Consider the following 54,876-nt stretch of genomic DNA (forward strand, 5'->3'; position numbering starts at 1 on the left):
GAGCCCATCCGCAGCGCAGAGCCCATCCGCAGCGCAGAGCCCATCCGCAGCGCAGAGCCCATCCGCAGCGCAGCCCCCGCCTGCTCCGTCCAGCCAAGGAGCGCCTCCCGCGCCCAGCGACGGCGCCACCATCGCCCGCGGCGCCCCCGGACGTCGGATCGCGGCGTCCGGCTGGCGGCTCACCTTCGACACCGGCGACTCCCTGCTGGTCGGCGGCCTGACCCTGGTCGGCCGGAGCCCTGAGGGGCGCCCCGGCGAACCGGTCCGGCATGCGATCGCCCTGCCCTCGCAGGACATGTCGCTGTCGAAGACCCACGCCCAGTTCCATCTGGCCGGTGACGGCGCCCTGGTCGTCACGGATCGCGGCTCGACCAACGGGTCGATCCTGATCCGCCAGGGCGTGTCGCGGGACCTCACCGCAGGTCGACCGTTCACCCTATTGCCGGGTGATCGGGTGCTGGTGGGGGATCGCACCGCGACCGTCGGCCACGAGAACCCATGACACGTCAGCTGAACAGAAGGAGGAGGCAGCAATGGCAGTGATCGAAGCCCGCGGCCTGGGGAAGAGCTACAAGGGCAAGGTGGCGGTCAACAGTCTCTCGTTCGACGTCCGCCCGGGGACGGTGACGGGGTTCCTCGGCCCGAACGGCTCGGGCAAGTCCACGACGATGCGGTTGATGCTCGGCCTGGACCGGGGCCAGGGCACCTGCACCTTCGACGGCCGTCCCTTCATCGAGTACCGCAACCCGATGCGCGAGGTGGGTGCGCTGCTGGAGGCGAAGCCCTTCCACCCCACCCGCACGGCCCGCAACCACCTGCGGATGCTGGCCTCCGCCAACGGCATCCCCGAAGGACGGGTCGATGAGGTGCTGGCGATCGTCGGCCTCGCGGACGTCGCCGGCAAGGCACCGAGCACCTTCTCCCTCGGTATGGGCCAGCGGCTCGGCCTCGCCGCCGCGCTGCTCGGAAACCCGCACACCCTGATCCTCGACGAACCGGCCAATGGTCTGGACCCGCAGGGCATCCGGTGGATGCGTGACCTGCTCAAGTCCCTCGCTGCCGAGGGCCGCTCGGTCTTCGTCTCCAGTCACCTGCTCTCCGAGATGGCGTTGATGGCCGACGAACTTGTGGTGATCGGCCGCGGTCGGATGATCGCCAACGGCCCGGTCTCGGAGTTCACCAGCCGCGCGGCCGGCAACCACGTCGTCGTCCGGACCCCGCAGGCGCACGACCTGGCGGCCCTGATCGGCCAACGGTTGGCCGGCCACGGTCGGGTCGCGGCGACCGAGCCGAGCGTGCTCCAGGTCGCGGGCCTGGACGCGAGCGCGATCGGCGACCTGGCGTTCGAGAACCAGATCCGGATCCACGAGCTCTCCACCCACACCGCGAGCCTTGAAGAGGCGTTCTTGGAGATCACCGGTGGTGCCGAGGAGTACCAGGCGCAGCGGCCGCCGACCGGCTTCGCGCCTCAGCAGCAGGCGGGCTGGGCCCAACAGGGCTACCAGCAGCCGCCTGGCTACCAGCAGGCCCCGCAGGGCTACCAACAGCAGGGCTACCAGCAGCAGGGCTACCAACAGCCCGGCCAGCAACCCGGCTACCCCCAACCCCCGGCAGGCGGCGCACCGCAGCAGCCCGGCAACAACGAGCAGTTCGGAGGCCAGGCGTGAACGCGGCGCTGAAGTACGAATGGGCCCGGCTCACCTCGCTGCGCTCGACCTGGTGGATCAGCGGCGGCGCCATCCTGATCTCGGTCGGCTTCACCTTCTTCGTGGCGATGTCGATCCAGCTCAGCACCCCCGGTGAGCTGGAGGGCAGCGCGGACGGCGACTACTCGCGGTTCATCCTCGACGCCGCGATGACCCAGTTCTCCAACGTCGACCCGAGCTTCTATCTGCTGGCCTACATCGTGGCGATCATGGGTGTCCTGGCCTGGGGACACGAGTATCGGCACGGGATGATCCGGGCCACGCTGACCGCGGTCCCCAACCGGAACGCGGTCTGGAGCGCCAAGCTGATCGTCGTCGGCGCCTGGGTGTCGGCGATCGTGGTGATCACCTGCCTGCTCTCGCTGCTGGTGACGCTGCTCTGGTTCGTCGGGCTCGATTTCGAGTTCGATCTGCCCTACCTGATGGGTGCGGTCTTCTCGCGGATCGTCTTCACCGTGTTGCTGACCTGGCTGGTGATGGGCGCGACGGTGCTGATCCGGCACCAGACCTTCTCGCTGGTGATGCTCTACCTGTGGCCACTCGGGATCGAGAACATGGTCCGCCTGCTGTTCAGCATCGTGGCGGCCATCAACGGGGACGAGGGCATCTATCAGGCGACCCGCTTCCTGCCGTTCAACGCGGGCGGCCGGATCATCCAGAACTGGAGCATCAGCTCCGGCGACCTGCAGCGCAACCTGGACCTCTTCGGTGATCCGTTGAGTGCCTGGGGCGGCTTCCTGGTCTTCGGTGGCTTCACCGCCGCCGTGCTGGTGGGCAGCCTGGTGGCCTTCAACAAGCGCGACGCTTGAAGGTCCTCAGCGGGTGATGACGACCGGCACTCGAACCCGGTTGTCGTGGGCGTCGCGCCACACGATCCACCCGTCGTCGGTTGCCGGAGCACGACCCGGCAACCGGCGGACGGTGATCGTGTATCGAGCCTGAGACCCTGCGCCGAGCTTCACCGCGACGGGGCGGACCTGCACCTGGTGTCCGGTGAATCCGGTGGTGCGGACCGACCAGTAGCGCGCCGACGAGCGAACGTTGGTGAGGGTGCGTGTGTAGCTCCGCACCCCACGCCTGCTCGCCACAGCCACGCTCGACTGGTTGATCGCGTCGGCCTCATCGAGGCCGGCCCGGTAACGGGGCGCGGCGACGTCGTGGACCAGGCCAGGTGCTACCGCCCGCTCCACGTTCAACAGCCCGGCGCCCTGTCGGGTGATGGCGCTGTTACGGATCGGATCGGCCGTCCCGACGAGGGCCGAGCGGACGGCTGCCTGGCTCCAGTCGGAATGCCGGGAACGGACCCGGGCAGCTGCTCCAGCGACTGCCGCCGTCGCCGCCGAGGTGCCGCTGATGACGTCCCAGCGGCCGCGTCGCGACGCCGACGAGGTGGCGGCCAGTACGCCGAGCCCCGGAGCCACCAGATCGGGCTTCACGTTCGCGGATCCGGTGGCGCCGGGTGCGGACCACTGGGCCACCCGGTTCGAGGTCGACGCCGGCAGCGTAGCGATGGTGGCGTGGGGACGACCGGTCGCCAACCGCGCGCGCAAGGCGCGGCCTTGGCCGGCGGAGATGCTCAAGGTGGGCAGGTTCGGCAGGTCGGCGGCGAGCTCGTCCCCGCGGGCGTTGATCAGCACCATCGCCGCGCCACCGGCGAGCCGGACCGTGTTGGCCTTGGTCAACCGGGCCACAGTGCCACGTTCACAGACCACGATCCGGCCGTTCGCCTTGCCGGCGTCGAGGGAACCCGGCGCGCACAGGCGCGCCTGGCGACGGGAGACACCGACTCCGGCGATCTCGGCCGCGGCGACGACGCGCCGCCGTTCCTTGACGCCCCGGGTGGTGAGCAGGCCGGCGATCCGGGTGCCGTCGGCGAGCCGGAGCTCGCCACGGGGGTAGCCACGGGTGGAGGCACCGACCGTGGTCACCCAGGGCTCGGCGTAGCCGGCGGTCGCGCTGTTGTTACCAGCGGCGCCGATCACGACGATGTCGCTCTCGGCCGCCCCGAGCAGGGCCAGATCCACGACGTCCCGCGCCGGGCTGGAGGTGATCGCGAGGGCCAGGACGTCGACCCGATCGCTGACGGCGGCGTCGATGGCAGAGACGATGTCGGCGCTGGCGCAGCCGTCCTGATCCGGATCCGGAGCCTGCCAGCACGCCTTGTAGCTGGCTACCCGCGCATCGGGCGCAACGCCACTGAAACGAGTGTTGCTGCGTCGCCCGGCGCCGGTCGCGGTCGTCAGATTGCCGGCGGCCAACGAGGCGACCATGGTGCCGTGCCCCTGGTCGTCGCGGGCCGAGACGGCAGCGCCGGCGCGTAGGTTCTCAGCACCGAACGCCTGGACGAAGTACCGGGCCCCGGCGATCTTGTCGTCGCAGGTGGCGGCGGTCCACACCTGGGTGCAGGTGCCGCGGAAGCGGGCCGGCTCCGGCCCGAGCCGCGCGTTGCTGACGAAGGCCGGACTGCTGGCGTCGATGCCGGTGTCGATCAGTCCGATCACCGTGCCTCGCCCACCGCGGCCCGTGCCCGGAGCAGTGCCCGGGGTGGCTCCGCCGAGCTCCGGGGCGGCAGCGGCCACCGTGTGCAGTTCGTTCGCCTCGACCAGGGCGACGTCGGAGCGGGCCCCGGCGGCTCGGGCCTGGGTGGCGTTGAGTCGCACGCTCATCCCGGAGAGGGCCGTGGTCCACCGGCTCTCGGGGGCCGACGCACCCAGCGCGGTGAGTAGGGCGTCCTGTTCCTGTTCGACCTGGGCGCGGTAGTCGCCCTCGTTCAGCGAGCCGCGGTAGCCAGCGGTGCCGGGGGAGGCCATCGCGACCAGGTAGAGCTCTTCGCCGGCGATGGCGCGGGCACTGGGGGTGGCGGTGGCCGTCGAGGGAACGGCGTTGAACGCCGTCAGGGCAGCCAGCATCGACGCGCCAGCCAGTGCAGCGTCACGCAGTTGCCTTCTCACTTCTTTCCCCGCTCGTTCTCCCACCCCGAAGCAACCATGGTGACATCGACCACTGACCTGGTTCAATCCGTGCCGCTGTAGCCTGTGCATTCGCGCGCCGCCGAGCGGCCGATCGGGAACGAAGAAGAGGACGACGACGGTGCCTGCTGGCAAGGTGAAGTGGTACGACGCTGAGAAGGGTTTCGGCTTCCTGTCCCAGGACGACGGCCCGGACGTCTACGTGCGCGCTGAGGCTCTGCCGGAAGGGCTGAAGGCGCTCAAGCCGGGCACCCGCGTGGAGTTCGGGATCGCCCAGGGGCGCAAGGGCGACCAAGCGCTGCAGGTCAAGGTCGTCGAGGGTCGCGGCTCGGTCGCGCGGAGTCAGTCGCGTGCCCAGCGCAAGGCGCCTGAAGAGATGGTCACCATCGTTGAGGACCTGATCCGACTCCTCGACGGCGTCGGCGAGACCTACCGGCGTGGTCGCCACCCGGAGCCGCGGACCGCGGCGCCGACCGCCAAGTTGCTCCGGGCGCTGGCCGACGAACTCGAGCGCTGAGCCACCTGCTCAGTTGGACGGGTAGTCCATCCGGATCGTCTGGTCCGCGGCGTTGGCCGGGGGCCGAGCGAACCGGGAACGGACCCTGCCGCCGAGCAGGTAGATGCTCCAGGCGCTCAACACCGCGAAGGCGACGCTGAGACCCAGCCGCGGGTTGAGCGGCATCGCCACACCGACGAAGCCGCCGACCACCCAGGCGAACTGGAGCAGGGTGTCGGACTTGCCGAACGCGCTGGTCTGCACCCGTTCGTGGACGTGGGTCTGGATCGTCGAGTCCAGCGACAGTTTGCCGAGTGACTGGCACATGCCGGCGCAGAGGCCGAGCGCGAGCAACGGGATCAGGCCGTAGAAGAGGGCCGCCACCAGCACCATCGCGGCGTCCAGGAGGAGCACGACCACCACGGTCACCGCCGGGGTGATCCGCTTCAGGATCGAGGCCAGCGCGACACCGAGGGTGTTGCCGACGCCGGCCGCCCCGATCACCAGGCCGAGAAGCACCTCGGGTCTGTCCTCCCAACCCGTGATCGGGTGCTCGCGCAGGAGGAACGCCATGAACATGGTGAGGAAGCCGACCAGGAACTTGGGCCCGCAGTTGGCACGAAGCGCGAAGGCGACCTGCGGTGGGATGCCGGCCACGATCCGGCTCGGGTTGGGGTTCTCCCGCGCGGACGGCCCGGGCATGAGTTCGAGACGGACCTCGCCGGCCGAGGCGTCGACCTTGGCTGGGAGCAGCACGGCCAGGATGGTGGCACCGACGAAGACCACGAAGCCGTAGCGCAGCACCCATTCGGGGCCGAGCAGGGAGAAGAGGCCGGCGATCGGGGCCGAGACGGTGGCGCCGACCACGCCGGACAACGAGATCCGTGCGTTCGCCTTGACCAGGGTGAACCCCTCCGGCACCAGGCGCGGTGCAGCGGCGGCCTTGGTGATCCCGTAGGCCTTGGAGGAGACCAGGACACCCAGCGCAGCGGGGAACATCAGGTTGGACTCGGTCAGGACGGCAGCGGCGAGGATCCAGCAGAGGAAGGCCCGAATCGCCATGGTGGCGCCGATCGCCCACCGCCGACCATGGCTGAACCGGTCGAGGAACGGGCCGATCAGCGGGGCGACGATCGCGAACGGAAGCATGGTCAGGCCGAGGAAGAGCGCCACCTGGCCACGGGCCTCGCTGGTGGCGCCGGCGAAGAAGAGGGTGTTGGCCAGGGCGATCGCGACCGCGGTGTCACCGGCGGTGTTGATCGCATGGACCTCGATCAGCCGGGAGAGACCGGAGGCGCCTGCACCCTGAGCGTGGGACGCCTTGCGGGCCGCGCGGACCGTTGCTTTGGAGGCTTTCGCGGTGCCCCGCGCGACGGCACGAGCGCCGACCCCGGTGGCCTTGGCGAACCGTGCCGCGTTCTCGCCCGCGGTCCGCGACGGGTGCTCGTCGTTCGGCCAGGACTGTCCGAAGGAGTCGGTTCCCGGCTCCGGTTCGGAGCTCTCAGGATGCTGGCCACTCATGGGTTCATCCTGCCTGTCCCTGCCGTGGAATCGGCACCTGCCACCCCCGCATCACCGTTCTCTGCTCCACCCGGCAAGACAATACGTGGCTCGATGGGACACAATCACGCTGTGATCGCGACAACCCGTACCAAGGTCGACGCCGCCCTCGTTGCTGCCGTCGACATGGCCCGTGCTGCGCTGGTGGCTGACGTCGACCCGACTTCGGTCGGTGCTCACCTCGGCTACGAGCCGGAGGGTGACCGGGTCGGCTCCCACCTCTTCGCCTGCGAGGCCAAGGGCTACCAGGGCTGGCGCTGGTCGGTGACGATCACCCGGGCGCCACGGCAGAAGCCCACGGTCGCCGAAGTGGTGCTGATCCCCGGCGTCGAGTCGATCGTCGCTCCGCAGTGGGTGCCGTACCGCGAGCGGCTGCGCCCGGGCGACCTCTCGCCGGGCGACCTGCTCCCCGTCGACGAAGATGACCCGCGCCTGGTGCCGACCTACTCGTTCGGCGACGACCCGCTCGACCCCGACGCCAAGGCCCAGATCCGTCAGGTGGCCGGCGACCTCGGCCTCGGGCGGGTGCGCACGCTGTCCCCCGAGGGGATCGAGTCGGCGGCTCAGCGTTGGTACGACGGCGAGCCCGGTCCCGAGGCTCCGCTGGCGCAGGCGGCGCCCGCCAACTGCTACTCCTGTGGCTTCCTGCTCCGGATCTCCGGGTCGTTGAGCGAGACGTTCGGCGTCTGTGCCAACGGCGATGCCAACGACGACGGTCGAGTGGTGGCGTTCGGCCACGGCTGTGGCGCGCACTCCGAGGTCAAGCTCAGCAAGAAGCAGCAGCCGCTGCCGCCTCCGGAGCCGGTCGTCGACACCCTGCACGACGACCTGGAACTGATCTAGGCCGACTGCGCTCCACGGGCGCGGCGCCGACGGCAGTACTCCAGGCCGAAGAGGCCGAGTCCGAAGCCGGCCAGGCAGGTCCAGAGCCACCAGAGCCGGCCGTCGTCGCTGAGGCTGCCGTAGAACGGGAGCAAGGCGACGAAGGCGACCAGCCAGAGCGCGGTGCCGACCTCGAGGGTCCGCACGCCGTTCACGTCCAACGGCTCGACGTCGGCGACCAGGTAGGTCCGTCTGCCGATCTCGTGGCGGGTCGGCTGCTGCTCAGGCTCCACGGGACCAATCTAATCCAGCCCTGTGGCGGGGCGGCCCGGCTGGGGGTGGATTGCCTGCAACCGGAAGGTTCTGACAAGGTGTCTGTCTCGTGAGCACAACCACCAAGTCCCAGACGCCCTCCGGGCTGGACTCCTTCTTCAAGATTTCCGAGCGAGGCTCGACCGTCGGCCGCGAACTCCGCGGTGGATTGGTCACCTTCTTGACGATGGCTTACATCATCGTCCTGAACCCGATCATCCTCAGCGGCGCGCCCGACAAGGACGGCAACTTCCTGGCCGGCGGCGATACCGCTGTCATCGCCGCATGCACCGCGCTCGTCGCCGGCGTCCTGTGCATCGTGATGGGCCTGGTGGCGAACTTCCCGCTGGCGTTGGCCGCGGGGCTGGGGCTCAACGCCTTCGTCACCTACTCGATCGCCAGCCAGATGACCTGGGCCGACGCCATGGGTCTGGTGGTCATCGAGGGCTTGGTGATCCTGGTATTGGTGCTGACCGGCTTCCGGGAGGCTGTCTTCAGTGCTGTGCCGGCCCAATTGAAGGTCGCGATCTCGGTCGGTATCGGCCTGTTCATCACGCTGATCGGCCTCGTCGACGCCGGGTTCGTCCGCAAGGGCGCCGGGACGCCGCTCGAACTGGGCGTGGGTGGACAGTTGCAGGGCTGGCCGGTCCTGGTCTTCGTGCTGGGTCTGGTCCTGCTGATCGCGCTCTACAGCCGTGGTGTTCGTGGCGCGATCCTGATCTCGATCCTGGTCGCCACGGTGGTCGCCATCATCGTCGAGAAGCTTGCTGAGGTCGGCCCGTCGGTCACCGGCGTGGACGGCGACGGCAACCTGATCACCAACCCCACCGGCTGGAACCTCAACGTCCCGGCCTGGCCGGACAAGATCGTCGACAAGCCGGACTTCGGTCTGCTCGGAGAGTTCAGCCTGCTCGGCTCGTGGGAGAACGTCGGCGTCGTCACCGTCTTCCTGCTGATCTTCACCCTGCTGCTCACCGACTTCTTCGACACCATGGGCACGATGACCGCGGTCGGTGCCGAGGCAGGGCTCCTGGACGAGAACGGCAACCCGCCGCGTACCAAGCAGATCCTGATCGTCGACTCCGTGGCCGCCGTCGCCGGTGGCGCCGCGTCGGTCTCCTCCAACACCTCTTACATCGAGTCGACCTCGGGTGTCGCGGACGGCGCTCGCACCGGTCTGGCTGCCATCTCCACGGGTGTGCTGTTCCTGCTCGCGACCTTCCTGGCCCCGATCGTCACGATCATTCCGAACGAGGCGGCCGTGCCGGCTCTGGTTCTGGTCGGCTTCTTGATGATGCAGCAGGTCAAGGGCATCGACTGGGACGACCTGGAGATCGCCATCCCGGCCTTCCTCACGATCGTGCTGATGCCCTTCACCTACTCGATCTCCGCCGGTATCGGTGCAGGCTTCCTGGCCTACGTGTTGATCAAGGTGATGCGCGGCAAGCTGGCCGAGATCCACGCGTTGATGTGGGTGATCGCGGCGATGTTCGTCGTCTACTTCGCGATCAGCCCGCTGACCTCCTGGTTGACCTGATCGTCGGTTGCTGACAGCCCGGACCCCGTTGGGGGTCCGGGCTGTTCTGCATTTTCTGGGCGATTGACTACAGACCCGCAATTAAGTGTATAAACTCAATCGTGTTACCAATCAATGACGAGGGGGAGCAGTGGCTCGACCGAGCAGTCGTGTGCTCGCGGTCCAGGCGGTGTCGCTCCTGGTGTTCGTCGTGGCCTGGTACCTGGTGACCACAGCGGACCTGATCCGTCCGCTCTACCTGCCGTCGCCGCGGGCCGTCTGGGATGCGTTCGTCCAGGCGAACAGTTCGCACCCGATCGCACCGGGGTCGGACCGGATGGTGCGCGGCGAGCAGAACTACTACCTGTGGGAGCACCTGCTTGCCAGCCTCCAGCGGATCGGGATCGGGGTCGGTGCTGCGATCGTGATCGGGGTCCCGCTCGGCCTGGTGATGGGCAGCTTCACCTGGGTGGGGATCGTGCTGGAGCCGTATCTCAACTTCCTGCGTTCACTGCCGCCGCTCGCCTACATCGGCCTGCTGATCGTCTGGTTCGGGATCGGTGACGAGTCGAAGATCTGGGTCCTCTTCCTCGCTGCTTTCCCGCCGATCGCGATGTCCGCCATCGGCGGTGTTCGCGGCGTGCGCGAAGACCAACTCAACGCGGCCCGCTCGCTGGGTGCATCGCGTCGTCAGGTGCTGACTGCCGTGGTCGGGCCCGCCACGCTGCCGGAGATCCTGACCGGGGTCCGGGTCGCGATCGGTTTCGCCTGGACCACGGTGGTCGCCGCCGAGATCGCGAACGGGATCCCCGGCATCGGCGGCCTCGCCTACCTGGCGGGTCAGCAGCTCAATACCGCTCTCGTCCTCGCCTGCATCCTCGTCATCGGGTGCGCGGCGATCGTCCTCGATCTCGGGATCAAGTCCCTCGAAAAGGTCCTCGTCCCCTGGCGGGGCAAGGCATAACGCGCATGGCGCATGAAGGAGTACTCGCGTTGAAGATCAACCCGTTCGCCCCCGACGCTCGTCGCCGCCGGCTCGCGCCCGTGGCGTTGGCGGCCGCGCTGCTACCACTCGCTCTGGCCGGGTGCGTGGACAGCGACCGCGAAGCCAGTGCGGCAGTGGAGTCGGACTGCCCCTGGGCCCCTGATGAGTCGATCACCGGAGAGGTCCGGATCGCCTGGCAGACGATCCCCAACGCTGATGTCGTGGTCAAGGATCTCGGGCTGTTGGAGGCGTGCGCGCCGAAGGCCACCATCAAGTGGGTACAGGCCGCCTCAGGTGGCGACGTGCTGAAGTACTACGGCAGCGGTGAGGTCGACCTCGGGCTGATGGGCTCGGCGCCGGCGACCAAGTCGGCGTCCGAGCCGCTGGTCGACGACATCGACATCAAGGTGATCTGGATCCATGACGTGATCGGCGACGCGGAGTCGCTGGTCGTCCGTGACCCGGGGATCGCCGACGTCACAGGTCTTGCGGGCAAGAAGGTCGCCGTGCCGTTCAGCAGTACCGCCCACTACTCACTTCTTCAGGCACTGGCCGAGGAGGGGTTGCAGGCAGGCAAGGACGTCGAGGTGATCAACCTCGCCCCCGAGCAGATGCCGGCTGCCTGGCAGGGCGATGAGATCGATGCGGCGTGGGTCTGGGAGCCGGCACAGAGCCAGTTGATCGCGGATGGCGGCACCCGGATCCTCTCCAGCGCCGACACGGCTGAACTGGGTCGTCCGACCTTCGATGTCGGTACGATCTCGACCGCGTTCGCCGCCGCCAACCCGGCCTTCGTCGACCTGTGGGCGAGGGTCCAGGACCACGCGGTGAAGCTGATCGGTACCGACCCGGATGCCGCGGCGGAGTCGATTGCGGTCGCACTCGGGGTCACTCCGGATGAGGCCAAGGCGCAGTCGTCGGGCCTGCTCTTCCTGGACGCCGCCACTCAGGCGGGCGCCGACTACCTGGGTGGGAAGCTCGGTGAGGATCTGTTCGTGACGGCCGGCTTCCTCGGTGAGCTGGGCGAGATCGATGCTGTGGCCCCCAAGGTTGACTACGCCGCCCACGTCGATGCGGGGCCCGCTCAGCGAGCAGACCGGTGACGGCCTCCTCGGATGCTGCGCGGCAGGTCGACTTCCGTGACGTCGGGCAGCACTTCACGGTAGGCGGGGCCCGGGTCGATGCGCTCAGCGGAGTGGACCTGAGCGTTCGTCCGGGGGAGTTCGTCACCATCGCCGGTCCATCGGGGTGCGGCAAGACGACGCTGCTCCGCCTGCTGGCCGGTTTCCAGAGCCCGAGCTCGGGGGAGGTGCTGGTGGGAGGCCGGCCGGTCACCGCCCCCGGCCCGGACCGGGGTGTGGTCTTTCAGGCGCCGAACCTGTTTCCCTGGCTGACGGTCCGCGGCAACGTGGAGTTGGGTCCCCGGTTGCGCGGGGTGGACCGGGGTCGGCGTCGCGCTGAGGCGACTCGCTACCTGGACCTCGTGGGTCTGGCCGACTTCGCCGACCATCGTCCTTACGAGTTGTCGGGCGGAATGCAGCAGCGGTGTCAGATCGCCCGGGTGCTGGTGAACTCGCCGTCGATCGTGTTGATGGACGAGCCGTTCGGGGCGCTCGACGCACTGACCCGCGAGCGGCTCCAGGGTGAGTTGCTGGAGATCTGGCGCGCCACCGGTCAGACAATTCTTTTCATCACCCACAGTGTCGATGAGGCTGTCTATCTGGGTTCGCGGGTACTGGTGATGAGCCCGCGCCCGGGCCGGATCGTGCTGGACGAGCCGGCGGTCTTCGGTGACGGGGCGGGTGCTCGGGTCCCGGTCGAGGAGATCCGTTCGTTGCCCGCGTTCGCGGAGTTGGTGGACAGGGTGCGGGCGGCGATCACAGAGACACCGGTAGCTGCCTGAGTCGCGGCCGGTCCGGATGCCGTCGCGAATTCCGGGCCGGCCACGCTTTGCGGGAATAGTTAGTTTAGGTAATGAGTTATGCTAACGATATGCCGACTTTGGAGAAGGTTGCCCGGACCAACGCAGGGCTCGCCGCCGAGCTGCGGGTCTCCGTGATGCGTCTGCGCCGCCGCCTGGTCTCCGAACGCCATCCGAACAACGAGCTCAGCCTGAGCACGATGTCGGCCCTCGGCATGCTCTACCGACGTGGTGAGCTCGGCCTGACCGAGCTCGCCCAGATCGAACGGGTGCAGCCGCCGTCGATGACCCGAACCGTGAAGTGGCTGGCCCAGGAGGGGCTCGTCACCCGTCGTCCGCATGACACCGACCGGCGCCAGATCCTGGTCTCGCTGACCGACAAAGGGCGCGACGTCGTCCGCGCCGACCGGGCCAGTCGCGACGCCTGGCTGTCGCGCCGCCTGGCCGATCTCACCGCCGAGGAACGCGCCGTACTGCGCCAGGCGGCTCCGCTCATCGAACGTCTAGCTCAAGGAGACTGACCCGACCCGTTGAGTCCCACCTTCCGCTCCTTCGCCAACCCGAACTACCGCAAGTACGCCGTCGGCAGCCTGATCTCCAACATCGGTACCTGGATGCAGCGCATCGCCCAGGACTGGTTGATCCTCGTGCTCACCGGCTCCGGAACCGCGCTGGGCATCACCACCGGCCTGCAGTTCCTGCCGGTCCTGCTGCTCTCGCCCTATGCCGGGGTGCTCGCCGACCGGATCTCCAAGCGCCGGTTGCTGCAGATGACGCAGGCGGCGATGGGGCTGGCGTCGCTGGCCCTCGGGTTGGTCGCGGTCCTCGGGGTGGCCGAGCCGTGGCACGTCTACCTGATCGCGCTCCTGTTCGGCGTCGGCTCCGCGTTCGACGCGCCGGCTCGCCAGGCGTTCGTCTCCGAGATGGTCGACGGTCCCGACATCGGCAATGCGGTGAGCCTGAACTCCGCGGTCTTCAACTCCGCGCGGATCCTCGGCCCCGGTCTGGCCGGCCTGCTGATCGGAGCGCTCGGTGGGGGAGCGGAGGCGACCGGCTGGGTGATCCTGATCAACGCGGTCTCCTATGTGGCGGTGATCGGCCAGCTCCAGCGGATGGACACCGCGGCCCTGCATTCGCCGGCCGCCCAGCCGCGGGAACCGGGCATGCTGCGGGCCGGCGTCCGGTATGTCCGGAGTCAGCCGCGGATGGTGATGCTGCTGATCATCGTCTTCTTCACCGGCACCTTCGGGATGAACTTCCAGATCACCTCGGCGTTGATGGCGACCGAGGTCTACGGCCTGGGCGCCGGCGAGTTCGGCCTGATCGGCTCGATCATGGCGATCGGGTCACTGGTCGGCTCGCTGCTGGCCGCGCGGCGCACCCGGATCGGACTCCGGCTGGTGGTGATCGCCGGGTTGGGCTTCGGGACGGCGAACGTGGTCGCGGCCCTGCTTCCGGCGTACTGGATGTTCGTGATCTTCGTGCCGACCATCGGTTTCTGCACGATCACCCTGCTGAATTCGGCCAACACGCTGCTCCAACTCGAGTCCGATCCGGTCTTCCGGGGCCGGGTGATGGCGCTCTACATGACCATCGTGATGGGCGGGACCCCGATCGGTTCTCCGCTGATCGGATGGATCGGGGAGGCGGTCGGCCCACGGTGGACCCTGATCGCCGGAGGGGTGCTCACCGTGCTCGGCGTGGTTATCGGTGTCGTTGTTCATCAACGGATGGCGCGTCGACTTGACCCGGCCTCAGTTCCCGTTTTGACCCTCCCATTTCGAGCGAGTACCGTTGGTTCCCGTGTCTGGGCCAGCCAGACCATTGCGCGTGCGCGAAAAGGGGCCACCCGGTCGCTCTAGCTACGACACACCCGACCGCGGGTCGCAGTGCTCTGGCTGAATGCACCTCCCGCACGCGCAGTTTCATCGTTCACGACAGATTGTCGTGTCCTGAGGTCAGAAAAGAAGGGGAACCACACAGGTGCCCACTATTAATCAGTTGGTCCGTAAGGGCCGCCAGGACAAGGTGTCTAAGAGCAAGACGCCTGCCCTGAAGGGTTCGCCCCAGCGTCGCGGTGTTTGCACCCGCGTCTACACCACGACCCCGAAGAAGCCGAACTCCGCTCTGCGCAAGGTCGCCCGTGTGCGCCTGTCCAGTGGCGTCGAGGTCACCGCTTACATCCCGGGTGTCGGTCACAACCTGCAGGAGCACTCGATCGTGCTCGTGCGCGGCGGCCGTGTGAAGGACCTTCCCGGTGTCCGCTACAAGATCATCCGCGGCACCCTCGACACCCAGGGTGTCAAGAACCGCAAGCAGGCTCGCAGCCGCTACGGCGCGAAGAAGGAGAAGAGCTGATGCCACGTAAGGGTCCCGCTCCTAAGCGTCCGATCGACGTCGACCCCGTTTACGGGTCCCCGCTGGTCTCCCAGCTGGTGAGCAAGGTTCTGCTCGACGGTAAGAAGCAGGTTGCACAGCGCATCGTCTACACCGCGCTCGAGGGTTGCCGCGAGAAGACCGGCACCGACCCGGTCGTCACGCTCAAGCGTGCGCTCGACAACGTGAAGCCGGCCATCGAGGTCAAGTCCCGCCGCGTCGGTGGTGCGACCTACCAGGTCCCGATCGAGGTCAAGCCCGGTCGTTCCACCACCCTGTCGCTGCGCTGGCTCGTCGGCTTCGCCAAGGCCCGTCGTGAGAAGACGATGGCCGAGCGTCTGATGAACGAGATCCTGGACGCCAGCAACGGTCTGGGTGCCGCCGTGAAGAAGCGTGAAGACACGCACAAGATGGCCGAGTCGAACAAGGCCTTCGCTCACTACCGCTGGTGACCTGGGCTACCAAGCCCGGATTCATCTCCGAAACTTCCCGAAGGGACGACACCTAAGTGGCTGTCGACATCACCACGGACCTCAAGACCGTCCGCAACATCGGCATCATGGCGCACATCGATGCTGGTAAGACCACCACCACCGAGCGCATCCTCTTCTACACCGGTATCAACTACAAGATCGGCGACACCCACGAGGGTTCGGCGACCATGGACTGGATGGAGCAGGAGCAGGAGCGTGGTATCACGATCACCTCTGCTGCTACCACCTGCTGGTGGAAGCAGCACCAGATCAACATCATCGACACCCCGGGCCACGTGGACTTCACGGTCGAGGTCGAGCGCTCGCTGCGCGTCCTCGACGGCGCCGTCGCCGTCTTCGACGGTGTGGCAGGCGTTGAGCCCCAGTCGATGACGGTCTGGCGCCAGGCGAACAAGTACCAGGTTCCCCGGATGTGCTTCGTCAACAAGCTCGACCGCACCGGCGCGGACTTCTACCGCGTCGTGGGCACCATCGTCTCGAAGCTGAACGCGACCCCGCTCATCCTCCAGCTGCCGATCGGCGCCGAGGCTGACTTCGAGGGCGTCGTCGACCTGGTCGAGATGAACGCCAAGGTGTGGCGTGGCGAGACCAAGACCGGCGAGGACTACGTCGTCGAGGAGATCCCCGCGGAGCTGGCCGACAAGGCTGCCGAGTACCGCGAGAAGCTCGTCGAGACCCTCGCCGAGGGCGACGACGAGACGATGGAGGTCTACCTGGAGGACGGTGACGTCTTCGACGTGCCGACCCTCAAGGCCGCCATCCGTCGCGCCACCCTGGCCGGCAACCTCAACCCGATCCTGTGCGGCACCGCGTTCAAGAACAAGGGCGTTCAGCCCCTGCTCGACGCCGTTGTCGACTACCTCCCGTCGCCGATGGACATCGACTCCATCGTGGGCCACAAGCCCAACGACGAAGAGGTCGAGATCACCCGTCAGCCGTCCGACGACGAGCCGCTCAGCGCCCTCGCGTTCAAGATCGCTACCGACCCGCACCTGGGCAAGCTGATCTACGTCCGCGTGTACTCGGGCAAGCTCGAGGCCGGCGGCACCGTGCTCAACGCGTCCAACGGTCGCAAGGAGCGCATCGGCAAGGTCTACCAGATGCACGCCAACAAGCGTGAAGAGATCGCTTCGGTCGGCGCTGGCCAGATCGTGGCTGTGATGGGTCTGAAGGACACCAAGACCGGTCACACGCTGGCTGACCCGCAGAACCCCGTCGTTCTCGAGTCGATGACCTTCCCGGCCCCGGTGATCGAGGTCGCCATCGAGCCGAAGACGAAGTCTGACCAGGAGAAGCTCGGCGTCGCGATTCAGCGCCTCTCCGAGGAAGACCCGACCTTCGTCGTCAAGACCGACGAAGAGACCGGTCAGACCATCATCGCCGGTATGGGCGAGCTCCACCTGGAGATCCTCGTCGACCGGATGAAGCGCGAGTTCCGCGTCGAGGCCACCGTCGGCAAGCCGCAGGTCGCCTACCGCGAGACCCTGCGCCAGAAGGTCTCCAACCACAGCTACACCCACAAGAAGCAGACCGGTGGTTCGGGTCAGTTCGCCAAGGTTGTTGTCAGCCTCGAGCCGAACATCGACCCCGAGACCGGTCTGGGTGCAGGCTACGAGTTCGTCAGCAACGTCACCGGTGGTCGCGTCCCGCGCGAGTACATCCCGTCGGTTGACCAGGGTGGCCAGGCGGCCCTCGAGTTCGGTGTTCTCGCCGGCTACCCGATGGTTGACGTGAAGTTCAGCCTCGAGGACGGCGCGTACCACGACGTCGACTCCTCCGAGCTGGCCTTCAAGATCGCCGGACAGCAGGCCTTCAAGGAAGCTGCCCGGATGGCCAAGCCGGTCCTGCTGGAGCCGATGTTCGCCGTTGAGGTCACCACCCCCGAGGACTTCCTCGGTACCGTGATCGGCGACATCAACTCCCGCCGTGGCCAGATCCGCGCGCAGGAGGAGAACCACGGCGACCTGGTCGTCTCGGCCCTCGTGCCGCTTTCTGAAATGTTCGGGTACGTTGGCGACCTGAGGTCCAAGACCTCTGGTCAGGCGTCGTACTCGATGGAGTTTGACTCGTACGCCGAGGTTCCCACGAACGTCGCCGACGAGATCATCAAGAAGGCCCGCGGCGAGTAGTCGTCTGACTACTCCCGAGGACCCTCGGCGCACCACCAGTTCCACCCCATACGAGTCAAGAAACACACAACCCAGGAGGAGCCCCAGTGGCTAAGGCGAAGTTCGAGCGGACCAAGCCGCACGTCAACATCGGCACGATTGGTCACATCGACCACGGCAAGACGACGCTGACCGCGGCGATCTCGAAGGTGCTGCACGACACCTACCCGGACCTGAACCCGCAGTTCGCGTTCGAGGACATCGACAAGGCTCCCGAGGAGCGCCAGCGCGGTATCACGATCTCGATCGCTCACATTGAGTACCAGACCGAGGCTCGCCACTACGCGCACGTCGACTGCCCGGGTCACGCTGACTACATCAAGAACATGATCACCGGTGCCGCGCAGATGGACGGCGCGATCCTGGTGGTTGCCGCAACCGACGGCCCGATGCCGCAGACCCGCGAGCACGTGCTGCTGGCCCGCCAGGTTGGCGTGCCCTACATGGTCGTGGCGCTCAACAAGTGCGACATGGTCGACGACGAGGAGCTCATCGAGCTCGTCGAGATGGAGGTGCGCGAGCTCCTCAGCGAGTACGACTTCCCGGGCGACGACGTCCCGGTTGTCCGGATCGCCGCTTACCCGGCGCTCCAGGGCGAGGAGAAGTGGGCCGAGTCGATCCGCGAGCTGATGGCCGCTGTCGACGAGTACATCCCGCAGCCGGAGCGTGACCTCGACAAGCCGTTCATGATGCCCGTTGAGGACGTCTTCACGATCACCGGTCGTGGAACCGTTATCACCGGTCGTATCGAGCGCGGCATCGTCCGGGTGAACGAGGAAGTCGAGATCGTCGGCATCCGCGACACCTCGGCCAAGACCACCGTCACCGGTGTCGAGATGTTCCGCAAGCTGCTCGACGAGGGTCAGGCTGGCGAGAACGTCGGTCTGCTGCTTCGTGGCACCAAGCGCGAGGACGTCGAGCGCGGCCAGGTCGTCTGCAAGCCGGGCTCGATCACCCCGCACACCAACTTCGAGGCTTCGGTCTACATCCTCTCGAAGGAAGAAGGCGGCCGTCACACGCCGTTCTTCAACAACTACCGCCCGCAGTTCTACTTCCGTACCACGGACGTTACGGGCGTTGTGACCCTTCCCGAGGGCACCGAGATGGTTATGCCGGGCGACAACACCGAAATGAACATCGAGCTGATTCAGCCGATCGCCATGGAGGAAGGCCTGAAGTTCAACATCCGCGAGGGTGGCCGCACCGTCGGCGCCGGCCGGGTCACCAAGATCAACAAGTGACCTAGCTGTAGCTAGTCAGCAGCCCCGGACCGCAAGGTCCGGGGCTGCTGTGCATTTCGGCCTGGTCACCCGCGGGCGGGAAAGGGTGCTCGTTCTGATGACGTCTCGGGAGCGGTGGGCCTAGTCCTGGTCCTGAAGTGGCTCGCAGGTCTTCTCGAAGTAGTCGCCGATCTCGTTCATCCGGGCGACCTTGGCCTGGTCCCAGTTGCTCGTCGCGGCAGCGAACTCGGTCGGCTCCTTCGCGCGGACCAGCGCGAGTACCTGTTCGTAGTCGCCGCGCAACTCCTTCGGGAAGCTCTCCGGTACGCCGAGGTCGGCCAGGTCTTCGGCAACCTGCTGTGCTTCGCTCCACTGCTCCGCCGTCGGCGCGTTGGCATCCAGACTGGTCTCGAACCGTTCGATCAGAGCGCAGAACTCGGACTCGCTCACGCCGCCTGCGTCGCTGTCTCCCTTGTCGTCACCGCAGCCGCTGAGCAGGACGGCGCCTAGGGCTACCAGGACGGTGCCCTGGGCAGCGCGTCGGTGGAGCCGCGATCGGCGGCCGGGTGGGGTGCGTATCGTTGTCATAGGGTCACCGTGCCCGGCCTCGGGGTCCGGGAAACCTGCCGCGTAGGGTGACGGGGTGAGCACGCCCCAACTCTCTGCCGCAGCCGTCGAAGCCGCAGCGCAGGTGCTGGCCCCGATCGTTCTACGTACCCCCTTGGAGTTCAGCCCGCGGCTGAGCGATGCCACCGGTGCGCAGGTCTACCTGAAGCGGGAGAACCGGCAGATCGCGCGCTCGTACAAGGTCCGTGGCGCGTACCACTTCATCAGCGGGTTGACCGACGCCGAGCGCGGGCGTGGCGTCGTCTGCGCCTCGGCCGGCAACCACGGACAGGGGGTCGCCTGGAGCTCCGCCCGGCTCGGTCTGCGGGGTCGGGTCTATGTCCCCGGGAACACCCCGCGCCAGAAGCGCCAGCGGATCCTGGCCCTGGGGGAGGGCGCGGTCGAACTGGTGGTCGCGGGCAGCTCCTACGACGAGGCCGGTGCCGCGGCGCGGGCCGACGCCGACGCCTCCGGCGCGATCTTCGTTCATCCCTTCGACGACCCCCGGACCATCGCCGGGCAGGGCAGCGTCGCTGTGGAGTTGGCTGAGCAGAGCCCGGCACCGTTGCACACCGTGCTGGTCCCCATCGGCGGCGGTGGCCTGATCGCGGGGATGGCTCTGTGGCTCAAGGAGCGCCACCCCGAGGTCCGGATCGTCGGCGTCGAGCCGGCCGGCGCAGCCAGCATGACGGCTGCCCTCGCGGCAGGTGAGCCGACCCGGCTCAGCAAGATCGACACCTTCGTGGACGGCGCCGCCGTCGGCCTGGTCGGCTCGGTCACCTTCCCGGTGGTCAGGGACCTGGTCGACGAGGTCGTGACCGTGCCCGAAGGGGCGGTCTGCACCGAGATGCTCGAGCTCTACCAGGTGGAAGGCATCATCGCTGAGCCGGCTGGCGCCCTGGCCAGCACCGCGGCACGTCAGATCGCCGACAGCCTCCCCGCGGGATCTACGGTGGCGTGTGTGGTCTCGGGCGGCAACAACGACGTCAGCCGGTACAACGAGATCGTTGAGCGCTCGCTTCTCCACGAGGGGCTCCGGCACTACTTCCTGGTCACTTTCCCCCAGGAGCCAGGAGCGTTGCGGCACTTCCTCGACGACGTGCTGAGCGATGGCGAGGACATCGTCGTCTTCGAGTACGTGAAGAAGAACAACCGGGAGACCGGGCCGGCCCTGGTCGGCATCGAGTTGGACACCGCCGCGGGTCTCGCCCCGTTGCTGGCGCGGATGGCGGCCAGCCCGCTTCAGATCGACCAGGTGCCGCCGGGCTCACCGCTCTTCGGCTTCCTGATCTGAGCCCAGGGCGCCTGCTCCGCGCGATTCGGCCCCGCGCCTTGGGCCCCGTAGGATTTGGCAACGTGTCGAAGCCAGTACGCCCCGCCCGTCCGCACCACAAGTTCACCGACGACGGACGGCCGATGCGCGAGGTGCTCTCGTACTCACGGCGCGGCAGTAGGTTCACCCCGCGCCAGGCGGAGGCCTGGGACGCGTATGCCGACGCCTGGGTGATCCCTGATGAGGACGTCGACCAGCCCGGTTTCGAGCTCGACACCTGGTTCGGCCGGAGCGCGCCGCTGATCGTCGAGATCGGGCCCGGCGTCGGTGAGGCCACGGCCGCCCTGGCCGCCACCCGCCCGGAGTTCAACATCCTGGCCCTGGAGGTATGGCGTCCCGGCGTCGCCGACGGCCTGGGTCGGGTCGCGGCTGCCGGCGCGGAGAACGTCCGCTTCTGCTCGGTCGACGCCGCCTGGTTCCTGGAGCACGTGATCGCTCCGGGTTCGTTGCGCGAGCTATGGACCTTCTTCCCCGACCCGTGGCACAAGAAGAAGCACAACAAGCGCCGGTTGCTGAACGCCGAGTTCGTCCGGATCGGCGCCCAGCGCCTGGCGGTCGGCGGCAGCTGGCGGCTCGCCACCGACTGGGCCGACTACGCCGAGCAGATGATCGAGGTACTGGGGGCTGAACCGGCGCTCTCCGGGGGGGTGGTTCCCCGCTGGGAGGAGCGTCCGGTCACGAAGTTCGAACGGAAGGGCCTGGCGGTCGGCCGCGAGATCACCGACCTGGTGTATAGCCGGATCTGAGCCGATTTGGTTCAGGCGGGGATCTCTGCCAAGATAGCCAGGTTGCTTCGGCGGGTAGCCGAGGGTGCGACACATAACTTGACCATTGAATCGCGTCTCCTGAAGGTGCCTTTGTGGTCTGCGTGTGCCCGCACTGGAGGAGACCCGATCGCCTGATGAACCTGTCAGGCGCCCACCAACACGCATGATCCGCAAGGCCCGGCGCTCCGCGTTGTCGAAATACTGGCGACACGCCCGACCGCGGGGGTCGGCCGAGAGGCCCGGAGAATGTGGGTGGGGAAGCTGCGGGCGGCTCAACTTCACCCGGAGTTGGTCGAGACATGAAGGCACGCGGTGCCCGGCAACGCCGAGCACGACAGAAGAGGACGAGAGAGACCTATGGCGGGACAGAAGATCCGCATCAGGCTCAAGGCCTATGACCACGAGGTGATCGACACCTCCGCGCGGAAGATCGTGGACACCGTCACCCGTACGGGTGCGAAGGTGGCAGGCCCCGTGCCGCTGCCGACGGAGAAGAACGTCTACTGCGTGATCCGCTCGCCCCACAAGTACAAGGACTCCCGCGAGCACTTCGAGATGCGCACCCACAAGCGCCTGATCGACATCATTGACCCCACGCCGAAGACCGTCGACTCGCTCATGCGTCTCGACCTTCCCGCCGGCGTCGACATCGAGATCAAGCTCTGAGGTAGATCGAGATGACCTACGAACACAACGCAAAGGGCCTGCTGGGCACCAAGCTCGGCATGACCCAGGCATGGGACGAGAACAACCGCGTCGTCCCCATCACCGTCATTGCGGCCGGCACCAACGTGGTGACCCAGGTCCGCTCCCCCGAGGTCGACGGCTACAACGCCATCCAGATCGGGTTCGGCGAGATCGAGGCCCGCAAGGTCACGAAGCCCAAGGGTGGCCACTTCGAGAAGGCCGGCGTGACGCCGCGCCGCCACCTCGTGGAGCTCCGTACCGCCGAGGCCTCGACCTACACGGTCGGCCAGGAGATCAGCCCCGAGATCTTTGCTGCAGGCGACGTCGTCGACGTGACCGCCACCAGCAAGGGCAAGGGCTTCGCGGGAACGATGAAGCGCCACGGCTTCTCCGGTGTGGGTGCCTCGCACGGTGCGCACCGCAACCACCGCAAGCCCGGTTCCATCGGCGCCTGCGCCACCCCGGGTCGCGTCTTCAAGGGCGTCCGGATGGCCGGTCAGATGGGTGGCGACACCGTCACCACGCAGAACATCACGGTTCACGCCGTGGACGCCGAAAAGGGCCTCATTCTGGTCAAGGGCGCCGTTCCCGGCCCCAAGGGCAGCCTCGTGGTCATCCGTTCGGCCGTGAAGAAGGAGGCCGTCAAGTGAGCACCGCTAAGAAGGTCGCCGTCGAGCTGCCCACCGAGATCTTCGGTGTCGAGGTCAACATCCCGTTGATCCACCAGGTCGTCGTCGCCCAGCAGGCTGCCGCTCGTCAGGGCACCGCGTCCACCAAGAGCCGCGGCGAGGTCCGCGGTGGTGGCCGTAAGCCCTACAAGCAGAAGGGCACCGGCCGCGCCCGCCAGGGCTCGACCCGCGCTCCGCAGTTCGCCGGTGGTGGCGTCGTGCACGGCCCCAAGCCGCGTGACTACGACCAGCGCACCCCCAAGAAGATGAAGGCTGCCGCTCTCAAGGGCGCCCTCTCCGACCGCGCGAACAACGACCGCGTGCACGTCGTCGAGTCCCTGGTCTCCGGCGACAAGCCGTCGACCAAGGCCGCGATCACCGCGCTGGCTTCGCTCTCCGAGCGCAAGCACATCCTGGTTGTGCTCGAGCGTCGCGACAGCCTGACCTGGCTCTCGCTGCGTAACGCGCCGGCCGTGCACATCGTCGCGGTTGACCAACTCAACACCTACGACGTGCTCCGCGCCGACGACGTGGTGTTCACCAAGGGTGCTTTCGACGCTCTGGTGAACAAGGGCACGAAGACCGAGGAGGGCGACAAGTGAGCACCCTGCACAAGGACCCCCGCGACATCCTGATCGCACCGGTCGTGTCCGAGAAGAGCTACGGCCTGCTCGACGCGAACAAGTACACCTTCATCGTGCGTCCCGACGCCAACAAGACCGAGATCAAGATCGCGGTCGAGAAGGTCTTCGGCGTGAAGGTCGTTTCGGTCAACACGTTGAACCGCCAGGGCAAGACCCGCCGCACGAAGTTCGGCCTCGGTAAGCGCGCCAACACCAAGCGCGCCATCGTGAGCCTGGCCGAGGGCGACCGTATCGACATCTTCGGAGGTCAGAACTGATGGCTATCCGCAAGTACAAGCCGACTACGCCGGGCCGTCGTGGCTCGTCGGTGGCTGACTTCGTTGAGATCACCCGTTCGACGCCGGAGAAGTCGCTGACGCGTCCGCTGTCGAAGACCGGTGGCCGTAACAACCAGGGCCGGATCACCACCCGGCACAAGGGTGGCGGTCACAAGCGCGCCTACCGCATCATCGACTTCCGTCGGTACGACAAGGACGGCGTGCCGGCCAAGGTCGCTCACATCGAGTACGACCCGAACCGCACCGCTCGGATCGCCCTGCTGCACTACGCGGATGGCGAGAAGCGCTACATCGTTGCGCCCAAGGGTCTGACCCAGGGCACCCCGGTCGAGTCCGGCGTCGGCGCCGACATCAAGCCGGGCAACAACCTGCCGCTTCGCAACATCCCGGTCGGTACCACCATCCACTGCGTGGAGCTGCGTCCCGGCGGCGGTGCCAAGCTGGCCCGCTCCGCTGGTAACAGCGCGCAGCTGGTCGCTCGTGAGGGAAGCCGCGCAACGCTGCGTCTCCCGTCGGGCGAAATGCGCTATGTCGACGTCCGCTGCCGCGCGACTGTTGGAGAGGTCGGCAACGCCGAGCAGTCCAACATCAACTGGGGCAAGGCCGGCCGTATGCGCTGGAAGGGCCGTCGTCCCACCGTTCGTGGTGTCGTGATGAACCCGGTCGACCACCCGCACGGTGGTGGTGAGGGTAAGACCTCCGGTGGTCGTCACCCGGTCTCGCCGTGGGGTAAGGCCGAAGGCCGCACCCGTAAGCGCAAGGCCTCTGACTCCCAGATCATCCGTCGCCGCAAGTCCGGCAAGGGTAGGAAGTAACCGAAATGCCTCGTAGCCTGAAGAAGGGTCCCTTCATCGATGGCCACCTCCTCAAGAAGGTGGACGCCGAGAACGAGAAGGGCTCCCACAACGTGATCAAGACCTGGTCGCGCCGCTCGATGATCATCCCGGCCATGATTGGCCACACGATCGCGGTGCACGACGGTCGCAAGCACGTTCCCGTCTTCGTGTCTGACTCCATGGTCGGCCACAAGCTCGGCGAATTTGCCCCCACCCGCACCTACCGCGGGCACGTGAAGGAAGACCGGAAGGGTCGTCGTCGCTAAGGCGGCGCGACAGAACTGGAGATAACGAGCAATGAGCGTTACTGAGCGTCAGCGCGTGAGCGCCCGCCGCGAGTCGCTGCTCGGCGACCAGCCGGGAGCCTTCGCGAGCGCCCGCTTCGTGCGAATCACCCCGATGAAGGCGCGCCGTGTCGTTGACATGGTCCGCGGCCTTCCGGTCGACGAAGCCCTGGCCCTGCTGCAGTTTGCACCGCAGGCCGCCGCGGAAACTGTCTACAAGGTGTTGGAGTCGGCAATCGCCAACGCAACCACCACCGAAGGCCTGGCCGCCGGCGACCTCGTCGTCAGCAAGGCCACGGTCGACGAAGGTCCGACGATGAAGCGGTGGCGTCCGCGTGCGCAGGGCCGGGCTACCCGGATCAACAAGCGCACCAGCCACATCACGCTGGTCGTCCAGCCGGCCGACGTTGCAAATGGAAAGGGTGCCTGATGGGCCAGAAGATCAACCCGAACGGCTTCCGCCTCGGCATCTCGACCGACCACAAGAGCCGTTGGTACGCCGACAAGCTGTACAAGGCATACGTCGGCGAGGACGTCGCCATCCGCAAGCTCCTGTCGAAGGGCATGGAGCGCGCGGGCATCGCCAAGGTCGAGATCGAGCGGACCCGTGACCGTGTCCGCGTCGACATTCACACCGCCCGCCCGGGCATCGTGATCGGCCGCCGCGGCGCCGAGGCCGACCGGATCCGTACCGAGCTGGAGAAGCTCACCGGCAAGCAGGTTCAGCTGAACATCCTCGAGGTCAAGAACCCCGAGATCGACGCTCAGCTGGTTGCTCAGGGTGTTGCCGAGCAGCTCTCGGGCCGCGTCCAGTTCCGCCGCGCGATGCGCAAGGCCATCCAGACCTCGATGCGTTCCGGTGCCAAGGGCATCCGGATCCAGTGCTCGGGTCGTCTGAACGGCGCGGAGATGTCGCGTACCGAGTTCTACCGCGAGGGTCGCGTTCCGCTGCACACGCTGCGTGCGGAGATCGACTACGGCTTCTACGAGGCCCGCACCACCTTCGGCCGTATCGGCGTCAAGGTGTGGATCTACAAGGGCGAGGTTGCGGGTACCCGTGCCGAGCGTGAGGCGCAGGCTGCGGCCCGTGCCGGTGCGCCCGGTCGTGGTGGCCGTGGCGGTCGCAACGAGCGTCCGGCCCGCGGCAACCGCGGCGACCGTCCGGCTCGTGGCAACCGCGACGCCCAGGCTGAGGCTCCGGCCCAGGCCGCTGACACCCCGGCCGCTGAGGCGGCCCCGAGCACCGCACAGGAGGGCTGAGCTCCATGTTGATGCCCCGTCGTGTCAAGCACCGGAAGCAGCACCACCCCAAGCGGCGTGGCGTTGCCAAGGGCGGCACCAGCCTCGCCTTCGGCGACTTCGGCATTCAGGCCGTTGAGGGTCACTACGTGACGAACCGCCAGATCGAAGCGGCGCGTATCGCGATGACCCGTCACATCAAGCGTGGCGGAAAGGTCTGGATCAACATCTACCCGGACCGTCCCCTCACCAAGAAGCCGGCCGAGACCCGCATGGGTTCCGGTAAGGGTTCCCCGGAGTGGTGGGTTGCCAACGTGAAGCCCGGCCGCGTGATGTTCGAATTGTCCGGCGTCAGCGAGGACGTGGCCCGCGAGGCCATGCGTCGCGCGATGCACAAGCTCCCGATGAAGTGCCGCTTCGTCACTCGCGAGGCAGGTGAATTCTGATGAGCAGCAAGACCAACTCGGCTCACGAGCTCGACCAGCTCAGCAACGGCGACCTCGAAGCCAAGCTGACCGAAGCTAAGGCGGAGCTCTTCAACCTCCGTTTCCAGTCGGCCACCGGCCAGCTGGAGAACAACGGCCGCCTGCGTACGGTCAAGAAGGACATCGCCCGGATCTACACGGTGGTCAACGAGCGCAAGCTCGGCATCCGCACCAACCCGGACGCCAGCGAGAAGGACACGGACGCATGAGCGAGAACAACACGGTTGAGGCGCGCAACGCCCGCAAGGTCCGCGAGGGCCTGGTCGTCAGCGACAAGATGGACAAGACCGTTGTCGTGACGGTCGAGGACCGCGTGAAGCACGCGCTCTACGGCAAGGTTCTGCGCCGCAGCAGCAAGCTGAAGGCGCACGACGAGCAGAACGAGTGCGGCGTCGGCGACCGGGTCCTGATCATGGAGACCCGCCCGCTGTCGGCCACGAAGCGCTGGCGCGTCGTCGAGATCCTCGAAAAGGCCAAGTGATCCCCGGCCGTCTCGGCCACCGACTTCAAACAACTAGTTCGGCAAGGCTCGGCGCAGCGATGCGCCGAGAACCGGCTCGACAACCAGGAGAAATTCGATGATCCAGCAGGAGTCGCGACTCAAGGTCGCCGACAACACCGGTGCAAAGGAAATCCTTTGCATCCGTGTTCTCGGTGGCTCGGGTCGGCGCTACGCCGGTATCGGCGACATCATCGTTGCCACCGTCAAGGACGCGATCCCGGGTGGCAACGTCAAGAAGGGTGACGTCGTCAAGGCCGTTGTGGTGCGCACGAAGAAGGAGCGTCGTCGTCCGGACGGTTCCTACATCTCGTTCGACGAGAACGCAGCCGTGATCCTTAAGAACGACGGCGAGCCGCGAGGCACCCGTATCTTCGGCCCGGTGGGCCGCGAGCTGCGCGAGAAGAAGTTCATGAAGATCATCTCGCTCGCCCCGGAGGTGCTGTGATGGCTAAGCAGTCGATCAACATCAAGAAGGGCGACACCGTCAAGGTGATCGCAGGCAAGGACAAGGGCGCCGAAGGCAAGGTGATCTCCGTTCTCCGTGAGGAGCAGCGCGTGATCGTCGAGGGTGTCAACCGGATCAAGAAGCACGAGAAGGTCGTGAACACCGGCAGTGGCAACACTGGCGGCATCATCACCACCGAGGCTCCGATCCACGTGTCCAACGTGATGCTCGTCGAGGGTGACGGCGTCACCCGCGTCGGCTTCCGCCGTGACGAGGTGACCAAGCGTCGTCCCGACGGCACCGAGTACACCGCCCAGCGCAGCGTTCGCGTTTCGCGCAAGACGGGCAAGGAGATCTGAGATGAGCGACACCACCAGCATCCCGCGGCTCAAGACCCGGTACCGCGAGGAGATCCTCCCGGCACTCAAGTCCGAGTTCGAGATTGCCAACGTCATGCAGGTTCCCGGCCTGGTCAAGGTCGTCGTGAACATGGGTGTGGGCGAGGCTGCCCGCGACTCGAAGCTGATCGAAGGCGCGATCAAGGATCTGACCGCTATCACCGGTCAGAAGCCCCAGGTCACCAAGGCCCGCAAGTCCATCGCGCAGTTCAAGCTGCGTGAGGGCATGCCGATCGGCGCGCACGTCACCATGCGCGGCGACCGCATGTGGGAGTTCCTGGACCGCCTGCTGTCCCTGGCCCTGCCCCGTATCCGCGACTTCCGCGGCCTCAACGGCAACCAGTTCGACGGCCGTGGCAACTACACCTTCGGTCTCACCGAGCAGGTCATGTTCCACGAGATCGACCAGGACCGGATCGACCGGTCGCGTGGTATGGACATCACTGTCGTCACCACCGCCACCAACGATGACGAGGGTCGTGCGCTGCTGAAGCAGCTGGGCTTCCCGTTCAAGGAAGGCAACTGACATGGCGAAGACCGCACTGAAGGTCAAGGCCGCGCGTAAGCCGAAGTTCGCGGTTCGTGGTTACACCCGCTGCCAGCGCTGTGGCCGGCCCAAGGCCGTCTACCGCAAGTTCGGCCTGTGCCGTATTTGCCTGCGCGAGATGGCACACCGTGGCGAGCTGCCCGGCGTGACCAAGTCCTCCTGGTGAACCCAGAACTCAATCACAACGATCGCTGAAGGTCGTGCCCAGGAGTAGGGCACGAAACCACGGTGGGAAAGGGCCATCCGGCCATGACGATGACTGACCCGATCGCAGACATGCTTACGCGTCTGCGCAACGCCAACCAGGCGTTCCACGACTCGGTTGCCATGCCTTACAGCAAGCTGAAGGCGGGGGTTGCCGAGATCCTGCAGCAGGAGGGTTACATCACCTCCTTCGACGTGAAGGACAACGTCACCGACGCCGGCGAGCCGGCTGTTGGCAAGACGCTGACCATCACCCTCAAGTACGGGCGTAACCGCGAGCGTTCCATCGCTGGCGTGCGCCGCATCAGCAAGCCGGGCCTTCGGGTCTACGCGAAGCACACGGGTCTCCCGAAGGTGCTTGGCGGACTGGGTGTCGCGATCATCTCGACCAGCCAGGGCCTGCTTACCGACCGTCAGGCGAACCAGAAGGGCGTGGGCGGCGAAGTCCTCGCCTACGTCTGGTAACCCGCTCTACGAGACCAGAAAGGAAGAGAAGCATGTCGCGCATTGGCAAGCTCCCCATCGCGGTCCCGTCGGGTGTCGACGTCCAGATCGCTGACAGCCTCGTGACCGTCAAGGGCCCCAAGGGCACCCTGTCGCACAACGTGGCTTCGCCGATCGTCGTCGAGCGTGGCGAAGACGGCTCCCTCGAGGTGAAGCGCCCCAACGACGAGCGTGAAGCTCGCTCGCTGCACGGCCTCACCCGCACCCTGATCAACAACATGGTCGTGGGTGTGACCGAGGGCTATGAGAAGAAGCTCGAGATCGTCGGCGTTGGTTACCGCGTTCTCTCGAAGGGCCCGACCGAGCTGGAGTTCCAGCTGGGCTACTCCCACCCGATCTTCGTGAAGGCGCCCGAGGGCATCACCTTCACCGTTGAAGGCCCCACCAAGCTTGGTGTGGTCGGCATCGACAAGCAGGTCGTGGGCGAGGTCGCAGCCAACATCCGGAAGCTCCGCAAGCCCGAGCCGTACAAGGGCAAGGGCGTCCGCTACGCGGGCGAGCAGATCCGCCGCAAGGTCGGAAAGGCAGGTAAGTGACCATGGCTATCTCGTTGTCCAACAACAAGCACACCGCTGCGCGCACCAAGTCGCGTCTGCGTCGTCAGGTCCGTGGTCGCAAGAAGATCAGCGGCACCGCCGAGCGTCCGCGCCTGGTGGTCACCCGCTCTGCTCGCCACATCAGCGTTCAGGTTGTCGACGACCTCGTCGGCAAGACCCTGGCCTCTGCCTCCACCATGGAGGCCGAGCTGCGCGACCTGGGCGCTGACAAGAGCGCCAAGGCCAAGCGCGTCGGCGAACTCGTCGCCGCTCGGGCCAAGGACGCTGGCGTCTCGGAGGTCGTTTTCGACCGTGCCGGTAACAAGTATCACGGTCGCGTTGCGGCCCTGGCAGATGGCGCCCGCGAGGGCGGCCTGACGTTCTGATCGCGAAGACGAGCAAGAGAGAGAAGAGGAAGTTCTCATGAGCGGAGCCCAGCGCGGACAGCGCGCCGGTGGCGAGCGCCAGGGAGGCGACCGTCGCGGAGGCCGCGACAACCGCAACCAGGGTGCTGACAAGACCGCGTACATCGAGCGTGTCGTCACGATCAACCGCGTTGCCAAGGTCGTGAAGGGTGGTCGTCGCTTCAGCTTCACCGCCCTCGTGGTTGTCGGTGACGGCGATGGTCTCGTCGGCGTCGGTTACGGAAAGGCCAAGGAAGTTCCCGCGGCCATTGCCAAGGGTGTCGAGGAAGCGAAGAAGGCATTCTTCAAGGTTCCCCGCGTCCAGGGCACCATCCCGCACCCGGTTCAGGGTGAGAAGGCTGCCGGCGTGGTCATGCTGCGTCCGGCCGCTCCTGGTACCGGTGTTATCGCCGGTGGCCCGGTGCGTGCAGTGCTCGAAGCCGCGGGTATCCACGACATCCTGAGCAAGTCGCTCGGTTCGTCGAACCAGATCAACATCGTTCACGCCACTGTTGAGGCGCTGAAGATGCTGGAGGAGCCCGAAGCAGTGGCAGCCCGTCGCGGTCTTCCCGTGGAGGCGGTTGCCCCGGCAGCGCTGCTCAAGGCCCGTGCGGAGGTGTCGAACTGATGGCACGCCTGAAGGTCGAGCAGAAGAAGAGCGGCATCGGCTGCAAGGAGAACCAGCGCGAGACGCTTCGCACCCTGGGTCTCAAGCGGATCGGTGACGTGGTCGTCAAGGAGGACCGCCCGGAGATCCGCGGCATGGTCCACACCGTTCGCCACCTGGTGGCGGTCGAGGTCATCGAGGGAGACAACTGACATGACTCTCAAGTTGCACCACCTGCGTCCGGCACCCGGTGCCAAGACCGCCAAGACCCGCGTCGGTCGTGGTGAAGGCTCGAAGGGTAAGACCGCGGGCCGTGGTACCAAGGGCACCAAGGCCCGGTACCAGGTCTCGGCTGCCTTCGAGGGTGGCCAGATGCCGCTGCACATGCGGCTGCCGAAGCTCAAGGGCTTCAAGAACCCGTTCAAGGTCGAGTTCCAGGTCGTGAACCTGGACAAGATCTCCTCGCTGTTCCCCGAGGGCGGCGCCATCACGGTGGAGAACCTGGTTGAGAAGGGCGCTGTGCGCTCCGGTCAGCCGGTCAAGGTTCTCGGCCAGGGCGACATCTCGGTTGCCGTTCAGGTGAGCGCTCAGGCGTTCTCCGGTTCGGCCAAGGAGAAGATCGAGGCTGCCGGCGGCACCATCACGGTGCTCTGACCTCACGGTCAAACCGGGTTTACGAGTTGTGGGGCGCGTCAGACACACGGATTACGTGTGTCGGGCGCGCCCTGCGCCGTCCCTGCCGCAGGCCATTCGGCCGCCTGTTAGGCTTCCCCGACGCCTCGCCCAGCCCACGCTGGTGACGAGGTCCGCGAGCTTGAGAAAGAGGATCACGTGCTGAGCGCGTTTGCTAACGCTTTCCGGACGCCGGATCTGCGACGCAAGTTGCTGTTCGTCCTGGGGATCATCGTGATCTTCCGGTTCGGATCCCAGTTCCCGACCCCCGGCGTCCACACGGCCAACGTGCAGACGTGTATCGACGGGGTGAACGACAACAGCGTCTACAACCTGATCAACCTGTTCTCGGGTGGAGCGCTGCTCCAGCTCTCGGTCTTCGCGCTGGGCATCATGCCCTACATCACCGCGTCGATCATCCTTCAGCTGCTCGTCGTGGTGATCCCGCGGCTCGAAGCGCTGAAGAAGGAAGGCCAGTCCGGTCAGGCCAAGATCACGCAGTACACCCGCTACCTGACGCTGGCGCTCGCCGTGTTGCAGGCGACCGGCATCGTGGCACTCGCCCGCTCCGGTCAGCTGCTCCAGGGCTGTGAGCTGCCGCTGCTCCACGACACCGACTCGATCAGCCTGTTCCTGGTCATGGTGATCACCATGACCGCTGGTACCGCTGTGATCATGTGGTTCGGCGAGCTGATCACCGATCGCGGTATCGGCAACGGTATGTCGATCCTGATCTTCACCCAGGTCGTCGCGACCTTCCCGGGCTCGCTCTGGGCGGTCCAGCGCGGCGAGGGTTGGTTGACCTTCGCCATCGTGATGGTGATCGGTCTGATCCTGGTCGCAGGTGTCATCTTCATCGAGCAGGCTCAGCGCCGGATCCCCGTGCAGTACGCACGACGGATGGTCGGCCGCAAGATGTTCGGTGGCAACTCGACCTACATCCCGCTCAAGGTCAACCAGGCCGGCATCATCCCGGTCATCTTCGCGTCGTCCTTGATGTACCTGCCGGCGATGGCCGTCCAGTTCAACCAGGCCAACGAGAACCCGCCGTCCTGGATCAGCTGGATGAACAAGTACCTGGTCGACGGCAGCCACCCGCTCTACATGGCGATCTTCTTCTCGCTCATCGTCTTCTTCACCTACTTCTACGTGTCGATCACCTTCGACACCCACGAGGTGGCTGACAACATGAAGAAGTACGGCGGCTTCATCCCCGGGATCCGGGCCGGTAAGCCGACCGAGGACTACCTGTCCTATGTTCTATCCCGGATCACCTTCCCGGGTGCTCTCTACCTCGGTCTGATCGCATTGGTGCCGTTGATCGCGTTCGCGGTGATCAACGCCAACCAGAACTTCCCGTTCGGCGGAACCTCCATCCTGATCATGGTGGGTGTCGCCCTGGACACGGTGAAGCAGATCGAAAGCCAGCTTCAGCAGCGCAACTACGAAGGATTCCTACGCTGATGCGTCTCATCCTGATGGGCCCCCCGGGCGCCGGAAAAGGCACCCAGGCAAAGGTCATCGCCACCCATTTCAAGATCCCTGCCATCTCCACGGGCGACATCTTCCGGGCGAACGTAGCGGGCAAGACCCCGCTCGGCCTCGAAGCTCAGCGCTACATGGACGCCGGCGAGTACGTTCCGGACGAGGTCACCAACGCCATGGTGCGTGACCGGATCGCGCTCCCGGACGCCGAGCCGGGCTTCCTGCTCGACGGCTACCCGCGCACCCTGGCTCAGGTCGGCGAACTCGACTCGATGCTCGGTGACGCCGGCCAGCAGCTCAACGCTGTGGTCGCGCTGACGGCGCAGCTCGACGAGCTGGTGGCCCGACTGCTCCAGCGTGCCGCGGTAGAAGGCCGCGCCGACGACACCGAGGAAGTCATTCGTCGGCGTCAGGAGGTCTACGCCGAGCAGACCGAGCCGCTGCTCACGGTCTACCGCGAGCGTGGCCTGTTGATCGAGGTCGACGGCATGGGCGAGATCGACGCGGTCACCCACCGCATCTTCGACGCTCTCGAGCAGCCGGCACTCTGAGCACTGTGTTCAACCGCCGGATCGAACTGAAGACCCCGGAGCAGATCGGCCTGATGCGTCAGGCCGGTCTGTTGGTGGGGGAGACCCTGGAGCTTCTCCGCACCTCGGTGCGGGCCGGGATCAGCACGGCCGAACTGGATGCCATCGCTGAGGACCGTATTCGGTCCGGCGGTGGCATTCCGTCGTTCAAGGGTTACGGCCACCCGCCGTTCCCTGGCTCGATCTGTGCTTCGGTCAACGACGAGGTCGTCCACGGCGTCCCGGGTGCCCGGGTGCTTGCCGAGGGCGACATCATCTCCATCGACTGTGGCGCCATCGTCGAGGGCTGGCACGGCGACGCAGCGATCACCGTGGCCGTGGGCGAGGTACCGGCCGAGGTGACCGAGCTGATGCGGGTCACAGAGGAGTCGATGTGGCGTGGCTTCGCCGCAGCCCGTCTCGGTGGCAAGGTCAGCGACATCTCGCACGCGATCGAGAGCTACGTCCGCTCGCAGGGCGACTACGGCATCCTCGAGGACTTCACCGGGCACGGCATCGGTTCCGCGATGCACCAGCCACCGGACGTACCGAACTTCGGTAAGCCGGGGCGTGGCCCGAAGTTGGTCCGCGGCCTGGCGCTCGCCGTCGAGCCGATGGTCACACTCGGCTCGAAGCACACCGAGATGTTGGAGGACGACTGGACGATCGTCACCGACGACGGCAGTTGGGCAGCCCACTACGAGCACTCGTTCACGCTCACCCCGGACGGCGCTTGGATCCTCACCGCCCTCGACGGCGGCGAGCAGCGCCTGGGTGAACTCGGCGTCCCGTTCGGCGGACGCTGACACCGACAGTCCACAACGAGAGAGTCCCCCGACACCGTGGGTGTCGGGGGACTCTCTCGTTGTTCCCGCCGGTGCCGATGGTCGGCGGCGGAGGCTAGCGCCTGATCTTCACGGCCTTGGCGGTCGCGGTGGCGGTCTTCCAGCCGGACTTGGTGGCGGTGACCTTCACGGTGATCTTCTTCTTGGCGTCCTTCTTGGTGGCCTTGGACTTGGCCTTGGTGGCGCCCTTGATCGTCTTGCCGTTGCGCAGCCACTGGTACTTCACCGTGACGGTGGTGTTCCAGGTGCCCTTGGTGGTCTTGAGGACCTTGCCGACCTTGGCCTTGCCGGTGATGGCGGGCTTCTTGGTGTTCTTGATCGGCTTGGCCCCCGGCGGGCTGACGGCCGGCGGGGCGCTCACCGAGAATGCGGCCTCGCTCAGTGACACGTTGCGTGTGATGTCGCTGCCGTTGCCCAGTTGGGCACCGGACCAGAGTCGGATCCGGTAGTCGTGCCCGCCGAATGTCACCGTCGAGCCCGTGCTGCCGGTCGTCGTGCCGTCCGGCAGAGTGATGACACTGCTGAACTCTCCGGGTGCGGTGAAGGCGGCGGCGGGGACCAGCGCCCAGATCTTGGCGTTCGGGTGTGGCTGGAAGGCGGGCAGGCGCTGCGCTGCGTCGATCGTGACCTGGTCCGCACGTTCGAGGACGACGCCGACCTGGGACGACGCGGTTGACGAGCGGTCGAGCCAGCCCGTCCCACTGACGGTCACCGTGCCGCCGGGCGCGGTGGCGGCGCTGACGTCGGCGCTGGCGGCATAGGACGCGGTGGTCTGGAAGAGCGTGAACTGGGTGGTGACCGGGTCGTTGTCCAGCACGTGCACGCGGTGGGTTCCGGCCTCGGTGACCTTGCCGTCGCTCTGGTAGCGGGGGATCACCAGGGGCTCGTCGGAGAACGAGCCGTCGGCGCCCACCTCGATCCGGCCGCGGGTGGCTTCGGCGATCTCCTCGTCGGGGTCGGCACCGAGTTGGCCGTAGGCGTCGAAGTCCATCTTCACCGCAAGGCGCTGCCCGGGGCAGAACCCGCTGCCGGAGATCAGCAGGGTGTCGCCGGGCGCGACGGCACCGGCACTGGTGGTCAGGGTCTCGCTGCCGCAGTTGGCTGCGACGGCGGACGGTGCGGTCTGGAACTGCAGGCCGGTGAGCGCCAGGGCGCCGACGAGCGGAGCGGCGAGCGCACGGAGGCGAGGGCGATGGGTCATGTCAGCTTCTTTCGGTGAACGGGGTGAGGGGTGGCTGCTCGCCCGGCGAGCAGCCACCCCTCGGTGGTTCAGACGGTGGCCGTCTGCATCACTTCTTGATCTTCACGGCCTTGGCGGTCGCGGTGGCGGTCTTCCAGCCGGACTTGGTGGCGGTGACCTTCACGGTGATCTTCTTCTTGGCGTCCTTCTTGGTGGCCTTGGACTTGGCCTTGGTGGCGCCCTTGATCGTCTTGCCGTTGCGCAGCCACTGGTACTTCACCGTGACGGTGGTGTTCCAGGTGCCCTTGGTGGTCTTGAGGACCTTGCCGACCTTGGCCTTGCCGGTGATGGCGGGCTTCTTGGTGTTCTTGATCGGCTTGGCGGCCGGCGGGGTCACGACCGGCTTCTCGCCCACGGTCAGTGGGATCTGGATGGACCGGCCGGTGTCGCTGCCGGCCGGCAGCAGCAGGCCGCCGCTGAGCAGGCGCAGGGTGTGGTCGCCAGCGGTGAAGGCGGGGGTGGTGCCGTTCGCGCCGGTGGTGGTGCCGTCGGGCAGCTGCAGGGTTGCGGTGAAGGTGCCGTCGGCGTCCGCTTGGAGGATCGCCCAGACGGTCGGGTTCTCGGCGAGCGGCTGCGAGCGCAGGAAAGTGTTGTCGTCGATCTTGACGCCGATCCGCGAGCCGGCCCGGCCGTTCTTGGAGAACCAGCCTTCACCCTTGATGGTGACCTTGCCGCCGACGACGGCGGTACCGGTCACGGAGGCTTCGGCGGCCGGGGTGATCTTGGTGATCGAGTCGATCGTGGTGGAGCGGGTCTCGGCCACGCCCGTGTCGAGGTTGAGCGCGTAGTCGACGTCGCCGGTGGTGGCGCCGGCCTTGTCGACCATGTAGGCGGAGCCGCCGGCCACGATCAGGTGGTTGGCCGACTTGGTGATGCCCGCGGGCTGGATGGTCTCGATGATCTCCTGCTGACGGGCGTCCACGACGGTCACGGAGCCGTTGGCGAAGTCCGCCACGTAGACCAGGTCACGCTCGCGGTCGACGTCCACTGCCAGTGCTCGGGGGCCGGTCTCCACCGACCACTTGAGGGCGTGGGTGGTCAGGTCGAAGACCTGGAGGCTGGTCTTGTCGGTGCCCTGCGTCTGGTTGACGGTGTAGAGCTCGTTGCTGCCCGGGTCGATCGCGATGCTGGACGGCTGCAGCGATCCGACGGCGTCGGTCGGGATGCCGGCGTTCGGGATCGCGTGGCGGGTGAGGGCGTAGTTCGACGTCGGGTCGATGACGTAGTACTCATCGGTGCGGAAGTCGTTGGTGTAGACGCGGCCGGTGGCCTCGTCGATGTCCAGGCCCATGGTCACGGCGTAGGTGCTCTCGCCGGCGACCGGGTAGTTCTCGCGGTTCGGGATCGCGATCTCCGCGATGGGGGCGATCACCTGACCCTGCGTGACGTTGGTGCTGTAGACGGTGACCGACGCCTCGGAGGCGGCGCCGCGGTTGGCGGCGGACACATAGGCGAGGTTGCGAACCTCGTCGATGACGACCTCGCGCGGATGGTTGATCGCGACCTGGGTCTGCGGGCCCGCGAAGTCGTAGGTGCCGGCCTTGTACTCCAGCGACTCGCGGTCGAAGACGCTGACCTGGTTGTCGCGGGTGTTGGTGACCCACACGTTGTCGTTGGTGTCGTCCACGTAGATGCCATGGGTGCTCAGCCACTTGTGCTGTAGGCCGTCCGTACCGTGCTTGAGCTTGGGCAGCGTGGCCTTCTGCTTGACCTCGAGGGTCACCGGGTCGATCTTCGCCAGGGTGGCCACGGTGATCGGGGGCCGTCCCTGTGCGGAGGTGACGAACAGATCGCCCGTGTCCTGCGACTCGGCGATCTGGTACTGGCCGGCGATGCTCGCCTTGGTGGTGACGCTGAAGCCGAGGTCCGCGAGGGGATCGGCTGCGGCCGGGGTGGGCTCCTCGGCCTGGGCTGCGGTCACGGTCGCAGTGCCGGCGGCGACGAGGCCGAGGGCAGCGACCAGGCCCGCTGTGCGGCGGCGCATGTGCTGAGTCATGGGTGCGTGTCCTTCTCGGGGGTTAATTAGGCAAGCCTAACTATAGTCATATGTTCAGAAGGCAAGCCAAACAAATCTCAGAACCCGGTCGATCCGCTGGTCGCCGGTTCGCGCCTCGGAGTCGCCGCTGCCGAACGAAAAGCCCCTCGACACGGCGTGTCGAGGGGCTTTTCGTCAGGGACTATCTGGGGATGGGGGCGGGGGAGGGGTGCCTGCCTTTAGGGGAAGACGTCGACGTGGACGTGGTCGCGGTGCTCAAGGATGGCGGCCTGCTCGGCGGTTCGGCCGGAGGTGTCGGGCTGGTAGTCGCGCCACCCGTCGTCGGAGCGCCGGGCGGTCCAGATCTTGCCGTCGAAGATCACCGTGGCGATGTCGAGGCGGTCTGCCTGGGCGACCAGGTAGTAGGCGATCGACCAGCCGCGGGTCTTGTTCGCCTTGTTGATCGGACGGACGAAGATGTCCAGGGCGCGGCCGGCGTAGTGGGCGGAGCCCTCCATGTGGCCGGACTCGATCCCTTGCGGGGAGAAGCCGCCGAGCGAGAGTTCGCCGTAGGCGGCAGCGAGGTCCGCGCGGACATCGGCCGCCCGATCGGTCAGTCCGGCCGCGTTCAACTCGTCGGACCCCTTCGCCGGCGTGCCGGTCTCCGAGCAGGTGAAGGCGCCGCCCTGGGACTGGCCGGTCAGGGCGGAGGCCAGTGCGCGGCCGTCCTCGGCATGGTCCTCGTACGCCTCGGGGAAGGCGGAGCGTTGTACCTTCTGCGCGGCCTCGGTGATCCGCATCTTCTCGTAGCCGTCCACCCTGACCAGTGCGTCGTAGAAGGCGTTGGTGGAGTAGTACGGATCGAGGATCTGCTCCTCGGTGCCCCAGCCCTGGGAGGGGCGCTGCTGGAAGAGGCCGAGTGAGTCACGGTCACCGTGCTCGATGTTCTCGATCTTCGACTCCTGGTACGCGGTGGCCAGGGCGATGCTGGCAGCGCGCGCGGGCAACCCGCGGCGGACCGCGATGGCCGAGATCAGTGCCGCGTTCTCGGCCTGTTCCAAGCTGAGTTCGACCTCGTGACCGTTGACCTTCGCCGTGCAGACCTCGGGGTCGGGGAAAGGCCCGAACCCTCGGTCCACAGCGACGAAGACACCAGCCACGAGGCCAAGTGCGGCCAGGCCCCCGATGACCGGACCACGTAGACGCATGTCAGTCGTTGGCGTGCAGGGCGGCGTTGAGGGCGATGCCCTCGCCCTTCCAGGCCACGGCTTCGACGGTGCCGGTCACCGAGTTGCGGCGGAAGAGCACGTTGCTCGCGCCGGAGAGCTCCAGCGCCTTGACCACGGAGCCGTCGGCGAGGGTGACCTTGGTGCCGGCGGTGATGTAGGCGCCGGCCTCGACCACACAGTCGTCGCCGAGCGAGATACCGAGGCCCGAGTTGGCGCCCAGCAGGCAGCGCTCACCGATCGAGATGACCTGCTTACCGCCTCCCGACAGGGTGCCCATGATCGAGGCGCCGCCGCCGATGTCGGAGCCGTCGCCGACGACGACGCCGCCGGAGATCCGGCCTTCGACCATCGAGGCACCCAGGGTGCCGGCGTTGAAATTGACGAAGCCCTCGTGCATGACGGTGGTGCCGCTGGCCAGGTGCGCGCCCAGGCGGACCCGGTCGGCGTCGGCGATCCGGACGCCGGAGGGGACGACGTAGTCGACCATCCGCGGGAACTTGTCCACGCCGTAGACGCTGACGTGCTGACCGGCCGCGCGCAGGCGAGCACGGGTCAGCTCGAAGCCCTCGACGGCGCATGGGCCGGCGGAGGTCCACACGACGTTGGTGAGCAGGCCGAAGACGCCGTCCAGGTTGACGCCGTGTGGCACCACCAGGCGGGCCGAGAGCAGGTGCAGGCGCAGCCAGGCGTCGTCGGCCGACACCGGCGCGGCGGCGATGTCGTCGATGGTCACCTGACGCAGCACACGGCGCACGCCACGCAGGTCGTCGGTGCCCTCGAGGGCGGTCAACTCGGCGGGGGCGTCGCCGTCGGGAGCAGTGCCGAGCGCGGGGCTCGGGAACCAGACGTCGAGCACGGTGTCGTCAGCGGTCAGGGTGGCCAGGCCCCAGCCGTGGGCGGCGGTCTTAGTAGCAGTCACGCTGCGCAATGCTACGCAAGCGCTCCACACCGGACGTACCAAGTTCACTGTGCGAGGCGGCCCCATCGGCCATGATGTCCGGGTGAAGCGTAGGCGCCGCGGACAGATACTGGCGATCAGCGTGGTGACGGTGATGGCCGTCGCGATCGGGCTGATCGCCTGGATCGTGCTGCGCGACGACAAGGCGAGCGAACGGCAGTTCGCCGCAGTCCGCGCCGGGGATCTGGTCAGCATGCAGCCCTGGTCGGAGGTCCACGTCGGCAACGCTGAGATCTGGAAGATCCGTTACCTCACCAGTGATCGCTCCGAGAAGGTCCGGACGGCGACCGCGTTGGTCTCGGTCCCCCGCAAGGTCAAGGCGGGCGCGCCGTTGGTGGCCTACGCCCACGGCACCACCGGGATCGCTCGCCGTTGCGCACCCTCCGAGCGCGGGACGCCGATGCCCACCGACGGCGGCGCGGTGCAGAGCGCGCTGGACCAGGGGTGGGTGGTGGTGGCCCCCGACTACTCCGGGCTCGGCTCGGCGGGTGATCACGGCTACCTGGTCGGCAAGGAGGCTGCGCACGATCTACTCGACGCCTTGCGCGCGGCCCGGAAGATGCCGGACCTCGAGCTGGGGGAGGAGAACTTCGTCTGGGGGCAGTCGCAGGGCGGTCACGCCGCGTTGTGGGCCGGCGTCGAAGCGGCCCGGTACGCCCCGGAGTTGCCGATCGTCGGCGTCGCCGCGGTCGCTCCGCCAACCGATCTCGCCGCAATGATGGCCGCCAACGTGACCACTCCGGGGATCACCCGGTTGCACGCCTACGTGTTGGCCTCGTGGCGCAAGGTCTATCCGGGCAGCGGAGTCTGGGCCGAGGTGGACCCCGCGAAGCGCCCGTTGGTGAACCGGATCGGTGCGCTCTGCGGGTTCGACCCGGTCGGTGCCGACGAGGCGGCGCTGCAGCTGCCGGTCTTTCCGGACACCGCTCCCGGCACCCCGATGGGACGTCTGCTGCGGATCAACTCGCCGACCGGGCGGATCAAGGCGCCGGTGCTGATCAGCCAGGGCGGGATGGACCAGGTCGTGCCGATGGCGCAGCAGAAGGCCTGGGTGGCGCAGCGGTGTGCTGAAGGACAGAAGATCGATCTACGTGAGCACCCGGCTCTCGACCACCTCGGTATCGCCTACACCTCGGACGCCGAGATCGTCGCGTGGATCAAGGGGCGTCTCGCCGGCAAACCGTTGACGCCGACCTGCTGAGTGAGCCGGATCACCGGATATTCCCGGTGAGCGGTGGGCGACCGCCGAGAGTGCCCGGTGCGAACTAGCCTGACAAGGTGGCCCGTACGAAGAACTTCTCGCATCTGCTCGCACCCGGCCGGATCGGTCCGATCACCCTGAACAATCGGGTGGTCCTGCCGGCCATGGATATGAATGCCTGCGTCGATGGCGAGATTCACCAGACGGAGATCGAGCACTACGCGACGCGTGCAGCGGGCGGGACCGGGATGATCATCACCGGCGCCTCCGCGATCGCGTTCCCGGTGGGGGCGACCAGCCTCAAAGAACCGGGTCTCTCCGACGACCGGTTCATCCCCGGGCTCAAGGAGCTGGCGGACGCCGTCCACGCGGCGGGCAGCAAGCTCTGCGTGCAGAGCACGCACCACGGCAAGGTGGCTCGGGTCGACATCGTCCAGGACCGGCCGATGCTGGTCCCGTCCGAGCCGGACTACAACTACGACATGGGCGCCTTGGCCGACAACACCAAGCAAGAGCTCATGAAGATGGGCGCGGTCACCCAGGGCAAGCCGAGCATGTACCACGAGGCGACGGCCGACGACATCGCCTGGCTGATCGATTCTTGGGTCGACGCCGCGGTGCGCTGCATGAAGGCCGGCGTCGACGCGATCGAGATCCACTGTGCTCACGGCTACGTGCTGGGCGGCTTCTTGAACCAGCGCGACAACCGTCGCACCGACTCCTACGGCGGTTCGTTGGAGAACCGGGCCCGCCTGGCCTGCGAAGTGATCGCCGCCGTCAAGGCTGCGGTCGGCGAGAAGATGGCCGTCATCGTCCGGGTGGCCGGTGAGGAGTTCGGCCAGGAGGGCGGGCTCACCAACGCCGAGGCGTGTGCCGCGGCAGCGATGTTCGAGCAGGCCGGCGCCGACGCGATCCACGTGACCGCCTGGGGCCGCAACCCGTTCTCCAACTTCACCGACGGCCCGCTGCCGAACAAGGTCGGCGCCTACCTCGACCTCGCGGCCGAGGTGAAGAAGCACGTCACCGTGCCGGTGATCGCGGTCGGACGGGTGCTGCCGGAGATCGGTGAGCAGGCGATCGCCGAGGGCAAGGCGGACTTCGTGGCGATGGGTCGCCAGCTGTTGGCGGACCCGGATCTGGTGAACAAGCTGGCTGCCGGCCACGCCACCGAGGTGCGGCCCTGCATCAACTGCTACGTCTGCGTCCAGGAGAACTTCTGGGACGACACCCCGCTCTGTGCGGTCAACCCCGCACTCGGCAACGAGACGTTGGTGCCGTTCATCCGGACCGCCAACGCCAAGCGCGTGGTCGTCGTCGGTGCCGGTCCCGCCGGCCTGGAGGCCGCTCGCGTGCTCACCCTGCGTGGGCACAAGGTGACCGTGCTGGACAAGGGCGACCGGCTCGGCGGCACCCTGTGGTTCTCCACGCTGACCACCCCGGACAACGAGCGACTGCTGAAGTGGCTCAAGGCCGAGATCGCCCGGCTGGGCATCGAGGTCCGACTCAACACCGAGGCGACGGCGGCGTCGTTGCAGGCGCTGGCACCCGACCACGTGGTGATCGCCACCGGCGCCAAGCGGCCGCGTCCCGACGTGCCGGGTGGCGAGCTGCCGCACGTCCACACCGGTGACTCCATGCGGAACCTCCTGCTCGGCAGCGCCGACGCGGCCGAGGGTTCGATCTTCATGCGGTCGATGGGCAAGCTGGGCAAGCTGTCCGGGATCACCAAGAGCCCGGAGGCGATCCGTCGGATCACCCACACCTTCCTGCCGATGGGCAAGCAGGTCGTGGTGATCGGTGGCTCGTTGGTGGGTCTGGAACTTGCCGAGTGGCTGGCCGAGCGTGGCCGCAAGGTGACGCTGCTCGAGGAGGGGCAGCAGCTGGGCCTGCCGATGGCGATGCCGCGGCGTTGGACCGCGGTCCGGCACGCCGGCGAGCTGGGTGTGACGATCCACCGGCACGCGACGCCGTCCCGGATCACCGAGGAGTTCGTCGAGTTCACCGTGGGGGAGAAGACGCACCAGGTCGAGGCCAGCATGGTGATCTTCGCGGCCGGTACCTACGCCGCGGCACCGTTGGCCGAGGAGCTGGCCGGCACGAACCTGCCGTTCGACATCATCGGCGACGCCGGCACGGTCGGGTACATCGAGAACGCGATGCACTCGGCGTGGAAGTTCGCCACCACCTTCTGACGGGCTATTGGCCGGTACGGCCGTCGATGCACTCCCGGAGCAGGTCCGCGTGGCCACAGTGCCGGGCGTACTCCTCGATCATGTGCACCACGACGTCGCGGACCTCGATCTGCTCGTCGTGGACGGTGATCAGGGTGTCGAGCGAGGTCGTGGCCAGCACCTTGCGGGAGCGTTCCACCTGGTAGGCGAGGCTCGAGAACGCGTCGTCCACGCTGGCCTGGTCGGCGGCGAACTCCTCGAAGCCGTGGTCGTGCGGATGCAGCCGGGGTTCGTCCAGGTTGCCCGCGATCACCCGGTGGAACCAGTGGTGCTCGACCCGGGCCATGTGCCGCACCAACCCCAGCAGGGAGAGGGTGGACGGCGGCACCGACCGGCGGGCGAGCTCCTCGGGGTCGAGCCCGTCGCACTTGAGCCGCAACGTGGTCCGATAGGCCTCCAGATAGTCGAGCAGAGTGTCGACCTCGCCGCGCGGTGGGGACGCCGGTTCGCGCGGGTCCTCCCCGGCCGGCAGCCACATCCCGTCGAAGTTCATCGGGTCTCGGCCACCGAGTCGAGCGGGACATCGGCGTCGGCGAGCCGCGTGCGGTCGACCCGGGCGCGACCCGCGACCAGCGCGGAGAGGTCGTCGCCGGCGTCCCAGATGTTGACGTTCATCGCGGCCTCGACCCGATCTTCGGCGTCCAGCCAGAAGGCCAGGTAGGCGCTGGCCAGATCGCCGCGGACCACCACGTTCTCGGCGTCCGAGGCGAGGCCGCGGTACTCCATCCCGAGGTCGAACTGGTCGGTGAAGAAGTACGGCTGACGGTCGTACCTCGCCTCCTGGCCCAGCAGGGTCTTGGCGGCGACCGCCGGTTGGTTCTGGGCGTTGGCCCAATGCTCGACGCGGACCCGGTGGTCGTAGCCGGGATGCTCCGCCTCGGCGATGTCGCCGACCGCGACGATGTCGGGGTGACTGGTGCGCAGCGACGCGTCCACCAGCACTCCGCGATCGGCCCTCAGGCCGGCGTCGTGGGCCAGATCCAGATTGGGGATCGCGCCGATCCCGAAGAGGACCAGGTCGCCCGGGACGTGGGTGCCGTCGGCCAACTGGACGCCGGTGGCGCGCTGGTCGCGGGTGGTCACCTGGCTCACCGCGATGCCGGTGCGCAGGTCGACGCCGTTGCGCCGGTGCAGGTCGGCGAAGGCGGCGCCGATCTGGTGGCCGAGCACCGCTGCCAGCGGCTGTTCGGCCATCTCCAAGACCACGACCTCGGCACCTCGGGCCCGCGCCGCGGCCGCAGCCTCGAGGCCGATCCAGCCGCCGCCGACGACGACCAGTCGGGTCCCGGCCTCGATCGCCGCGTCCAGGGCGTCGGAGTCCTCCAGGGTCCGCAGCACCCGGACGCCGTCCGCGTCGGAGCCGGGCAGGTCGGGCAGCCGCGGTCGCGAGCCGGTGGCCAGGGCGAGCTTGGTCCAGCTCAGCTCCGTGCCGTCGGAGAGCGCCAGCCGATGGCCCTCCGGGTCCAGCACCACCGCCGAGACCCCGAGCCGGACGGTGACGTCGTGGTCGGTGAACCAGGCGGCGTCCAACGGGGTGAACTCGGCGACCGGCGTCCCCTTGAGCAGATGGTCCTTGGAGAGCGGGGGCCGTTCGTAGGGCAGATGCGGCTCGGCGCCGATCAGGGTGAGTGGCCCCTGGTAGCCCTCGGCGCGGAGCGCCTCGACCGTCTTGGCGCCAGCGAGTCCACCGCCGACGACGATGATGCCCGGATCTGTCATCGTGCCTCCTGCAAGTAGAGGGTGCTGTCTGCGACGTTACGCCGCGAAACGGGCGGAACAAACCGATTCGCAGCCAGCCTCGACGGCGCGGTACCCTCGCTGGTAGAGGCGTTCGAGCCGTCATCAGCGGCGAGCCTCCGGAAGAACAGCACTTCGGTGCTCAGTAGAACCGGACGGGTGGGCCCGTAACAGCCCTGATGAAGCGGTCGTCGGATCCTCGGCGGCAAGCGAGGTGGTACCGCGGTCCGATCCTGGATCGTCCTCGTGGCAATGACCCGAGGCACCACGTACCACCAGGAGAGCACGATGACCTATCCGAAGGTCTCCACGTCCGGTAACGACGGCGTTCCGTCCAGCCCCCGCTTCCCGAAGATCGAGGAGCAGGTCCTGGCCTACTGGGACGCCGACGGTACCTTCCCGGCTTCGGTCGAGGCCCGCGACGGCGGTGCATCGGGCGAGAACGAGTTCGTCTTCTACGACGGCCCGCCCTTCGCCAACGGCCTCCCGCACTACGGGCACCTGCTGACCGGGTACGTGAAGGACATCGTGCCCCGCTTCCAGACCATGCGCGGCAAGCGCGTGGAGCGCCGCTTCGGCTGGGACACCCACGGCCTGCCTGCCGAGCTGGAGGCGATGCGTCTCAACGACATCAAGACCACCGACGAGATCGTCGAGATGGGCATCGACAAGTTCAACGACGCCTGCCGCGCCTCGGTGCTCAAGTACTCCGGCGAGTGGCAGCGTTACGTCACCCGCCAGGCCCGTTGGGTCGACTTCGACAACGACTACAAGACCATGAACCCCGAGTTCATGGAGTCGGTGATCTGGGCCTTCAAGCAGCTCTTCGACAAGGGCTACATCTACGAGGGCTTCCGGGTCCTGCCGTACTGCTGGAACGACGAGACGCCGCTGTCGAACCACGAGCTGCGGATGGACGACGACGTCTACAAGAACCGCCAGGACCCGGCGGTCACGGTGGGCTTCACCCTGGAGAGCACGGGCACCGACGCCGTCCTCGACGGCGCCAAGGCGCTGATCTGGACCACGACGCCGTGGACCCTGCCGAGCAACCTGGCGATCATGGTCGGCTCGGAGATCGACTACGTCGTCGTCGAAGCGCCGGTGCCCGGTCGCGACGACGCCCGCGCCAAGTACCTGCTCGCTGAGGCCCTGCTGCCCAAGTACGCCCGCGAGTTGGCCGACGCCGACGGTGAGTTCACGGTGCTCGGCCGCTACCGCGGTGCCGACCTGCTGGGCCGCCGCTACACGCCGCCGTTCAGCTACTACCTCGGCCACGAGAACGCGTTCCGGATCGTCTCCGCCGACGATGCGGTGACCACCACCGACGGTACTGGTCTGGTGCACTCGGCCGGCGCCTTCGGTGAGGTCGACAAGGAGGTCACCGACCGCGAGGGCATCGAGGCCGTGATGCCGGTCGGCAAGGACGGCACGTTCACCCACCCGGTGGCCGAGTACGCCGGGATGCTGGTCTTCGACGCGAACCCGCACGTGATCGACCACCTCAAGGCCGCCACCCGTGGCGAGGCCGAGCACGGCTCAGTCACCGCAGGCACCGTGCTGCTGCGCCGCGAGACGTACGAGCACTCCTACCCGCACTGCTGGCGCTGCCGCGAACCCCTGATCTACAAGGGTGTCTCGTCGTGGTTCGTCGAGGTCACCGCGTTCAAGGACGCGATGCTCGCCAACAACCAGCAGATCAACTGGGTCCCCGAGCACATCAAGGAGGGCCAGTTCGGTAAGTGGCTGGAGAACGCCCGCGACTGGTCGATCACCCGTAACCGGTTCTGGGGTTCCCCGGTCCCGGTCTGGAAGTCGGACAACCCGGAGTACCCACGGATCGACGTCTACGGTTCGTTCGAGGAGATCGAGCGCGACTTCGGCACGCTGCCCACCAACGCAGCTGGCGAGCGCGACCTGCACCGGCCGTGGGTCGACGAGCTGACCCGGCCGAACCCGGACGACCCGAGCGGGAAGTCGACGATGCGCCGGGTCACCGACGTGCTCGACGTCTGGTTCGACTCGGGCTCGATGAGCTTCGCGCAGAACCACTACCCGTTCGAGAACCGCGACTGGTTCGACGGCACCGCGGAGAAGAAGGGCCACTTCCCGGGCGACTTCATCGTCGAGTACATCGGCCAGACCCGCGGCTGGTTCTACACGCTGCACGTGCTGGCCACCGGCATCTTCGACAAGCCTGCCTTCAAGAACTGCATCAGCCACGGCATCGTGCTGGGCAGCGACGGGCAGAAGATGAGCAAGTCGCTGCGGAACTACCCCGACGTCTCCGAGGTCTTCGACCGCGACGGCGCCGACGCGATGCGCTGGTTCCTGATGTCCAGCCCGATCCTGCGCGGCGGCAACCTGATCGTCACCGAGCAGGGCATCCGTGACTCGGTGCGCCAGGTGCTGATCCCGCTCTGGAACACCTGGTACTTCTTCTCGCTCTACGCCAACGCCGCCGGCTACCAGGCGGAGCGGCGGACCGACTCCAGCCACCCGATGGACCGCTACCTGCTGGCCAAGACCCGCGAACTGATCGCTCAGGTCACCGAGCAGCAGGAAGCGTTCGACATCGCGGGGGCCTGCGAGTCGACGCGCCAGTTCCTCGACGTGCTGACCAACTGGTACGTGCGTCGTTCCCGTGAGCGGTTCTGGGCCGCCGACGTCTCGGACGGCGACGTGGCGCCGGAGACGAAGGACGCCTTCGACACCCTCTACACGGTGCTGGAGACGCTGCTGCGCGTCGTCGCCCCGCTGCTGCCGTTGGTCTCCGAGGAGATCTGGCGTGGCCTGACCGGTGGCCGTTCGGTGCACCTGACCGACTGGCCGGCGCTCGACGAGCTGCCCGCCGACGACGCTCTGGTGGCGAGCATGGACCTGGTCCGCGACGTCTGCTCGGCCGGTTCGGCGCTGCGGAAGGCGGCCAGCCTGCGTAACCGGTTGCCGCTGGCCGGGCTCACCGTGGTGGCGCCGGGCAGCTCGGTGACGGGGTTCGAGGCACTGATCGCCGACGAGCTCAACGTCAAGCAGGTCCGGGTGGTCGCCCCCGACTCCGACGAGGCTGCCGCGTACGCGGTGGAGCAGAAGCTCACCGTCAACGCGCGGGCGGCCGGGCCGCGCCTGGGCAAGCAGGTCCAGGTCGCGATCAAGGGCTCGAAGAGCGGTGACTGGTCGGTCGACGCCGAGGGCGTGGTCACCGCCGGTGGACTGGCGCTCGTCGAAGGGGAGTACACCCTGGAGACCGTCGCCGGGGCCGGCACGGAGGGCGTGGCCACCGGCATCCTGCCCGGTGGCGGCTTCGTGGTGCTCGATGTCGTGCTCACCGAGGAGCTGGAGCGCGAAGGCGCGGCCCGCGACCTGATCCGCGCCGTCCAGCAGGCACGTAAGGACGCCGGGCTCGACGTCGCCGACCGGATCGCGCTGAGCGTGACCGGGCCCGACGACGTCCAGGCCGCGGTGGCCGTCCACGGCGAGCTGATCGCGGCGGAGACGCTGGCGGTCAGCATCGAGGTGCAGGCGGGCGCCGAGCTGGAGATCAAGGTCCAGGCGGTCTGATCAGGAGCCGATCAGCCGACAGGTGACGGCCGGGGTCTCGCCCGCGCCGGCGGGCCGCGGTGGCGGCGTCGACGTCGCGGCTCTTCCAGGTGGTGAGGTCGACCAGGTCGACGCCGATCGCCTTGGCGTGACGCTGGGCGACCTTCGCCAAGGTCTTGGTAGGGCCGATGCCTGCCGCCGTCGGCGGGCCCGTCCATGCGCGCACCGCGCTTGAGCAGCTGCGGCGACGGAGGCCGACTCATATTGGGGAAGCGCCACGAACGCCTCATCAACGCTGTCGGTCTCGGTGTCTGCCGAGACGGTGGCCAGGGTGTCGTGGAAGCGAGAGCTGAAGGCCCTGTACTCCTCGTAGCTGGAGCTGCAGGCGATCAGGTCGGCCAGGTGCGGCTTCTCGCGGAGCTTGAACCACGGGTCGCCCATTGCGACGCCGAGCTGCTTGGCCTCGTCCGAGCGGGAGACGGCGCATCCGTCGTTGTTCGACAAGACGATGATGGGCTTGCCCTGCAGTCGGGGGTCGAGGACGCGTTCCACGGAGACGAACATGCAGCGGACGTCGACGAGCGCGACGGGGCGGCTGCGGTTGTCGAGACCCCAGCTGACGCCGGTCATCCCGCGGCCCGGCGTGCGGTGCTCTCGCCGAGCTGCCCCAGGGGAAGGTGATGGATCAGGACGGTCGCGACGCCCCCCGGCTCGACCTCTGCCGTCAGGGGGATCTCCTCCAGGTCGGTGACCAACACCGCGGCGCCGTCGCGCACCTCGAAGGTCCCGAGACGGTGTTCGTCGTCGTCGTCGTCGACGACGACGACCAGGACCCGGCCGGGAAGCGGAGACAGTGACCGGTCGACCAGGATCTCGTCCCCTTTTGTGGATGCCGAGGCTGGCCAGCGCGTCAGAAGTGACGCGTAGGACGAACGCCGACGTCGGCCGACGCACCAGGTGCCGATCGAGGGAGATCGGACCTTCGTAGTAGTCCTGAGCTGGGTTGGGAAACGACGCGGTGGTCTCGACCGCCGGACCCCGGGCGTTCGAACATTGTTCGATACATGATCAGCCAGCAGGGTTCGGAGCTGATTGAGCTGGGCCAGGCGGCCGGCAGGGGAGTTGGCGCATTCGGCGCCGTAACGCGCAGGACCGAACTAGCCTGACTCGACCATGCGCCAGCTCGGGGGCACCGTCCACGAGATTGTGGGTAAGCCTTGAAACTGATTCGAATAGCGTCGGTCCTCGCGTTGGCGGCGGCCGCTCTCGTCGCTCCCGGAGTGGTGTCGGCTCCGCCGGCAACTGCTGGTAACTGGTTCGGAACCACTGGGATCGGCTCCCCGTCGGCATGCTCTGGCGGGAACCGCGCAGACGCCAATCCCATGACCATCTACTTCGATGGCGGCTGGGACCAGCCGCTTCGCACGTACACCACAATCGCGCTGCGAGATGCCATTTCGCCGCCGCACACCGTGATCCAGCCTCAGATCGTGTCCTCCAAGAACAGTGACACTGATGTTCTGCTCATCGCGAATCACTATTCCACTTACTGTCAGAAGCCCTGGGCCCAAAGCCTGGGCGCTGGGGGCTTCTACGGTCTGACGACCTGCAACGGCTCCAACGCCAGCGGTCGCTGCTCACAGCATGAAGTGCGGCTCAACAAGCACGGCACCGACTCTGGCGGGTCGGGTTTGAACCTGTACCTCATCGTTCACGAGATGGGGCACGCAATCGGTCTCGACCACCGAAATGCCGAGGTGGGTGTGATGACCTCAAACAACACGGGGAAATACAAATTCACCAGTCATGACAAGGCCCATGTGAACGGAGCGTCTTGGTGAAAACAAGGCTTTCAATCGTCAGCGCAGGTGCGTTGAGCGCGTTGCTTCTCGCGGGCTGCGGCACGAGTAGTCCGCCTACCACGGCTGGCACGTCTGGCGAGGTTCGTCAGCTCGGCCCCGAATCCGACTACCAGGTCCAGGACAACAAAGATGCCCAGATCTATTGGCGGTCGTTGAAGGACGTCGCTTCCAGCGGGTCGGCCTTGTGGTTCTCTGAGGACCTGGTTGAACACCTTCCCAACCAGCTCTTCTCGATCAACGGCAAGAATCCTGTTCCCATCTCGACCGGGGTCGTGGTTGGCCGAGTGGTGAAGGTGACTCCCGGTCATGGGTTCGTCGAATCTCCCGACGGGAAGGAGGATGAGGACCGCAACGACGCCGTGGGCTTCGATGATCCCAATTCCATCTGGCGGATCGCCCGGGTCCACATCGAAGTCGACCAGTGGTTTGCCCAAGGGCCGGCTCCGAAGACGGTTGTGGTCGGCGGGTTCGTGGCCCATCCCGCGGGTGAGATCGGAGACGCAGAGGTACGCGGCCTCGCCGAACTCGGCGAGGTTATCGTGGCGTTCGACGAGTACCGGACGTTTGACTGGGACAAAGACGTGAGGGTCGTGGCGCGCGGCGGAGCGTTGCTCGGGGATGTCGACGAGGCTGGCGAGATCGGGTTTCCGGCGCTCGGGGAAGACAGCGCCAGCTTCGTCAACGGAGTACGGGTGGCGGATCTGCGCGAGGCCTGGTCTCGGAAGCCTGCGACCATTCGCATCTCTGTTGATGACAACCTCATCGCAACTCGAGAGTAAGGAGCCAGCGGGGACATGGGCCGATTCACGCCGTGGTCCATGTCCCTTGGAGGCTGCCAACCAGAGTGAGTGGCTGTGTAGGCACGCGCGCTGCCTGATGTAGTTCGCAGAGTGGGCGGCGCGTGGCTACCGTCGTCCCCAGCGTTCCTGCGCTGATTGCTGGGCCATGCCGGCGGCTTGGCCGATGGCCTCCCAGGTCAGCCCTGCGGATCGGGCTGTGGCCACGGCGAGCGAGAGAGCCTGCTCAGCTTCGCCGATCGCGCGGCGCGCCGCGGTGATCTGCTCAAGGGCGGTGATCGCGTGAAGGTGGTCGCGTTCCCAGTGCCGCGCGACCCGCTCCTGACTCTGATCCTCCGTACGCCGGTTGATCAGACGCTCAGACGCCGCCAGGTAGGCCATCGGCGCGGCGAAGATGGCGCCCATCGCCACGTTGGCGTCCCCTGTGCCGCCGCTCCCTCGCAGTCACCACTTACGCCGGTGCTGCACCGAGCGACCAGTCGGGGCTTGGAACCGGGCTGACAAGAAGGTCCGGTTGACTGTTCTTGCCGCATCGGGCATGTCCACTTCTGGATGCTTGGGTCGACTGGGCGACCGAGTCAGGGCACTACGACGCGCGACTGACGCGAAAGGTAGCGCCACGTGACTTGGGTATGTCAGCATCGAGGTGCAGGCGGGCGCCGAGTTGGAGATCAAGGTCCAGGCGGTCTGATCAGGAGCCGATCAGCCGACAGATGACGGCCGGGGTCTCGCCCGCCAACCGCGCGAAGCGGAAGGCGATCGGGCCCGCGTCGTGACCCAGGGTCCGGATCCAGGTGTGGTCCGCGAGCCCTGGGTCTGTCTGGGCCAGCACTAGCCGGACAACGCCGTCCGCGCCGGGCTCGGTGTCCTGGCTGGTGGCGTGCACCCGGTCACCGAAGCGCCACTCGAACGACTCCAGCCAGTAGTTCATCGGGACGGCGCTCCAGTAGGTCCCGGTAGCCGGGGCGGGGAACTCGATCACCAGTGCGGAGTCCGGTCGAGGCAGCTGCCAGTGGCCGTGCAGGTAGACGTGGCCGCCCGGCGTGTAGATGTCGCCGCTGTCGGGCATCGGCCGGATCTCGTTGGCCGGCTCGGTGCGCAGGCGTTCGACCCAGCCGGCCCACATCGCCACGTTGGCGACTGCGAACGACGACGCCGCCTCGACCCCTGCGGCGAGCCGTTGGGCGGTCAGGGGTTCGTGTGGCAGCGACTCGCCGAGCCGACGGATCCGCAGCGGTTCGGGACGGTCGAGGAGCGGGTCGTCGAGATAGCGCCGGACGGAGAGCACCGAGGCGTCGTCCTCCAGGCGGAGACCGTGCTCCCCGGGCTCGCGGGAGAGCAGGAGCCGGAACCGGCCCTCGGCGTCGGTCGTCAGGTCGGCCTCGGTCAGGTAGTCGATCAGCCGCCGCGGCGTCGGGTTGAGGCCGGAGAGATCGCCCGAGTAGACCCCAGTTCGATCAGCGTCACGTCGCGCAGGCTGCCGGTGACCTCGTAGTCGAACTCGGCCGAGATCGGTGCCGTGTCGTAGAGCTGGGAGGGGCTGTCGCCGGCGAACTTCCGGACCCCGTCCCGGCTCTTGGCGTAGAACGCCGGGAACCTCGCGTCGGCATGCTCGATGAAGGTGTCGATGCCGATGCCGAGGTAGCGCAGGAAGAGCCGATGGCCTTCGGCGACGTCGAGCAGGGTCAGTGACGGCGCGTGCCGGGCGATGAGGTCGGCGGCTTCGGTGAACCGTCCGGCAGCCGCCTGCCAGACCTGAGCCAGATCGTAGGTCATGGAATCTCCTGTCGGTGAAGGGAAGTGGGACACCAAACGGCCCCTCCGATCAGAGATCGAAGGGGCCGTCGGTGCTACAAGGTCAGGACGAGCGGGTCAGCTCTTCCAGGCCTTGCCGTAGAGCATCATCGTCTCGCTGGTGGGGACGATGCCGTGCACGTTGTCAGCCCAGGCGAAGAAGAAGGAACCGGGCGAGATCGCGATGCCGGGGTTCTCCTCCTGCCACAGCTCGTTGATCTGCGTGAGGGTGTCGATCTGCTCCTGGCCGGTCTCGCCCTGGAGCTTGAAGATCAGCTTGTCCATCTCCGGGTTGCTGTAGCCGCTCGGGTTGGCCGGCGAAGCACCGACCAGCTGGCTGGAGAAGCGGGAGAACGGGTCCTCCGACGGGATCGACATCGACGAGGTGGCCATGTCGTAGTCGTGGGTCACGTAGATCCGGGTGGTCTGGTCGGTGACGGCGTTGAGCAGCTCGACCTTCACGTCGAGGCCGATCTCCTTGAGCATCGCCTGGACCGTGACCGAGGCGGTCTTGGAGGCCTGGTCGGACTGGCCGATGTAGGTCAGAGTGGTCTTCACGCCGTCGGCCTTCGCCTCGGCGACCAGCTTCTTGGCCTCCTCGATGTTGGTCTTCAGCTCGGTGATCTCGGTGAAGTACGGAGCCGACTTCGAGTAGATGTTCCGCGACGGGATGCCGTGGCCGCCCTGGGCGCGGGTGAGGTAGGTCTTCGGGTCGATCGCCATGGCGATCGCCTTGCGGATCCGGACGTCGCTACCGGCGTGGCCCTCACGGTTGTTGAGCCAGAACATCATGCCCAGACCGCTGGGGATCAGTGCACCGGCGGTGCCTTCCTGGCGGGCGGTCTCGACGACCTTGTTGGTACGGACCGCGATCTGGTCGTAGTCGCCGTTCTTCAGCGCGTCGTAGCGAGCGTCGTCAGAGGCGGGGAAGACGAAGCGGAGCGAGTCCAGGTAGGCCTTCTCGCCGAAGTAGTCGTCGTTGCGCTTGAGGATGAGCTCCTCGGCGGGCTTGTAGGAGTCCAGCTTGAACGGGCCGGCGCCGATCGGCTTGAAGCCCTTCTGTCCACCCTTGATCGCGGCCGGAGCCAGCACCATGCCCGGGCCGGTGGCCAGCATGTTCGGGAAGGTCGCCCACGGAGCGTTCAGCTCGAACTTCACGGTCAGCTCGTCGACCGGCGTCATGGCCTTGAGGTTCGTGGCGAGCAGCAGCACGTTGAAGCCGCGGTTCTGCATGTAGTAGCCGATGCTGCCGGCCACGGCTGCGGAGTTCAGTGGGGTGCCGTCGGTGAACTTGACGCCGTCGCGGAGCTTCAGCGTCCACGTCTTGTTGTCCTCGGTGGTGAGGGACTCGGCGAGCTGCGGGACGAACTCCTGTGCGGTGGCGTCCCAGCGCATCAGCACGTCGTAGACGGCGGCCATCGCGGAGGCGCCGACGGCGCCGTTCGGGATGGTGACGGTCGGGTCGAGGCTGCGCGCCTCGGCGTACTCGCCGACGGTCAGCTGACCACCGGTCTTGGGGGTGCCGGATGCCTTGGGGCCGTAGATCCCCTCGGTGTAGATCTCGTCGAGGGAGAGCTTGCCGCTGCCCTTCGAATCCTTGTCGCTGTCACCGCCCGAGTCGGCACATCCCGCCACGAGCAACGTGCTCGCCAGGAGTGCGGCGCCAACACGGGTAAGTGTCGTGGTGCGAATCCTCACTGAATCCTCCATGGGTTCGTGCGCGGTGGGCGGGGCCCGCCGCGGATGTGTCGTGGGTCACGCTAGGTCCGTGGAGTGTGACGCTGATTCCTGTGATCCCACTCACCGGGAAGGTTGGCTATACAACGGATGGCGACCGGTTCGCTTGGATCGCCCGGGGCGTTCGACCCTGGGCTCTTTGTTGTGGTGGAGGGAGAGGTGTGGAGCTCGTCGTTCTGTTCGGTGTGGGGTTGGCCGTCTATCTGGTGGCGTCCGCGGTCCAGGCCGTGGTCGGTTTCGGACTGACGCTGGTCGCGGTTCCGATCCTGATCCCGGTCGCCGGTGCGGTCCCCGCCGTGGTCTCCAGCGTCCTGGTCAGCCTGGCTCTGTGCGGCCGGATCTGGTGGCAGGAGCGGGCCCACGTCGACGACCGGTTGACGCGTCGACTCAGCATCCCCGCCTTCTTCGGACTGCCGTGTGGCGCGGCGCTGCTGCTGGTCCTCAGTGAACGGAGCCTGGCGATCCTGGTGGCCGGTGCGATGTTGCTC

The 54,876-nt window shown here is 67.2% G+C and carries 63 protein-coding genes (1 of these 63 only partly in view); 48 read left to right on the forward strand and 15 right to left on the reverse strand.

What is annotated here, in order from left to right; translation table 11 throughout:
* The 3 genes from ACLM5J_RS12535 to ACLM5J_RS12545 all read left to right on the forward strand — a co-directional run.
* On the forward strand, window positions 1–502 hold a 502-nt coding region (locus ACLM5J_RS12535), incomplete at its 5' end, for an FHA domain-containing protein (RefSeq protein WP_413656751.1).
* Window positions 503–533: 31 nt separating this feature from the next.
* A complete protein-coding gene (locus tag ACLM5J_RS12540) occupies window positions 534–1,667 on the forward strand; it encodes an ATP-binding cassette domain-containing protein (RefSeq protein WP_413656752.1) in 1,134 nt (377 codons plus the stop codon).
* Complete coding sequence (locus ACLM5J_RS12545) at window positions 1,664–2,515, forward strand: ABC transporter permease subunit (RefSeq protein ID WP_413656753.1); 852 nt, start codon at window positions 1,664–1,666, stop codon at window positions 2,513–2,515. Before ACLM5J_RS12540 ends, ACLM5J_RS12545 begins: the two co-directional genes overlap by 4 nt.
* A 6-nt stretch (window positions 2,516–2,521) precedes the next feature.
* On the opposite strand, the gene ACLM5J_RS12550 is transcribed toward ACLM5J_RS12545, so the two are convergent.
* Complete coding sequence (locus ACLM5J_RS12550) at window positions 2,522–4,657, reverse strand: S8 family serine peptidase (RefSeq protein ID WP_413656754.1); 2,136 nt, start codon at window positions 4,655–4,657, stop codon at window positions 2,522–2,524.
* 139 nt (window positions 4,658–4,796) lie between these two features.
* On the opposite strand from ACLM5J_RS12550, the gene ACLM5J_RS12555 reads away from it, so the two are divergent.
* Window positions 4,797–5,192, forward strand: coding sequence for a cold-shock protein (locus ACLM5J_RS12555; RefSeq protein WP_413656755.1), 396 nt, complete (start codon window positions 4,797–4,799; stop codon window positions 5,190–5,192).
* Between the two features lie 9 nt (window positions 5,193–5,201).
* Here ACLM5J_RS12555 and ACLM5J_RS12560 read toward each other — a convergent pair whose 3' ends face one another.
* Entirely contained in the window at window positions 5,202–6,692 is a 1,491-nt protein-coding gene (locus ACLM5J_RS12560) for an MFS transporter (protein WP_413656756.1), read from the reverse strand.
* Window positions 6,693–6,803: 111 nt separating this feature from the next.
* Between ACLM5J_RS12560 and ACLM5J_RS12565 the strand changes: the two genes are divergently transcribed.
* Entirely contained in the window at window positions 6,804–7,574 is a 771-nt protein-coding gene (locus ACLM5J_RS12565) for a DUF3027 domain-containing protein (protein ID WP_413656757.1), read from the forward strand.
* Here ACLM5J_RS12565 and ACLM5J_RS12570 read toward each other — a convergent pair.
* On the reverse strand, window positions 7,571–7,846 hold the full coding sequence (locus tag ACLM5J_RS12570) for a DUF2530 domain-containing protein (RefSeq protein WP_413656758.1): 276 nt from the start codon (window positions 7,844–7,846) through the stop codon (window positions 7,571–7,573). The genes ACLM5J_RS12565 and ACLM5J_RS12570 overlap by 4 nt on opposite strands.
* Before the next feature lie 89 nt (window positions 7,847–7,935).
* Between ACLM5J_RS12570 and ACLM5J_RS12575 the strand changes: the two genes are divergently transcribed.
* The 10 genes from ACLM5J_RS12575 to tuf all read left to right on the forward strand — a co-directional run bounded on the left by ACLM5J_RS12575 (window position 7,936) and on the right by tuf (window position 18,566).
* A complete protein-coding gene (locus ACLM5J_RS12575; RefSeq protein ID WP_413656759.1) occupies window positions 7,936–9,402 on the forward strand; it encodes an NCS2 family permease in 1,467 nt (488 codons plus the stop codon).
* 169 nt (window positions 9,403–9,571) lie between these two features.
* The gene (locus tag ACLM5J_RS12580; protein ID WP_413656760.1) at window positions 9,572–10,345 is read left to right on the forward strand and encodes an ABC transporter permease; all 774 of its coding nucleotides are present in this window, start codon (window positions 9,572–9,574) and stop codon (window positions 10,343–10,345) included.
* Between the two features lie 5 nt (window positions 10,346–10,350).
* The gene (locus ACLM5J_RS12585; RefSeq protein WP_413656761.1) at window positions 10,351–11,469 is read left to right on the forward strand and encodes an ABC transporter substrate-binding protein; all 1,119 of its coding nucleotides are present in this window, start codon (window positions 10,351–10,353) and stop codon (window positions 11,467–11,469) included.
* Entirely contained in the window at window positions 11,466–12,269 is an 804-nt protein-coding gene (locus tag ACLM5J_RS12590; RefSeq protein ID WP_413656762.1) for an ABC transporter ATP-binding protein, read from the forward strand. The genes ACLM5J_RS12585 and ACLM5J_RS12590 overlap by 4 nt, the downstream gene beginning before the upstream one ends.
* Before the next feature lie 89 nt (window positions 12,270–12,358).
* Window positions 12,359–12,808, forward strand: coding sequence for a MarR family winged helix-turn-helix transcriptional regulator (locus tag ACLM5J_RS12595; RefSeq protein WP_413656763.1), 450 nt, complete (start codon window positions 12,359–12,361; stop codon window positions 12,806–12,808).
* Window positions 12,809–12,817: 9 nt separating this feature from the next.
* Entirely contained in the window at window positions 12,818–14,149 is a 1,332-nt protein-coding gene (locus tag ACLM5J_RS12600; protein WP_413656764.1) for an MFS transporter, read from the forward strand.
* Between the two features lie 121 nt (window positions 14,150–14,270).
* A complete protein-coding gene (rpsL, locus tag ACLM5J_RS12605; protein WP_028644777.1) occupies window positions 14,271–14,645 on the forward strand; it encodes a 30S ribosomal protein S12 in 375 nt (124 codons plus the stop codon).
* The gene (gene rpsG / locus ACLM5J_RS12610; RefSeq protein ID WP_413656765.1) at window positions 14,645–15,115 is read left to right on the forward strand and encodes a 30S ribosomal protein S7; all 471 of its coding nucleotides are present in this window, start codon (window positions 14,645–14,647) and stop codon (window positions 15,113–15,115) included. Before rpsL ends, rpsG begins: the two co-directional genes overlap by 1 nt.
* A gap of 56 nt (window positions 15,116–15,171) precedes the next feature.
* Window positions 15,172–17,286 carry an elongation factor G gene (fusA, locus tag ACLM5J_RS12615; protein WP_413656766.1) on the forward strand — a complete coding sequence of 705 codons (2,115 nt, stop codon included), beginning with the start codon at window positions 15,172–15,174 and terminating at the stop codon, window positions 17,284–17,286.
* An 86-nt stretch (window positions 17,287–17,372) separates the two neighbouring features.
* Window positions 17,373–18,566, forward strand: a complete 1,194-nt coding sequence (gene tuf, locus ACLM5J_RS12620; RefSeq protein ID WP_413656767.1) for an elongation factor Tu — start codon at window positions 17,373–17,375, stop codon at window positions 18,564–18,566.
* A gap of 120 nt (window positions 18,567–18,686) precedes the next feature.
* Here the strand turns inward: tuf and ACLM5J_RS12625 are convergent, their stop codons facing one another.
* Window positions 18,687–19,133 (reverse strand): hypothetical protein, encoded by a 447-nt coding sequence (locus tag ACLM5J_RS12625; RefSeq protein ID WP_413656768.1) that lies wholly within the window; start codon window positions 19,131–19,133, stop codon window positions 18,687–18,689.
* A 55-nt stretch (window positions 19,134–19,188) separates the two neighbouring features.
* Here ACLM5J_RS12625 and ilvA point away from each other — a divergent pair, with 55 nt between their 5' ends.
* The 26 genes from ilvA (at window position 19,189) to map (ending at window position 34,051) form a co-directional block, all read left to right on the forward strand.
* Window positions 19,189–20,445: a threonine ammonia-lyase IlvA gene (gene ilvA, locus ACLM5J_RS12630; RefSeq protein WP_413656769.1), complete on the forward strand. Its 1,257-nt coding sequence runs from the start codon at window positions 19,189–19,191 to the stop codon at window positions 20,443–20,445.
* A 62-nt stretch (window positions 20,446–20,507) separates the two neighbouring features.
* Window positions 20,508–21,230, forward strand: a complete 723-nt coding sequence (gene trmB / locus ACLM5J_RS12635; RefSeq protein WP_413656770.1) for a tRNA (guanosine(46)-N7)-methyltransferase TrmB — start codon at window positions 20,508–20,510, stop codon at window positions 21,228–21,230.
* A gap of 378 nt (window positions 21,231–21,608) precedes the next feature.
* Window positions 21,609–21,917, forward strand: coding sequence for a 30S ribosomal protein S10 (rpsJ, locus tag ACLM5J_RS12640; RefSeq protein ID WP_008360994.1), 309 nt, complete (start codon window positions 21,609–21,611; stop codon window positions 21,915–21,917).
* An 11-nt stretch (window positions 21,918–21,928) separates the two neighbouring features.
* On the forward strand, window positions 21,929–22,588 hold the full coding sequence (gene rplC, locus ACLM5J_RS12645) for a 50S ribosomal protein L3 (protein WP_413656771.1): 660 nt from the start codon (window positions 21,929–21,931) through the stop codon (window positions 22,586–22,588).
* A complete protein-coding gene (gene rplD, locus ACLM5J_RS12650; RefSeq protein WP_413656772.1) occupies window positions 22,585–23,208 on the forward strand; it encodes a 50S ribosomal protein L4 in 624 nt (207 codons plus the stop codon). Before rplC ends, rplD begins: the two co-directional genes overlap by 4 nt.
* Window positions 23,205–23,507 carry a 50S ribosomal protein L23 gene (rplW, locus tag ACLM5J_RS12655; protein ID WP_413656773.1) on the forward strand — a complete coding sequence of 101 codons (303 nt, stop codon included), beginning with the start codon at window positions 23,205–23,207 and terminating at the stop codon, window positions 23,505–23,507. Before rplD ends, rplW begins: the two co-directional genes overlap by 4 nt.
* A complete protein-coding gene (gene rplB, locus ACLM5J_RS12660; RefSeq protein WP_413656774.1) occupies window positions 23,507–24,343 on the forward strand; it encodes a 50S ribosomal protein L2 in 837 nt (278 codons plus the stop codon). Before rplW ends, rplB begins: the two co-directional genes overlap by 1 nt.
* Window positions 24,344–24,348: 5 nt before the next feature.
* Entirely contained in the window at window positions 24,349–24,630 is a 282-nt protein-coding gene (rpsS, locus tag ACLM5J_RS12665) for a 30S ribosomal protein S19 (protein ID WP_413656775.1), read from the forward strand.
* Between the two features lie 31 nt (window positions 24,631–24,661).
* Complete coding sequence (gene rplV, locus ACLM5J_RS12670) at window positions 24,662–25,078, forward strand: 50S ribosomal protein L22 (RefSeq protein ID WP_413656776.1); 417 nt, start codon at window positions 24,662–24,664, stop codon at window positions 25,076–25,078.
* On the forward strand, window positions 25,078–25,908 hold the full coding sequence (rpsC, locus tag ACLM5J_RS12675; RefSeq protein WP_413656777.1) for a 30S ribosomal protein S3: 831 nt from the start codon (window positions 25,078–25,080) through the stop codon (window positions 25,906–25,908). The genes rplV and rpsC overlap by 1 nt, the downstream gene beginning before the upstream one ends.
* Before the next feature lie 5 nt (window positions 25,909–25,913).
* A complete protein-coding gene (rplP, locus tag ACLM5J_RS12680) occupies window positions 25,914–26,333 on the forward strand; it encodes a 50S ribosomal protein L16 (protein WP_413656778.1) in 420 nt (139 codons plus the stop codon).
* Complete coding sequence (rpmC, locus tag ACLM5J_RS12685; protein WP_413656779.1) at window positions 26,333–26,581, forward strand: 50S ribosomal protein L29; 249 nt, start codon at window positions 26,333–26,335, stop codon at window positions 26,579–26,581. The genes rplP and rpmC overlap by 1 nt, the downstream gene beginning before the upstream one ends.
* Window positions 26,578–26,853: a 30S ribosomal protein S17 gene (gene rpsQ / locus ACLM5J_RS12690; protein WP_413656780.1), complete on the forward strand. Its 276-nt coding sequence runs from the start codon at window positions 26,578–26,580 to the stop codon at window positions 26,851–26,853. The genes rpmC and rpsQ overlap by 4 nt, the downstream gene beginning before the upstream one ends.
* Before the next feature lie 97 nt (window positions 26,854–26,950).
* Window positions 26,951–27,319 (forward strand): 50S ribosomal protein L14, encoded by a 369-nt coding sequence (rplN, locus tag ACLM5J_RS12695; protein ID WP_413656781.1) that lies wholly within the window; start codon window positions 26,951–26,953, stop codon window positions 27,317–27,319.
* Window positions 27,319–27,678 (forward strand): 50S ribosomal protein L24, encoded by a 360-nt coding sequence (gene rplX, locus ACLM5J_RS12700; RefSeq protein WP_413656782.1) that lies wholly within the window; start codon window positions 27,319–27,321, stop codon window positions 27,676–27,678. The genes rplN and rplX overlap by 1 nt, the downstream gene beginning before the upstream one ends.
* A 1-nt stretch (window position 27,679) precedes the next feature.
* Window positions 27,680–28,243: a 50S ribosomal protein L5 gene (rplE, locus tag ACLM5J_RS12705; protein WP_413656783.1), complete on the forward strand. Its 564-nt coding sequence runs from the start codon at window positions 27,680–27,682 to the stop codon at window positions 28,241–28,243.
* A gap of 1 nt (window position 28,244) precedes the next feature.
* Window positions 28,245–28,430, forward strand: a complete 186-nt coding sequence (locus ACLM5J_RS12710) for a type Z 30S ribosomal protein S14 (protein WP_011757321.1) — start codon at window positions 28,245–28,247, stop codon at window positions 28,428–28,430.
* Window positions 28,431–28,513: 83 nt separating this feature from the next.
* The gene (gene rpsH / locus ACLM5J_RS12715) at window positions 28,514–28,933 is read left to right on the forward strand and encodes a 30S ribosomal protein S8 (RefSeq protein ID WP_413656784.1); all 420 of its coding nucleotides are present in this window, start codon (window positions 28,514–28,516) and stop codon (window positions 28,931–28,933) included.
* 32 nt (window positions 28,934–28,965) lie between these two features.
* Window positions 28,966–29,508: a 50S ribosomal protein L6 gene (gene rplF, locus ACLM5J_RS12720; RefSeq protein WP_413656785.1), complete on the forward strand. Its 543-nt coding sequence runs from the start codon at window positions 28,966–28,968 to the stop codon at window positions 29,506–29,508.
* Window positions 29,509–29,510: 2 nt separating this feature from the next.
* The gene (rplR, locus tag ACLM5J_RS12725) at window positions 29,511–29,894 is read left to right on the forward strand and encodes a 50S ribosomal protein L18 (protein ID WP_413656786.1); all 384 of its coding nucleotides are present in this window, start codon (window positions 29,511–29,513) and stop codon (window positions 29,892–29,894) included.
* A gap of 37 nt (window positions 29,895–29,931) precedes the next feature.
* On the forward strand, window positions 29,932–30,540 hold the full coding sequence (rpsE, locus tag ACLM5J_RS12730) for a 30S ribosomal protein S5 (protein WP_413656788.1): 609 nt from the start codon (window positions 29,932–29,934) through the stop codon (window positions 30,538–30,540).
* Window positions 30,540–30,731, forward strand: a complete 192-nt coding sequence (gene rpmD / locus ACLM5J_RS12735; protein WP_413656789.1) for a 50S ribosomal protein L30 — start codon at window positions 30,540–30,542, stop codon at window positions 30,729–30,731. The genes rpsE and rpmD overlap by 1 nt, the downstream gene beginning before the upstream one ends.
* Before the next feature lies 1 nt (window position 30,732).
* Window positions 30,733–31,173 carry a 50S ribosomal protein L15 gene (gene rplO, locus ACLM5J_RS12740; protein WP_413656791.1) on the forward strand — a complete coding sequence of 147 codons (441 nt, stop codon included), beginning with the start codon at window positions 30,733–30,735 and terminating at the stop codon, window positions 31,171–31,173.
* A gap of 177 nt (window positions 31,174–31,350) precedes the next feature.
* A complete protein-coding gene (gene secY, locus ACLM5J_RS12745) occupies window positions 31,351–32,655 on the forward strand; it encodes a preprotein translocase subunit SecY (protein ID WP_413656793.1) in 1,305 nt (434 codons plus the stop codon).
* The gene (locus ACLM5J_RS12750; RefSeq protein ID WP_413656795.1) at window positions 32,655–33,227 is read left to right on the forward strand and encodes an adenylate kinase; all 573 of its coding nucleotides are present in this window, start codon (window positions 32,655–32,657) and stop codon (window positions 33,225–33,227) included. The genes secY and ACLM5J_RS12750 overlap by 1 nt, the downstream gene beginning before the upstream one ends.
* Before the next feature lie 53 nt (window positions 33,228–33,280).
* A complete protein-coding gene (gene map, locus ACLM5J_RS12755; RefSeq protein WP_413656899.1) occupies window positions 33,281–34,051 on the forward strand; it encodes a type I methionyl aminopeptidase in 771 nt (256 codons plus the stop codon).
* 94 nt (window positions 34,052–34,145) lie between these two features.
* Here the strand turns inward: map and ACLM5J_RS12760 are convergent, their stop codons facing one another.
* From ACLM5J_RS12760 to dapD, 4 genes are all read right to left on the reverse strand, one after another.
* Window positions 34,146–35,291, reverse strand: coding sequence for a hypothetical protein (locus ACLM5J_RS12760; RefSeq protein WP_413656796.1), 1,146 nt, complete (start codon window positions 35,289–35,291; stop codon window positions 34,146–34,148).
* 88 nt (window positions 35,292–35,379) lie between these two features.
* On the reverse strand, window positions 35,380–37,326 hold the full coding sequence (locus tag ACLM5J_RS12765) for a beta-propeller fold lactonase family protein (RefSeq protein WP_413656797.1): 1,947 nt from the start codon (window positions 37,324–37,326) through the stop codon (window positions 35,380–35,382).
* 218 nt (window positions 37,327–37,544) lie between these two features.
* On the reverse strand, window positions 37,545–38,465 hold the full coding sequence (locus ACLM5J_RS12770; protein WP_413656798.1) for a hypothetical protein: 921 nt from the start codon (window positions 38,463–38,465) through the stop codon (window positions 37,545–37,547).
* A gap of 49 nt (window positions 38,466–38,514) precedes the next feature.
* Window positions 38,515–39,453: a 2,3,4,5-tetrahydropyridine-2,6-dicarboxylate N-succinyltransferase gene (dapD, locus tag ACLM5J_RS12775; RefSeq protein WP_413656799.1), complete on the reverse strand. Its 939-nt coding sequence runs from the start codon at window positions 39,451–39,453 to the stop codon at window positions 38,515–38,517.
* A gap of 82 nt (window positions 39,454–39,535) precedes the next feature.
* Here dapD and ACLM5J_RS12780 point away from each other — a divergent pair, with 82 nt between their 5' ends.
* Window positions 39,536–40,693, forward strand: coding sequence for a lipase family protein (locus tag ACLM5J_RS12780; protein ID WP_413656800.1), 1,158 nt, complete (start codon window positions 39,536–39,538; stop codon window positions 40,691–40,693).
* Between the two features lie 77 nt (window positions 40,694–40,770).
* On the forward strand, window positions 40,771–42,885 hold the full coding sequence (locus tag ACLM5J_RS12785) for an FAD-dependent oxidoreductase (RefSeq protein WP_413656801.1): 2,115 nt from the start codon (window positions 40,771–40,773) through the stop codon (window positions 42,883–42,885).
* A gap of 4 nt (window positions 42,886–42,889) precedes the next feature.
* Here the strand turns inward: ACLM5J_RS12785 and ACLM5J_RS12790 are convergent, their stop codons facing one another.
* Window positions 42,890–43,417, reverse strand: a complete 528-nt coding sequence (locus ACLM5J_RS12790; protein ID WP_413656802.1) for a DinB family protein — start codon at window positions 43,415–43,417, stop codon at window positions 42,890–42,892.
* A complete protein-coding gene (locus ACLM5J_RS12795) occupies window positions 43,414–44,643 on the reverse strand; it encodes an NAD(P)/FAD-dependent oxidoreductase (protein ID WP_413656803.1) in 1,230 nt (409 codons plus the stop codon). Before ACLM5J_RS12795 ends, ACLM5J_RS12790 begins: the two co-directional genes overlap by 4 nt.
* 306 nt (window positions 44,644–44,949) lie before the next feature.
* Between ACLM5J_RS12795 and ileS the strand changes: the two genes are divergently transcribed.
* A complete protein-coding gene (gene ileS, locus ACLM5J_RS12800) occupies window positions 44,950–48,219 on the forward strand; it encodes an isoleucine--tRNA ligase (RefSeq protein WP_413656804.1) in 3,270 nt (1,089 codons plus the stop codon).
* Here ileS and ACLM5J_RS12805 read toward each other — a convergent pair whose 3' ends face one another.
* A complete protein-coding gene (locus ACLM5J_RS12805; RefSeq protein ID WP_413656805.1) occupies window positions 48,220–48,828 on the reverse strand; it encodes a hypothetical protein in 609 nt (202 codons plus the stop codon).
* A gap of 50 nt (window positions 48,829–48,878) precedes the next feature.
* Here ACLM5J_RS12805 and ACLM5J_RS12810 point away from each other — a divergent pair, with 50 nt between their 5' ends.
* The 3 genes from ACLM5J_RS12810 to ACLM5J_RS12820 all read left to right on the forward strand — a co-directional run bounded on the left by ACLM5J_RS12810 (window position 48,879) and on the right by ACLM5J_RS12820 (window position 50,839).
* Complete coding sequence (locus ACLM5J_RS12810) at window positions 48,879–49,055, forward strand: hypothetical protein (RefSeq protein WP_413656806.1); 177 nt, start codon at window positions 48,879–48,881, stop codon at window positions 49,053–49,055.
* A gap of 525 nt (window positions 49,056–49,580) precedes the next feature.
* The gene (locus ACLM5J_RS12815) at window positions 49,581–50,039 is read left to right on the forward strand and encodes a matrixin family metalloprotease (RefSeq protein ID WP_413656807.1); all 459 of its coding nucleotides are present in this window, start codon (window positions 49,581–49,583) and stop codon (window positions 50,037–50,039) included.
* The gene (locus ACLM5J_RS12820) at window positions 50,036–50,839 is read left to right on the forward strand and encodes a hypothetical protein (RefSeq protein WP_413656808.1); all 804 of its coding nucleotides are present in this window, start codon (window positions 50,036–50,038) and stop codon (window positions 50,837–50,839) included. Before ACLM5J_RS12815 ends, ACLM5J_RS12820 begins: the two co-directional genes overlap by 4 nt.
* 126 nt (window positions 50,840–50,965) lie before the next feature.
* Here the strand turns inward: ACLM5J_RS12820 and ACLM5J_RS12825 are convergent, their stop codons facing one another.
* From ACLM5J_RS12825 to ACLM5J_RS12840, 4 genes are all read right to left on the reverse strand, one after another.
* Window positions 50,966–51,268, reverse strand: a complete 303-nt coding sequence (locus tag ACLM5J_RS12825) for a hypothetical protein (RefSeq protein WP_413656809.1) — start codon at window positions 51,266–51,268, stop codon at window positions 50,966–50,968.
* A gap of 280 nt (window positions 51,269–51,548) precedes the next feature.
* Window positions 51,549–52,145, reverse strand: coding sequence for a hypothetical protein (locus ACLM5J_RS12830; RefSeq protein WP_413656810.1), 597 nt, complete (start codon window positions 52,143–52,145; stop codon window positions 51,549–51,551).
* A 110-nt stretch (window positions 52,146–52,255) separates the two neighbouring features.
* A complete protein-coding gene (locus ACLM5J_RS12835; RefSeq protein ID WP_413656812.1) occupies window positions 52,256–52,633 on the reverse strand; it encodes a hypothetical protein in 378 nt (125 codons plus the stop codon).
* A gap of 96 nt (window positions 52,634–52,729) precedes the next feature.
* The gene (locus tag ACLM5J_RS12840) at window positions 52,730–54,349 is read right to left on the reverse strand and encodes an ABC transporter substrate-binding protein (protein WP_413656813.1); all 1,620 of its coding nucleotides are present in this window, start codon (window positions 54,347–54,349) and stop codon (window positions 52,730–52,732) included.
* A 200-nt stretch (window positions 54,350–54,549) separates the two neighbouring features.
* On the opposite strand from ACLM5J_RS12840, the gene ACLM5J_RS12845 reads away from it, so the two are divergent.
* Window positions 54,550–54,876, forward strand: partial view of a sulfite exporter TauE/SafE family protein gene (locus tag ACLM5J_RS12845; protein WP_413656814.1) — the beginning only. It continues 402 nt past the right edge of the window; the window shows 327 of its 729 coding nt (coding positions 1–327); its start codon is at window positions 54,550–54,552; the stop codon falls past the right edge of the window.

The organism is Nocardioides sp. Bht2, from assembly GCF_047308515.1.
Classification (GTDB): Bacteria; Actinomycetota; Actinomycetes; order Propionibacteriales; family Nocardioidaceae; genus Nocardioides.

Excerpts from the sequence above, each read along its gene's own strand:
- ACLM5J_RS12540 (WP_413656752.1), top strand. The coding sequence starts at position 534 with ATGGCAGTGATCGAAGCCCGCGGCCTGGGGAAGAGCTACAAGGGCAAG.
- ACLM5J_RS12560 (WP_413656756.1), bottom strand. The coding sequence starts at position 6,692 with ATGAGTGGCCAGCATCCTGAGAGCTCCGAACCGGAGCCGGGAACCGAC.
- ACLM5J_RS12585 (WP_413656761.1), top strand. The coding sequence starts at position 10,351 with ATGGCGCATGAAGGAGTACTCGCGTTGAAGATCAACCCGTTCGCCCCC.
- ACLM5J_RS12595 (WP_413656763.1), top strand. The coding sequence starts at position 12,359 with ATGCCGACTTTGGAGAAGGTTGCCCGGACCAACGCAGGGCTCGCCGCC.
- rpsG (WP_413656765.1), top strand. The coding sequence starts at position 14,645 with ATGCCACGTAAGGGTCCCGCTCCTAAGCGTCCGATCGACGTCGACCCC.
- ACLM5J_RS12625 (WP_413656768.1), bottom strand. The coding sequence starts at position 19,133 with ATGACAACGATACGCACCCCACCCGGCCGCCGATCGCGGCTCCACCGA.
- rpsJ (WP_008360994.1), top strand. The coding sequence starts at position 21,609 with ATGGCGGGACAGAAGATCCGCATCAGGCTCAAGGCCTATGACCACGAG.
- rplC (WP_413656771.1), top strand. The coding sequence starts at position 21,929 with ATGACCTACGAACACAACGCAAAGGGCCTGCTGGGCACCAAGCTCGGC.
- rplB (WP_413656774.1), top strand. The coding sequence starts at position 23,507 with ATGGCTATCCGCAAGTACAAGCCGACTACGCCGGGCCGTCGTGGCTCG.
- rpsS (WP_413656775.1), top strand. The coding sequence starts at position 24,349 with ATGCCTCGTAGCCTGAAGAAGGGTCCCTTCATCGATGGCCACCTCCTC.
- rplV (WP_413656776.1), top strand. The coding sequence starts at position 24,662 with ATGAGCGTTACTGAGCGTCAGCGCGTGAGCGCCCGCCGCGAGTCGCTG.
- rpsC (WP_413656777.1), top strand. The coding sequence starts at position 25,078 with ATGGGCCAGAAGATCAACCCGAACGGCTTCCGCCTCGGCATCTCGACC.
- rplP (WP_413656778.1), top strand. The coding sequence starts at position 25,914 with ATGTTGATGCCCCGTCGTGTCAAGCACCGGAAGCAGCACCACCCCAAG.
- rpmC (WP_413656779.1), top strand. The coding sequence starts at position 26,333 with ATGAGCAGCAAGACCAACTCGGCTCACGAGCTCGACCAGCTCAGCAAC.
- rpsQ (WP_413656780.1), top strand. The coding sequence starts at position 26,578 with ATGAGCGAGAACAACACGGTTGAGGCGCGCAACGCCCGCAAGGTCCGC.
- rplN (WP_413656781.1), top strand. The coding sequence starts at position 26,951 with ATGATCCAGCAGGAGTCGCGACTCAAGGTCGCCGACAACACCGGTGCA.
- rplX (WP_413656782.1), top strand. The coding sequence starts at position 27,319 with ATGGCTAAGCAGTCGATCAACATCAAGAAGGGCGACACCGTCAAGGTG.
- rplE (WP_413656783.1), top strand. The coding sequence starts at position 27,680 with ATGAGCGACACCACCAGCATCCCGCGGCTCAAGACCCGGTACCGCGAG.
- ACLM5J_RS12710 (WP_011757321.1), top strand. The coding sequence starts at position 28,245 with ATGGCGAAGACCGCACTGAAGGTCAAGGCCGCGCGTAAGCCGAAGTTC.
- rpsH (WP_413656784.1), top strand. The coding sequence starts at position 28,514 with ATGACGATGACTGACCCGATCGCAGACATGCTTACGCGTCTGCGCAAC.
- rplF (WP_413656785.1), top strand. The coding sequence starts at position 28,966 with ATGTCGCGCATTGGCAAGCTCCCCATCGCGGTCCCGTCGGGTGTCGAC.
- rplR (WP_413656786.1), top strand. The coding sequence starts at position 29,511 with ATGGCTATCTCGTTGTCCAACAACAAGCACACCGCTGCGCGCACCAAG.
- rpsE (WP_413656788.1), top strand. The coding sequence starts at position 29,932 with ATGAGCGGAGCCCAGCGCGGACAGCGCGCCGGTGGCGAGCGCCAGGGA.
- rpmD (WP_413656789.1), top strand. The coding sequence starts at position 30,540 with ATGGCACGCCTGAAGGTCGAGCAGAAGAAGAGCGGCATCGGCTGCAAG.
- rplO (WP_413656791.1), top strand. The coding sequence starts at position 30,733 with ATGACTCTCAAGTTGCACCACCTGCGTCCGGCACCCGGTGCCAAGACC.
- ACLM5J_RS12750 (WP_413656795.1), top strand. The coding sequence starts at position 32,655 with ATGCGTCTCATCCTGATGGGCCCCCCGGGCGCCGGAAAAGGCACCCAG.
- map (WP_413656899.1), top strand. The coding sequence starts at position 33,281 with ATGCGTCAGGCCGGTCTGTTGGTGGGGGAGACCCTGGAGCTTCTCCGC.
- ACLM5J_RS12760 (WP_413656796.1), bottom strand. The coding sequence starts at position 35,291 with ATGACCCATCGCCCTCGCCTCCGTGCGCTCGCCGCTCCGCTCGTCGGC.
- ACLM5J_RS12765 (WP_413656797.1), bottom strand. The coding sequence starts at position 37,326 with ATGACTCAGCACATGCGCCGCCGCACAGCGGGCCTGGTCGCTGCCCTC.
- ACLM5J_RS12790 (WP_413656802.1), bottom strand. The coding sequence starts at position 43,417 with ATGAACTTCGACGGGATGTGGCTGCCGGCCGGGGAGGACCCGCGCGAA.
- ACLM5J_RS12795 (WP_413656803.1), bottom strand. The coding sequence starts at position 44,643 with ATGACAGATCCGGGCATCATCGTCGTCGGCGGTGGACTCGCTGGCGCC.
- ileS (WP_413656804.1), top strand. The coding sequence starts at position 44,950 with ATGACCTATCCGAAGGTCTCCACGTCCGGTAACGACGGCGTTCCGTCC.
- ACLM5J_RS12805 (WP_413656805.1), bottom strand. The coding sequence starts at position 48,828 with ATGACCGGCGTCAGCTGGGGTCTCGACAACCGCAGCCGCCCCGTCGCG.
- ACLM5J_RS12810 (WP_413656806.1), top strand. The coding sequence starts at position 48,879 with ATGGATCAGGACGGTCGCGACGCCCCCCGGCTCGACCTCTGCCGTCAG.
- ACLM5J_RS12815 (WP_413656807.1), top strand. The coding sequence starts at position 49,581 with ATGACCATCTACTTCGATGGCGGCTGGGACCAGCCGCTTCGCACGTAC.
- ACLM5J_RS12835 (WP_413656812.1), bottom strand. The coding sequence starts at position 52,633 with ATGACCTACGATCTGGCTCAGGTCTGGCAGGCGGCTGCCGGACGGTTC.